General features: G+C 36.2%; 52 protein-coding genes (1 of these 52 cut by a window edge). 31 read left to right on the forward strand and 21 right to left on the reverse strand.

From position 1 onward, the window contains the following. Positions 1-25: 25 nt before the first annotated feature. Positions 26-1,063, reverse strand: coding sequence for a DUF418 domain-containing protein (locus tag MHB53_RS19285; protein ID WP_340921456.1), 1,038 nt, complete (start codon positions 1,061-1,063; stop codon positions 26-28). Positions 1,064-1,720: 657 nt separating this feature from the next. Next, positions 1,721-1,906 carry a hypothetical protein gene (locus MHB53_RS19290; RefSeq protein WP_340921458.1) on the reverse strand — a complete coding sequence of 62 codons (186 nt, stop codon included), beginning with the start codon at positions 1,904-1,906 and terminating at the stop codon, positions 1,721-1,723. Between the two features lie 226 nt (positions 1,907-2,132). Between MHB53_RS19290 and MHB53_RS19295 the strand changes: the two genes are divergently transcribed. The 3 genes from MHB53_RS19295 to MHB53_RS19305 all read left to right on the forward strand — a co-directional run bounded on the left by MHB53_RS19295 (position 2,133) and on the right by MHB53_RS19305 (position 5,823). Further along, a complete protein-coding gene (locus MHB53_RS19295) occupies positions 2,133-2,696 on the forward strand; it encodes a hypothetical protein (RefSeq protein WP_340921460.1) in 564 nt (187 codons plus the stop codon). Positions 2,697-2,974: 278 nt separating this feature from the next. Further along, on the forward strand, positions 2,975-3,592 hold the full coding sequence (locus MHB53_RS19300; RefSeq protein WP_340921463.1) for a DUF7010 family protein: 618 nt from the start codon (positions 2,975-2,977) through the stop codon (positions 3,590-3,592). A gap of 1,064 nt (positions 3,593-4,656) precedes the next feature. Next, positions 4,657-5,823 carry an MFS transporter gene (locus tag MHB53_RS19305; protein WP_340921465.1) on the forward strand — a complete coding sequence of 389 codons (1,167 nt, stop codon included), beginning with the start codon at positions 4,657-4,659 and terminating at the stop codon, positions 5,821-5,823. A 484-nt stretch (positions 5,824-6,307) separates the two neighbouring features. On the opposite strand, the gene MHB53_RS19310 is transcribed toward MHB53_RS19305, so the two are convergent. After that, the gene (locus MHB53_RS19310) at positions 6,308-6,847 is read right to left on the reverse strand and encodes an AAA family ATPase (RefSeq protein ID WP_340921467.1); all 540 of its coding nucleotides are present in this window, start codon (positions 6,845-6,847) and stop codon (positions 6,308-6,310) included. Between the two features lie 320 nt (positions 6,848-7,167). Between MHB53_RS19310 and MHB53_RS19315 the strand changes: the two genes are divergently transcribed. Further along, positions 7,168-8,142 (forward strand): Gfo/Idh/MocA family protein, encoded by a 975-nt coding sequence (locus MHB53_RS19315; RefSeq protein ID WP_340921469.1) that lies wholly within the window; start codon positions 7,168-7,170, stop codon positions 8,140-8,142. 377 nt (positions 8,143-8,519) lie between these two features. On the opposite strand, the gene MHB53_RS19320 is transcribed toward MHB53_RS19315, so the two are convergent. Beyond that, on the reverse strand, positions 8,520-9,353 hold the full coding sequence (locus MHB53_RS19320; protein WP_340921471.1) for a TetR/AcrR family transcriptional regulator: 834 nt from the start codon (positions 9,351-9,353) through the stop codon (positions 8,520-8,522). Between the two features lie 100 nt (positions 9,354-9,453). Between MHB53_RS19320 and MHB53_RS19325 the strand changes: the two genes are divergently transcribed. After that, positions 9,454-12,540: an efflux RND transporter permease subunit gene (locus tag MHB53_RS19325; RefSeq protein WP_340921473.1), complete on the forward strand. Its 3,087-nt coding sequence runs from the start codon at positions 9,454-9,456 to the stop codon at positions 12,538-12,540. Between the two features lie 99 nt (positions 12,541-12,639). Here the strand turns inward: MHB53_RS19325 and MHB53_RS26455 are convergent, their stop codons facing one another. After that, a complete protein-coding gene (locus tag MHB53_RS26455; RefSeq protein ID WP_445661457.1) occupies positions 12,640-12,852 on the reverse strand; it encodes a DUF6597 domain-containing transcriptional factor in 213 nt (70 codons plus the stop codon). Between the two features lie 138 nt (positions 12,853-12,990). After that, positions 12,991-13,545, reverse strand: a complete 555-nt coding sequence (locus tag MHB53_RS19330) for a helix-turn-helix domain-containing protein (protein ID WP_340921475.1) — start codon at positions 13,543-13,545, stop codon at positions 12,991-12,993. 117 nt (positions 13,546-13,662) lie between these two features. Here MHB53_RS19330 and MHB53_RS19335 point away from each other — a divergent pair, with 117 nt between their 5' ends. Then, the gene (locus tag MHB53_RS19335; protein WP_340921477.1) at positions 13,663-14,247 is read left to right on the forward strand and encodes a LysE family transporter; all 585 of its coding nucleotides are present in this window, start codon (positions 13,663-13,665) and stop codon (positions 14,245-14,247) included. Between the two features lie 192 nt (positions 14,248-14,439). Here MHB53_RS19335 and MHB53_RS19340 read toward each other — a convergent pair whose 3' ends face one another. Continuing rightward, positions 14,440-14,754 (reverse strand): winged helix-turn-helix transcriptional regulator, encoded by a 315-nt coding sequence (locus MHB53_RS19340; protein WP_340921479.1) that lies wholly within the window; start codon positions 14,752-14,754, stop codon positions 14,440-14,442. A 233-nt stretch (positions 14,755-14,987) separates the two neighbouring features. Here MHB53_RS19340 and MHB53_RS19345 point away from each other — a divergent pair, with 233 nt between their 5' ends. After that, positions 14,988-15,848 carry an NAD-dependent epimerase/dehydratase family protein gene (locus tag MHB53_RS19345; protein ID WP_340921481.1) on the forward strand — a complete coding sequence of 287 codons (861 nt, stop codon included), beginning with the start codon at positions 14,988-14,990 and terminating at the stop codon, positions 15,846-15,848. Positions 15,849-15,977: 129 nt separating this feature from the next. After that, a complete protein-coding gene (locus tag MHB53_RS19350; protein ID WP_340921483.1) occupies positions 15,978-16,898 on the forward strand; it encodes an aldo/keto reductase in 921 nt (306 codons plus the stop codon). Between the two features lie 107 nt (positions 16,899-17,005). Here MHB53_RS19350 and MHB53_RS19355 read toward each other — a convergent pair whose 3' ends face one another. Beyond that, positions 17,006-18,943: a translation factor GTPase family protein gene (locus MHB53_RS19355; protein ID WP_340921484.1), complete on the reverse strand. Its 1,938-nt coding sequence runs from the start codon at positions 18,941-18,943 to the stop codon at positions 17,006-17,008. Positions 18,944-19,172: 229 nt separating this feature from the next. Between MHB53_RS19355 and MHB53_RS19360 the strand changes: the two genes are divergently transcribed. After that, the gene (locus MHB53_RS19360; protein ID WP_340924850.1) at positions 19,173-19,514 is read left to right on the forward strand and encodes a zinc ribbon domain-containing protein YjdM; all 342 of its coding nucleotides are present in this window, start codon (positions 19,173-19,175) and stop codon (positions 19,512-19,514) included. A gap of 124 nt (positions 19,515-19,638) precedes the next feature. Here MHB53_RS19360 and MHB53_RS19365 read toward each other — a convergent pair whose 3' ends face one another. The 4 genes from MHB53_RS19365 to MHB53_RS19375 form a co-directional block, all read right to left on the reverse strand. After that, on the reverse strand, positions 19,639-19,962 hold the full coding sequence (locus MHB53_RS19365; protein ID WP_340921486.1) for an AzlD domain-containing protein: 324 nt from the start codon (positions 19,960-19,962) through the stop codon (positions 19,639-19,641). Continuing rightward, a complete protein-coding gene (locus MHB53_RS19370) occupies positions 19,959-20,684 on the reverse strand; it encodes an AzlC family ABC transporter permease (RefSeq protein ID WP_340921487.1) in 726 nt (241 codons plus the stop codon). Before MHB53_RS19370 ends, MHB53_RS19365 begins: the two co-directional genes overlap by 4 nt. 444 nt (positions 20,685-21,128) lie before the next feature. Continuing rightward, positions 21,129-21,413, reverse strand: coding sequence for a Uma2 family endonuclease (locus MHB53_RS26460; RefSeq protein WP_445661458.1), 285 nt, complete (start codon positions 21,411-21,413; stop codon positions 21,129-21,131). A gap of 190 nt (positions 21,414-21,603) precedes the next feature. Further along, a complete protein-coding gene (locus tag MHB53_RS19375; protein WP_340921489.1) occupies positions 21,604-21,732 on the reverse strand; it encodes a hypothetical protein in 129 nt (42 codons plus the stop codon). Positions 21,733-21,813: 81 nt separating this feature from the next. Between MHB53_RS19375 and MHB53_RS19380 the strand changes: the two genes are divergently transcribed. Continuing rightward, a complete protein-coding gene (locus tag MHB53_RS19380; RefSeq protein ID WP_340921492.1) occupies positions 21,814-22,557 on the forward strand; it encodes a class I SAM-dependent methyltransferase in 744 nt (247 codons plus the stop codon). A gap of 98 nt (positions 22,558-22,655) precedes the next feature. Here the strand turns inward: MHB53_RS19380 and MHB53_RS19385 are convergent, their stop codons facing one another. After that, positions 22,656-23,579, reverse strand: a complete 924-nt coding sequence (locus MHB53_RS19385) for a hypothetical protein (RefSeq protein ID WP_340921495.1) — start codon at positions 23,577-23,579, stop codon at positions 22,656-22,658. Positions 23,580-23,851: 272 nt separating this feature from the next. Next, positions 23,852-25,405: a multicopper oxidase family protein gene (locus tag MHB53_RS19390; protein WP_340921497.1), complete on the reverse strand. Its 1,554-nt coding sequence runs from the start codon at positions 25,403-25,405 to the stop codon at positions 23,852-23,854. Positions 25,406-25,679: 274 nt separating this feature from the next. Here MHB53_RS19390 and MHB53_RS19395 point away from each other — a divergent pair, with 274 nt between their 5' ends. The 3 genes from MHB53_RS19395 (at position 25,680) to MHB53_RS19405 (ending at position 28,508) form a co-directional block, all read left to right on the forward strand. After that, on the forward strand, positions 25,680-26,438 hold the full coding sequence (locus MHB53_RS19395; RefSeq protein WP_340921499.1) for a hypothetical protein: 759 nt from the start codon (positions 25,680-25,682) through the stop codon (positions 26,436-26,438). 156 nt (positions 26,439-26,594) lie between these two features. Beyond that, a complete protein-coding gene (locus MHB53_RS19400; protein ID WP_340924852.1) occupies positions 26,595-27,287 on the forward strand; it encodes a polysaccharide deacetylase family protein in 693 nt (230 codons plus the stop codon). A gap of 447 nt (positions 27,288-27,734) precedes the next feature. Beyond that, on the forward strand, positions 27,735-28,508 hold the full coding sequence (locus MHB53_RS19405; RefSeq protein ID WP_340921501.1) for a MurR/RpiR family transcriptional regulator: 774 nt from the start codon (positions 27,735-27,737) through the stop codon (positions 28,506-28,508). A gap of 191 nt (positions 28,509-28,699) precedes the next feature. Here the strand turns inward: MHB53_RS19405 and MHB53_RS19410 are convergent, their stop codons facing one another. The 6 genes from MHB53_RS19410 to MHB53_RS19435 form a co-directional block, all read right to left on the reverse strand. Then, the gene (locus tag MHB53_RS19410; protein WP_340921505.1) at positions 28,700-29,179 is read right to left on the reverse strand and encodes a PTS sugar transporter subunit IIA; all 480 of its coding nucleotides are present in this window, start codon (positions 29,177-29,179) and stop codon (positions 28,700-28,702) included. 161 nt (positions 29,180-29,340) lie between these two features. Next, entirely contained in the window at positions 29,341-30,597 is a 1,257-nt protein-coding gene (locus MHB53_RS19415; protein ID WP_340921507.1) for a M20 family metallo-hydrolase, read from the reverse strand. A gap of 577 nt (positions 30,598-31,174) precedes the next feature. Beyond that, on the reverse strand, positions 31,175-31,372 hold the full coding sequence (locus tag MHB53_RS19420) for a hypothetical protein (RefSeq protein ID WP_340921509.1): 198 nt from the start codon (positions 31,370-31,372) through the stop codon (positions 31,175-31,177). 99 nt (positions 31,373-31,471) lie between these two features. Next, complete coding sequence (locus tag MHB53_RS19425; RefSeq protein WP_340921511.1) at positions 31,472-31,684, reverse strand: hypothetical protein; 213 nt, start codon at positions 31,682-31,684, stop codon at positions 31,472-31,474. A gap of 225 nt (positions 31,685-31,909) precedes the next feature. Next, positions 31,910-33,295, reverse strand: coding sequence for an MFS transporter (locus MHB53_RS19430; RefSeq protein WP_340921513.1), 1,386 nt, complete (start codon positions 33,293-33,295; stop codon positions 31,910-31,912). Positions 33,296-33,525: 230 nt separating this feature from the next. Continuing rightward, positions 33,526-33,891 (reverse strand): Gfo/Idh/MocA family oxidoreductase, encoded by a 366-nt coding sequence (locus MHB53_RS19435; protein WP_445661536.1) that lies wholly within the window; start codon positions 33,889-33,891, stop codon positions 33,526-33,528. A gap of 418 nt (positions 33,892-34,309) precedes the next feature. On the opposite strand from MHB53_RS19435, the gene MHB53_RS19440 reads away from it, so the two are divergent. From MHB53_RS19440 to MHB53_RS19455, 4 genes are all read left to right on the forward strand, one after another. Beyond that, the gene (locus MHB53_RS19440; protein ID WP_340921515.1) at positions 34,310-35,158 is read left to right on the forward strand and encodes a sugar phosphate isomerase/epimerase family protein; all 849 of its coding nucleotides are present in this window, start codon (positions 34,310-34,312) and stop codon (positions 35,156-35,158) included. Positions 35,159-35,696: 538 nt separating this feature from the next. Continuing rightward, positions 35,697-35,780: a hypothetical protein gene (locus tag MHB53_RS19445; RefSeq protein ID WP_340924855.1), complete on the forward strand. Its 84-nt coding sequence runs from the start codon at positions 35,697-35,699 to the stop codon at positions 35,778-35,780. Positions 35,781-36,284: 504 nt separating this feature from the next. Further along, positions 36,285-37,871 (forward strand): PTS transporter subunit EIIC, encoded by a 1,587-nt coding sequence (locus MHB53_RS19450; RefSeq protein ID WP_340921518.1) that lies wholly within the window; start codon positions 36,285-36,287, stop codon positions 37,869-37,871. 135 nt (positions 37,872-38,006) lie between these two features. After that, a complete protein-coding gene (locus MHB53_RS19455) occupies positions 38,007-38,747 on the forward strand; it encodes a glucosamine-6-phosphate deaminase (protein ID WP_340921520.1) in 741 nt (246 codons plus the stop codon). A gap of 288 nt (positions 38,748-39,035) precedes the next feature. Here MHB53_RS19455 and MHB53_RS19460 read toward each other — a convergent pair whose 3' ends face one another. Beyond that, positions 39,036-39,833: a sugar phosphate isomerase/epimerase family protein gene (locus MHB53_RS19460; protein ID WP_340921522.1), complete on the reverse strand. Its 798-nt coding sequence runs from the start codon at positions 39,831-39,833 to the stop codon at positions 39,036-39,038. Between the two features lie 511 nt (positions 39,834-40,344). On the opposite strand from MHB53_RS19460, the gene MHB53_RS19465 reads away from it, so the two are divergent. From MHB53_RS19465 to MHB53_RS19530, 14 genes are all read left to right on the forward strand, one after another. Then, positions 40,345-42,165 carry an ATP-binding protein gene (locus MHB53_RS19465; RefSeq protein WP_340921524.1) on the forward strand — a complete coding sequence of 607 codons (1,821 nt, stop codon included), beginning with the start codon at positions 40,345-40,347 and terminating at the stop codon, positions 42,163-42,165. 53 nt (positions 42,166-42,218) lie between these two features. Then, positions 42,219-43,259 carry a sensor histidine kinase gene (locus MHB53_RS19470; protein ID WP_340921526.1) on the forward strand — a complete coding sequence of 347 codons (1,041 nt, stop codon included), beginning with the start codon at positions 42,219-42,221 and terminating at the stop codon, positions 43,257-43,259. After that, positions 43,256-43,891, forward strand: a complete 636-nt coding sequence (locus MHB53_RS19475) for a response regulator transcription factor (RefSeq protein ID WP_340921529.1) — start codon at positions 43,256-43,258, stop codon at positions 43,889-43,891. The genes MHB53_RS19470 and MHB53_RS19475 overlap by 4 nt, the downstream gene beginning before the upstream one ends. 155 nt (positions 43,892-44,046) lie before the next feature. Beyond that, on the forward strand, positions 44,047-44,979 hold the full coding sequence (locus tag MHB53_RS19480) for an ABC transporter ATP-binding protein (RefSeq protein ID WP_340921532.1): 933 nt from the start codon (positions 44,047-44,049) through the stop codon (positions 44,977-44,979). Further along, positions 44,976-46,247 (forward strand): ABC transporter permease, encoded by a 1,272-nt coding sequence (locus MHB53_RS19485; RefSeq protein WP_340921534.1) that lies wholly within the window; start codon positions 44,976-44,978, stop codon positions 46,245-46,247. The genes MHB53_RS19480 and MHB53_RS19485 overlap by 4 nt, the downstream gene beginning before the upstream one ends. Then, positions 46,244-47,350, forward strand: a complete 1,107-nt coding sequence (locus tag MHB53_RS19490) for an ABC transporter permease (protein WP_340921536.1) — start codon at positions 46,244-46,246, stop codon at positions 47,348-47,350. Before MHB53_RS19485 ends, MHB53_RS19490 begins: the two co-directional genes overlap by 4 nt. 533 nt (positions 47,351-47,883) lie before the next feature. Further along, positions 47,884-49,662: a sensor histidine kinase gene (locus tag MHB53_RS19495; RefSeq protein WP_340921539.1), complete on the forward strand. Its 1,779-nt coding sequence runs from the start codon at positions 47,884-47,886 to the stop codon at positions 49,660-49,662. Next, the gene (locus MHB53_RS19500; protein ID WP_340921541.1) at positions 49,655-51,211 is read left to right on the forward strand and encodes a response regulator transcription factor; all 1,557 of its coding nucleotides are present in this window, start codon (positions 49,655-49,657) and stop codon (positions 51,209-51,211) included. Before MHB53_RS19495 ends, MHB53_RS19500 begins: the two co-directional genes overlap by 8 nt. 49 nt (positions 51,212-51,260) lie before the next feature. Beyond that, positions 51,261-52,556, forward strand: a complete 1,296-nt coding sequence (locus MHB53_RS19505; protein WP_340921543.1) for an ABC transporter substrate-binding protein — start codon at positions 51,261-51,263, stop codon at positions 52,554-52,556. Between the two features lie 316 nt (positions 52,557-52,872). Next, positions 52,873-54,183 (forward strand): ABC transporter substrate-binding protein, encoded by a 1,311-nt coding sequence (locus MHB53_RS19510; protein WP_340921544.1) that lies wholly within the window; start codon positions 52,873-52,875, stop codon positions 54,181-54,183. 97 nt (positions 54,184-54,280) lie between these two features. Beyond that, positions 54,281-55,180 carry a carbohydrate ABC transporter permease gene (locus tag MHB53_RS19515; RefSeq protein WP_340921547.1) on the forward strand — a complete coding sequence of 300 codons (900 nt, stop codon included), beginning with the start codon at positions 54,281-54,283 and terminating at the stop codon, positions 55,178-55,180. A gap of 3 nt (positions 55,181-55,183) precedes the next feature. Continuing rightward, complete coding sequence (locus tag MHB53_RS19520) at positions 55,184-56,077, forward strand: carbohydrate ABC transporter permease (RefSeq protein WP_340921550.1); 894 nt, start codon at positions 55,184-55,186, stop codon at positions 56,075-56,077. A gap of 321 nt (positions 56,078-56,398) precedes the next feature. Continuing rightward, complete coding sequence (locus MHB53_RS19525) at positions 56,399-57,007, forward strand: YesL family protein (protein ID WP_340921553.1); 609 nt, start codon at positions 56,399-56,401, stop codon at positions 57,005-57,007. A 144-nt stretch (positions 57,008-57,151) separates the two neighbouring features. Continuing rightward, positions 57,152-57,671: the start of an extracellular solute-binding protein gene (locus tag MHB53_RS19530; RefSeq protein WP_340921555.1), read on the forward strand. 1,004 nt of this gene lie beyond the right edge of the window; 520 of the gene's 1,524 nt are visible here — the first part of the coding sequence; it begins with the start codon at positions 57,152-57,154; its stop codon lies off the right edge, out of view.

Here is a 57,671-nt window from a genome sequence, read left to right on the forward strand (position 1 = left end):
ATAATTTCTAGCTATGTGATGTTAATTAGACAGCACTTTTCTTCATTCTTAATGGTATGATTTTCCAATAGGTTAAAATCCTCCAAACCCACTCAAATGGGCCCATATTAAACAATCGTAGCCATACTAAACTGCAAATAATTTGAATCACATAGATTACTATACATAAGTATAGCGTTTGTATATAAGATAGGCTTGCTGTGAAATGGAATAGATTTCCCGCGAGCAAAATAAAGGCTGTTTGTCCTAGATAATTTGTTAATGCCATTCGCCCATAATATTTAAGAGGCGCTAACAGTGTCTGTACTAATCTTGTTTGTAAAAGTAATAGTAATAAACCGATGTAAAAAGCAGAAATAATCGGTCCCACTGTTACACCTATTTTCAAAAAGATACTTGCTAGATCGATTAAGCCGCCTTCATCTACAATAATCATATTTTGAAACGGTAGATCAGGTATATTTTGGTACTGAATATATAAACCTATCCCACTTAGTACGAACATAAGAGCTGTAAATATGGCAATTTGTTTCGTTTTTTGTGAAAGATTTTCAAACACTTTATACTGCCCACAAGCAATACCCAATAATATCAGGGGGAGAGTTAAAGCTGCTTTTAATCCCATTACAGCAAATATAATAATGAAAATGATGCTTAGAGTTAAATTAATATGCATATTTACTTTATAAAATGCTAATGTAATAAATCCATAAACGGCATAAATCAATAATGCTTCACCTGGCTGAAACATTGAATGTATAATCCCAAATGCTAATAATACAACAAGTCTACGTAGAAGCAGAATAAATCCATTCTTTCCTTTTGCATTAGCTCGTGTAATAAAGATATAAAAACCTACACCAAATAAAAATGAAAAGATGGTGTAAAAGCGCCCCTCCACAAATAAATACAAAAATCGTTGATAGCTTGCATCAATCGTATTTGGTTCTGGTATATTAATGTGGAGTAGTGCAAGGATATTGACTAAAATAATACCTAATAGTGCAAAGCCTCGAATGTAATCAAGCGCATCAATTCGAGTGTTCGTAATATCTTTTTCCATGTACAGCTCTCCTTATAATGATTTATCTGCTTTATTTTATTAGAGATTATTAACAAGACCCATCGATTTACCTTACAAATTCTCTTACACTTTTGTAAGAATCCGAGTAGTTATGAGGAAAGTCGTAGCAGAACGATATGTAATGAAATCTTTGTACAAGGAAATCCTACGGTGGTCGAAGGAGTAAGTTAATCCTTTCCATTTAATAGAATATATAATAAGAAAATTACATTTCAACAGAGAAGTGAAAAAGAAGGAGATTTGTATGAAGCAGCACTTCCGAAACTATTCTTTCGTTGCATTAAGCTTTTCTGAGTACGTATTATTTTGCTCATATGTAAGATCATATTTATGATTAGTAAGGGTGACTATTGCCACTGCAAATACTTTTTCAATACTGAACCCCGCATTTGGCTTTATTTATCCGCTTTTCATTAAAACTAACTTCAAGTGATTTATTTTTATATTCAGCTTGCTTATGTACGATTTCGGTTTTTGAATTTATAGCTTTTTTGTTAAGGGATTTTGTTTTATTTGCTCCATAAAAACAAGGGGAAATGATGGAGATGTTTGATATTCGAAGAAAGCCAGCCTTATTGGGGTTAATTTCAGGGGATTATCTATTTGTTTATGGATCATTTTTAGCTTTTTCAATCCTTATTCTAATGGAACTGAAATGGAACCCATGGTAAATACTTTTATTATGCTATTTCTGCCTGCTTGTTTAGCCATCATTTCTTCATTAAGTTCTAAAAAAGTATTCATGTTCATATCTTTTTTATGGTCGCTACCAATCAGTTTATATCTAATTTTGACTCTAAGCATATTTGCATTGTTTGGCATTACATGTTTTTCTTATTTACTCGTTACTTTCTGATGCGTTGGAAAAGGAAACTAACTATTTTCTAATTGATTAATAGTTCAAGATTTACGGGGAAATCATAAAAGAGAGTAGTCAAAACATCCCCATTGGTATACAACAGCTTCGATAAAATGGTTTGATAATGATACGGTCATCATTAATGGACGAAATGGGAAATATAATTATCGGAAAGATTGAGGTGATTGTTTGAAAAAGGCAATTCCATTTGTAGCCTTCATTTTCATTGGTATTGTAATATTAGGTTCTTTCCCATCTATTTCAAAGGCTTGCTCGTGTGCGGAATTATCAAATGTAGAGGAAGAGTTTGATCGTTCAAAAGCAGTATTCAGTGGAAAAGTTGTTGATATAAAAGAGAAGCGTAACCTAAAAGGATATACGTCTAAATCAGTCCTCTTTGAAGTGACTAACACCTGGAAAGGGGCTGAACAATCACAAATTATCATTACCACTGGTCAAGGTGGTGGGGACTGCGGAATTGATTTTAAAGAAAAACAAGAATACTTAGTTTATGCGAATGAATCAACTATGTATGGATCAAATACGCTCACATCATTGATTTGTGATCGAACCAACGAATTGAGTTCGTCACAAGAAGATTTGGAGATACTTGGTGAAGGAAAGCCTCCCATTGAAAAAGTCGATCTAACTGGTAAGCATGAAGGAAATCAATTTTATATTTGGGTTACTGTGTTATTAGTCCCTGGACTTTTTGTAATTTTCATTTTAATAAGGTATAAAAAAGCCAAATAAATGGGAGAACGATCAACCTATAAAAAAATTAAATGGTTCTTCCCTTAAAATCAGTACATTGACTATTTTCGGGTAGTCTACTAACTTAGTCGAGAATTACAAGACATTACTGGAGGTATATATGTACACATACGAAAATCAAAATCGTACTCCTCCTGATTAAGCCAATACACTCTCCCCCTTATAATTTAAGATATAGGTCTAAAATGTTTGTTAGCACTTACTATTTCCAAAAAACAAGACTCATAAATACCTAGGATGAAAGGAAGTTTTCTTTTATGGCACAAATATTAAGGGCTATTTCTGGATCCGAAGTGCGCGGAACTGCATTTGGCGTACTATTTATGGCGTTTTTCGGTACATTGTGGGCATACACGGGGATAATGGGATTGCAAGGCTGGGGAGTTTCTACCTTATTAGTCGGCGCTGTTACCCTAGGTATCACTCTATTCATCTGTGGGGTTTCACTAATACGTGCATCACGAGAATTATCTAATCAGGTTTCAAAACCAGGTGTAAGACGCGTGAAGCATATGGGAATCTGGTTTAACATCATCTTCGGGACAGAGCTTTTCGCAATAGGAATCGCGATTGCTGTATGTAACGCTACCAGCCACTCCGATCTTATACCTCTCGTAATAGCTATTATTGTCGGTATTCACTTTTTTCCACTGGCATCTCTATTCAAGGTCAGGATCTATTATATTACAGGCGCACTTCTCTGTTTACTTGCTATTATTACATGGCTGTTTGTCCCTGAGAAAGTAACGCTTGGGGGGCATCAGATCATTGCATTTATGTCTGTAGTTGGCTTTGGCTCTACCTTGATTCTGTGGGGAACTGGCTTGGCAATATGGCTGATGGGAAAAAGACTACTGGCTACAGATCGATCGTAAATGGCATTAAGTTGGATAAATCTTCTCTTAAAATTGATGTCGCGTGCAGAGACTTTATTGCACAAACAAATAGGACGTGATACCCTAACTGTTTTGAAATAAGTTGCATTTTGAAGAGGGTAAAACGATTTATACTCCAACACTGGTTGTGAAACAGTGGAAAATCAAAAATGAACTTTCCTCCGCTAGGTAGTGGTCTGTTAAATGAGTAAGTGCTATCTTAAACAATGTTTATTGATCTTTTTCCTACAATATTTAGAAGAGATAAAGCATATTTATCTCTTCTGAATATTGTTTTTAACCCAGCAATCTTTTATTCTTTTTATTTATTGTAAAATGTGGATTTGGTAGGTGTTTATAATTAATCTTTATTTTAAAGCCACATTAGTTTATCTCACTGCTAAAATCGTCTTCCCTATGCTAAATAGTTGGTATAGAAACGGCATTGAATCGGGGAAGAGCAGCGGGGAAACCATTATGTATCAATCATTGTTTTTAATCAAAAATCAATCAAAACTCGGGCTGGATCCAATATGGGTCCAGCCCGATTCTTGCTGCTTCAATATCGTTCCAATTCCTTGTCAAATAAGGGTTTCAGTTGTCTTTTTTAATACAAAAATTCGTAGGATTCCCAATCCCTATTCAGTTTGATTCTTACTGTACCACCGTTCCTAAATTGCTACATGTCCTCTTTACTCTTTACTTTTCTTTTCTCTATTCTGGGAAGAACTTTTTAACATTATCAGAATGTTCTATACAATCCAGAACAGAAAAAAGAGGGGGGAAATCGGGCATTTTGGGAAGAAAACTTAATAACAGAATGGAAAGAAGAGAAAAGAGGCTTGAATGCTTGGGGGAGAAGGACTAAAAAACAGCTACATATATTGGTTTAATAAAAGTGCTTGTTTATAATGGAGAAGTCTGATATGATTATTTGATAAATTTTTAAGGGGTTTTAGAGAGGGTGAGTCAATTGACTAAAAATCTTAGACAATTGAAAAACGTTTCAGTGTTCCAAACGCTTCTAATTTAGAAAAAATAATTTAGAAGCGAGGATTAATTATATGAAAAATCAAAGAATCTTTAATAAATCTTTTCTTTTTTTATTTATAAGCAACTTCTTAGTTTTTATAGGGTTTGAAATGTTGCTCCCTATTTTGCCAGCCTATTTGTTAAGCATGAATGCATCTTCCATTCAAGTAGGTTTAGTGACATCATTATTTACGATAGGTGCTGTTCTAATCAGACCTTTTGTAGGGTACTATTTAATTGATAACCAACGGAAAAGTCTAGCCATTTGTGCAAGTGCAGCTTTAATGATTATTTCAATGCTGTATCCTTTTCTTAATATTATATGGTTTTTTCTATTGTTACGACTTTTCCATGGCGCAGCGTGGGGGGTATCAACCACAGCCAATAGTACAATAGTAGTCGATTTAATCCCTAAGACACGGTTAGGAGAAGGAATGGGGTATTTTTCTGTTTCAACAACGGTCGGGGCAATCATTGCACCGAGTATAGGTATCCTTATCTATGACTCTTTTTCCTTTGATATTTTAATTTGGTCATCAGTAGTACTCAGCCTAATGGCAGTAATTGCGCTTCAATTTGTATATCCACCTACTACTGTAAAGCGTGAGAAGCAACCATTTCGATTTTTGGATATGATTTTTGAAAGAGACGTATGGTTCCCAGCGTTATTGACGGTTATTACAACACTTGGTTTTGGTGCGATTATTACATTTTTAGTTCTTTTTGGAAAACAAAAGGGATTAGATCATATTTATCTATTCTTCCTTATCAATGCAACTGTAGCAACTTTACTACGTCCGTTTACCGGAAAATGGTATGACAAAAAAGGACCTTGGTCTATCATCATTATGTCAGCTGTGTTAGGATTTTTGTCGCTTATTATGCTATCTTATGCGACAAATGATCTTCATCTTATTATTGCGGCGATTTTATTTGGGGCAGGTTATGGAACTGTTATGCCATGTTTACAAACATGGACGGTTCAAAAGGTAAGTGAAGAAAAAAGTGGTGCAGCCAACGCAACCTTTTTTTCCAGTTTTGACGTTGGTGTTGGAGTTAGCGCATTTGTATTAGGTATTTTAGCTGAATGGATTAGTTTAGAGATGATCTTCCGGGTTGTTAGTCTAAGTTTTATTGTTGTTGCTGTTCTAGTCTCTAAGGATTTTTTTAATGAAAAGAAAAGATATAAAAATATATAAAAAGATTTTAAAAAAATCCACCACTCTATGTTAATAGAGGTGGATTTTTTTGTTGGAAAGTCGATTATAAACTATGGATGATTTGCTTCAAAAAGGATTAAAGCCTTTTATTGTACTCCCATGAAAATTTAAAAAGCTCAAAACCTAAAAAACAAAATTGACCCAGTAAGTATATTTTTTTAAAAGCCTGAGCCTCCAAGTAATTATTTTAAAGTTGGATTGAAAAATAAAAGCATCATCCTTCTATTTATAATAAAGGCAAGGTTGGTGCAACCCATCAAAAAGGATTAATCTCCCATAAGATGATGTAAGATCGCTTGATTTTATTTATTCACCAAAAGGTAAGGTTCTTATTAAAATAATTTATTCATTCCAGATAAAAGCTCAGGGTTTCTAGTACTTGGGCTTTTTCTATATTGTGTACCTAAATCGGCTACATGACTAACTCTATATCAACCATAAAAGTAAGTGGACTTTTTGCTACTTAATATTGATTTAATCGACTTAAAATTTCAGCGTAGAGTTCTTCGACAGTTCGGGAGCTATCGAGCTTTAAAACAGGGCTTTTTGATAATGCCATTTGATAGACTTGTTCTGCATAAGTGCCGGCCATGTTTTCATCTTCTTCCGTCAAATATGTTTTACACCAATCTAAAAATTCATTCGTATATTTTCCGTTTTCATCCATCCACATTTCACTAATACCAATTCTCTCTATTTCTCTGTTGCGTAATCTATCCATACGAATGAATTCATCAAGAAAAAGGAAGACTAGATGGTCGCGGTTACTAAACCCTTCAGGACACCATGAAAAGATAGAACCGGAAGCGACATAACTACTGCAAGATTCCATGTCATTTTGATATAGTTCTTTACGCTTTTCAAGCGGATTATTTTCCGTAAAGAAATCGTCTTTCCAAAGATAATTATCAGTATCAATCCATTTTATATGTTCTTTTTCACTAATAAACTTTGCTAGTGTGCTTTTTCCAGTACCTGATCCGCCGATTATATGGATTTTCACTTAATACCTCCCTGATTTTAATTCTAGATTATATCAAGAAATCTTATCTAGTTTAATTGATCTTAGTTTAACGGAACTTCAATATTTTTCAAAGCAAAATTAAATAACCTTTTTTTGCTAATGAGTAACCAGTTAGCGAAGAAGTGATATTCCAAGCAAGGAAGTATATAAAATGAAGGTCAATTAAATCCTGCCATCTACAAATCAGAAGGAAAGAACAGCAGGGATAATAGTTTGCAAAAAAGAGGTAAATATGAACATATATTTAGATAGTTCGCTATAATTAGAATTGGTAATGAAATTAAAAGGGGGAATATAATATGGTAAGGATTAAATGGGGGATTATGGGACCGGGGAATATTTCAAGTAAGTTTGCTTCTGATTTAGTACAGTCTAATCATGCAGAACTTGTTGCAGTTGCATCAAGAACGGAAGGGAAAGCGGAGAAATTTGCAAGCCAATTTAATATTCCACGTTCTTATAATAGCTATGAGGACTTTGTAAAAGATGAGGAAGTTGAGATCGTTTACATTGGCACACTACATACGATGCATAAAGAGTGTGTAATTCAATGCTTAAAGGCTGGTAAAGCAGTAATATGCGAAAAGCCGTTTATGATGAATGCACAGGAAGCTGAGGAAGTTATTCAAGTTGCTCGAGATAACAGTACGTTTATGATGGAAGCGATGTGGACACGTTATTTGCCTGCAATTGTTCAAACAAGAAAGTGGATTGAGGAAGGGAAAATTGGAGAAATAAAAACGTTGACTGCGAATTTCGGTTTTGATGTTGGTTGGGCGCCAGAGAGTCGCTTGCTTAACAAGAAGCTTGGTGGTGGAGCATTGCTGGATGCCGGTATTTACCCTGTGTCCTTTGCCTCTATGATATTCGGGCAGCAACCTACCAATATCAAGAGTAGTGCAAATATCGGGAAAACTGGTGTGGATGAGCAATTTTCAGCACTTTTTGAATATGGGAATGGGCAAACAGCTCTTTTGAATTCGAGTGTGCGTTTAACATTATCTAACGATGCGTTCATTTATGGAACGGAAGGCTATATTCATTTGCCGAATTTTCTGTTTGGAGAGTCCGGCTTTTTGCATCGTTCTGACTCGGAATCGCTAGAGTTCAAGGACGATCGTAAGTTGAACGGATATATTTTCGAGGCGGAGGAAGCGATGAACTGTTTACGAGCAGGAAACTTAGAAAGTCGGATTATGCCATTAGATGAAACGCAAGATATCATGAAAACATTGGATGCACTGCGCAAGCAATGGGGCTTGGAATACGAGTAAGTAAACAGAGCAGGACTTTCATTGAGGTGAGAGTCTTGCTTTTTCTAATGTAGATAATGTACCATTTGCGATCATGCTTAATCTCCCGCAGATTTCCCCAGTTTTACTACTGCATAAACGGCTCATCCTTGATACCATCCGTAGAATGGCATAGCATCTTTTCTATAATGCAACCCCTTTTTTTGTAGCTGATAAGAAGATGTGTTTACTAATGTACGTCTTAAGGCGTAGATCGATTTCATTCTCTAGTTGGTTTTGTTCTGCTTGATAAAACAATAAGCTAAAGAGAGTAGAAAAAAAGTAGAGACAAGTAGATGACTTTTAGTTAATTAATATTTGATTTTGGAAGTCAAGTAAAACTAAGAAAGGCGGAATATTTAAAGCTTAAAATAACTACGAAGTAAATAAGATATCCATTTACAATGAGCGTGATTTCGAATATTTTCTAGCAAGCCTTTCAAAATAGCAGGGCTAAATGTTGGTTCAAGCAGCTGTTGCTTTAACAGGATTAACGATTCTTTTTCAATAGACTCTTCAATTTCTTTTATTTTTTGTTCTATGATTTCAATGATCTGTTCCCTCTTTATTTCTTCGTTCATCGGTTGCTGAAACATTTGGACAAGCTCATGTGAAATAAATGGGACAGTAATATGTCTAGCTAGTAAATTTGTTTTTTCCACAAGCGATTGAGATAGTAAGTCCAAATCTAGCGGTAAGTTATAGAATAAAAATAACTCTGAATAAGTTTTCATAAAGCCTTTAATACAATAAATCAAATCATATTTTGTATGTTGGATCTCTTCACCATATAATCGTTCAACCATCGTTAAGATAACATTCTCCATTAATCTGTCATAGTAACGCATTTTAAAAATAAGTTCTTCGTTAAATGATTGCGTTTGCTCTTTGATGAGAATTTTGGCGAAATCAGAATGCTGATGAAAAGAATGAAACGTTGCAAAATAAAATTTGTATAAAAGTTTTTCATTATCATTTGTATTTTTGACCTGGTAGTCAATATTGGAGGTGAATTGCATCATAAAATGATCAATCAATGCTAAAATCAATTCATCTTTTGATTTGAAAGATAAGTAAAAAGCACCTTTAGAAATACCGCAATGCTCTGTTATTTGTTGAACAGAGGTAGCTTCAAAACCTTGTTGTGCAAAAAGTTCTAGTGCTTTATCCATAATTAATTGTTTTTTTATCATTTTATTATATCGCTCCTAGGTCATATGATTGACAAGTGACTAATTAGTCATTATTATAAAGAAATGAGCTTGATAAGTCAAATAGAGGTAGGTGTAGTTGGTGAAAGGTTTAGTCAACTTTGTTTTAAAGAATAAATTAGCAGTATGGCTGCTGACGATTATCATTGTTGCATCTGGTATTTACTCAGGTACGCGAATGAAAACGGAGACGATTCCAGATATTTCAATTCCTTACTTAATGGTAATGGGCGTATACCCGGGGGCAACCCCTGAGCAAGTAATGGAAGACGTGTCCATGCCATTAGAGAAGGCAGCAGAAAACCTTGAAGATGTGAAATCCGTTTATTCAAATTCCTATTCTAACATGGCAAGCATCCAAGTGGAATACGAATACGGTATAGATATGGATGAGGCGAAACGTGCATTGCAATCTGCGTTAGATGCAGTGACACTACCAGAAGAAGCACAAAAGCCATCAATAACAGCAATTAGTATGAACATGATGCCAGTTGTTGCACTAAGTGTAAGTAGTCAGAAAGAAGATATTGTTGAACTAACCTCAACAGTAGAGGAAATATTACTTCCGAAAATGGAAAAAATCGATGGTGTTGCGTCTGCAACAATTACGGGTCAGCATATTGAAGAAGTGCAGCTAACGTATAACAAAGAAAAAATGGCTGAACTTGACCTAACGGAAGATAAAGTAAAGGAAATGATTCAAGCAAGTGATCTTGCCGTTTCATTAGGCCTTTACGAGTTTGAAGAAGGTGAACAAGCTGTATCAGTAGACGGTAAGTTCATGACAGCTAATGAATTGAAGGAAATGCTTATTCCTGTAACACCGTCAGCTGCAAATCCATCACCATTTGTGAAACTTAGCGATATCGCTACAATTAATGTAGTTGGTAAAGTAGAATCGGTTTCCCGTACAAACGGTGAAAATGCCATTGCCATTCAAATTATCAAAGGGCAACAAGCGAACACAGTTGATGTTGTAAACGATGTGAAAGATTTAATCAAAGAGGAAGAGAAAAAAATCGATGGTCTTGTAATCGATGTATCACTTGACCAAGGTGAGCCAATTGAAGATTCGATTTCAACGATGATTGAAAAAGCGTTATTTGGTGGTTTAATTGCGATATTAATTATTCTACTATTCTTGCGTGATTTCAAATCAACTATTATATCAATCGTATCCATTCCAGTTTCGATTTTCATGGCTTTACTGCTACTAAACTGGTTAGATATTACATTAAATATTATGACGCTTGGTGCTATTACAGTTGCGATCGGTCGTGTAATCGATGACTCCATCGTAGTAGTTGAAAATATTTATCGGCGTCTGCATTTAAAAGAAGAGAAATTAACAGGGCGCGCACTAGTGCGTGAGGCGACAATTGAAATGTTCAAACCTATTATGTCATCCACATTAGTAACGGTTGCGGTATTCGCACCACTTATCTTCGTTGGTGGTATGGTTGGCGAGCTGTTCATGCCGTTTGCTTTAACAATGACGTTTGCGCTTGGTGCTTCGTTAATTGTTGCGATCACAATCGTACCTGCATTATCTCACTTCTTATTTAAGAAAAAATTATATAGTGAAAAGACAGAAAGCAGTCATAAAGAAGCTGGTAAACTAGCTAAATCATACAAAGGTATTCTTAAATGGACACTTAACCATAAATGGATTACTTCCATCATATCCATTGTATTATTAGCTGGTAGTGTGGCGTTAACGCCATTAATCGGTTTTAGCTTTATGGGTAGTGAAGAAGAAAAAGTGATGTACTTAACATACACGCCGGAAGCAGGCGAGCTAAAGGAAGATACATTAGCGAATATTGAATTGGTAGAAGAAAAATTATTAAAACGTGATGATATTGATATTGTTCAATTATCTGTGACGGAAAATGGCGATGAGATGTCAGCAATGATGGGTGGCGGAGCAGGCGGTGCTTTAATGTACCTAATCTTCGACCCAGACATGGATGATTTCCCAGAGGCTCGTGAGGAAATTGAAGATTACGTGTTCAACATTGATCAATCAGGTGAATGGAAGAGCCAGGATTTCACTTCTATGTCAATGTCTACAAACGAAGTTAGCTACTCATTCTACAGTGAAGATTTAGATAAACTAAATGAAACTGTTAAAATGGTAGAAAATGTGATGAATAAAAATGACGGCTTAGAAAAGGTTTCTTCAAGTGCAGAGGATGCCTATGTTGAGTACACATTCAAAGTAGCACAAGATGAATTGCTACAGTATGGTTTAACGACAGGTCAAATCGTCATGATGTTAAGTCCAACAACAACAAAAGATGTTTTAACAACGGTTGAAAAAGACGGTAACTCAATAGAGGTAATCGTTCAGCAAGAACAGGCAGCACAACCAAAATCAATCGATGATATATTAGCAACAGAAGTACCGACAGCAGTTGGTGCACCAATGAAACTTTCTGAGCTTGTGAAAGTTGAGAAAGGCACAACACTAAATACGCTTGCTCGTAGTCAAGGTGAATACTACGCAACGGTTTCTGGAACAATCATCGGTGATGATATTTCCAAAGCAACATCTGAAGTAGATAAAGCAATTGATAAATTAGATTTACCTAAAGGTGTTACAATCGGCGTTGCTGGTGTAGCCGCAGATATGACGGAAACATTTACACAACTTGGTGTCGCAATGCTTGCAGCAATCGCAATCGTGTACTTCATCCTTGTTGTAACATTCCGTGAGGGTGTCGCACCATTTGCCATCCTATTCTCGTTACCTTTTGCGGTAATTGGTTCATTCGTTGGTTTATTAATCGCTGGTGAAACAATCTCTGTATCTGTCATGATGGGGCTGTTAATGTTAATTGGTATCGTTGTAACAAACGCCATCGTCCTCGTAGATCGTATTATACGAATGGAACGTGATGGTATGGTTATGCGTGAAGCGATTCTAGAGGCCGGTGTAACGCGTTTACGCCCAATCTTAATGACAGCTATCGCAACGATCGGTGCATTAATTCCATTAGCAATCGGATCAGGCGGCGGTGGCGGCTTAATTTCGAAAGGCCTTGGTATTACAGTAATTGGTGGTTTAATCAGTTCAACGTTATTAACATTAATTGTTGTACCAATCGTTTATGAGATACTATCGAAGTTATTCAAGAAAAACCGTAAAGAAATAGAAGAAGACTAATTGATTGGCATTCTTTGAATGCACTGAAAAGAATTAAAAGAATGAGAAGCTAACAACCTATTACAAGGTTGCTAGCTTCTTTTGTTATTTCTATATTGATTAAAACTTTCTAAACTTGGAAATTGGAAATTTGAAAAAATGTCGTACGGTATCTGAAAAAAAGCGTATTCCAAATAAGGATTGATTTTGAGGAAAATTCATTGCTTCAAATTTGGTCATCAATCCTGCTATTGGAAAATGACAAAGTATATCATTATGATCAATAAGGCTGTTCCAAGTCCTGCTTGCAATCTTCCGCTGTAATAAAACCAATTAGATTGATTTTAGGGTAAATAATTCAGTTAATTTAAAGCGGAAGTTTAGATATAACTGCATTATTACAAGAAAAAAATAGATAAAAAGGAAATGTCCCATAAGTCGATAATCAACGACTTATGGGACGATTCCTTTTTAAGTTGGATAATATAAGATCATACTTAATCTAGTTAATGATTTCCCGGAATTATGATAGGCATGGGGTCGATCAGCCTTGAATCTGATAGAATCTCCATTTTTTACAGTGTATTCATTGTTATTTACACGTACAGTTAGTTCTCCTTCAAAAACAGTTAATAGCTCTTCAGTCCCCTCCATATGCGAATCAGCACTTAGGAATCCACCTTTTTCTATCTCAACTGAATAAACTTCAAAGCGTTTATCATCTTCGAATGGAAAATAGGGATAGACTCTATATTTTCCATTGTCTTCAGATAATATTTGAATTTCTCTTCTTAAAACAACTTTTGTATCTGGTTGTGGATTATTTATTAGTGAAGTAAAAGAAACCTTTAGTCCATTTGCTATTTTCCAAACCGTTGTAATTGTTGGGGTTGATTCTCCCCTTTCAATTTGCCCTATCATTGTTTTGCTTACTCCAGTTAATTCCGCCACCTTTTCAAGACTTAATTTCTTACTATCTCGCAAAGCTTTTAAATTTTTTGCAATGATAAGATGTATTTCTTCCATAAACACACTCCTATTCTTATTGCGCTATATAGCGTATGTATTGTACAATATAACGTAAGTCGTTATATTGAGCATATAGGACACTATAACATACACACACCACGAGGGGGTTCCAATTTGCCTTTATTATCATTGCTGTTATATGCTTTTGTTGCTAGTTTTACCCCAGGTCCAAATAACATTATGGCCATGTTATTTGCTAATAAATATGGGTTTAAAAATACAATTAGATTTTGTTTAGGAGTAGGTACTGGTTTTTTTGTAATCATATTATTGAGTTGTTATTTTAATCTATTACTTAAAAATGTCATTCCAAAAATAGAATTTATTATGACGATCATAGGTACAGCCTATATGCTGTATCTGGCTATAAAAATTATTACTAGTAAAAATAACGATAAAGACACTGATGGAGGCAAAAATAATAGTTTTTTTGCAGGTATGCTATTACAATTCGTTAATCCGAAAGGGATTTTATATTGCATCACTGTTATATCAACTTTCATCCTTCCATATCACACTTCAAATTTTAGCTTATTATTTTATTCAGTATTTCTAGCTATTATTGGCTTCATGGGAACTTTCAGTTGGAGTATATTTGGTTCGATTTTTAAAGAATTCATATCAAAGTATAGAAGTCAGTTTAATATTATTATGGCTTTATTATTAGTGTATAGTGCAGTATCGATTCTGGTAGGATAAAACATTCATGTATGTATGACGTATGCTATTGGTAGAGAATAATACGAGCAACAGTACTTGACGTATAATTTGGCACAAATGAACTTACGAATGAAAAGAAATACTAGGATAAGCTAGCCATTATTTATCAATAGTGGCTTTTCTTTTTCTTATGCCGTCAATCAGAAGGCATTCTCAAACATTAGTAATTTTTCACGTCCAGTGCGCTCCCCACTTTTTCATTTCCTTAAGTATAATATTAAAGGCCCGCCCTTTCTCTGTAAGTGAGTATTCTACAGTAACGGGAACGGTAGGATAGACAGTCCGAGTCACTATTTGATTTTTCTCCAAATGCCTTACAGTATCTGTTAAAGCCTTAGGGCTGATTTTTTGAATGCTTTTTTGTAACTCCCCAAAGCGTTTCGTTCCATCAAAAAGTTCTCGCAATACAAGAAATGACCATTTTCCTCCGATTATATTAAGCGCTTTCTCAATAGAGCATTCGATATGAATTTCTTTTGTTTCCAATAAAATCACCTCATCTATCGTTCTTAAAGTAACTATAAAAAATATATTAAGTTACTATATTTTCATTATATCAAATAAATTTCAGTAGTTGTAAAAAGATGGTAGCCAATCTATACTTTTGATAACGGTTCCCGTTAAGTAAACAAGCTAATGCATAATGTTATTTATCTTGCCAAGGATCTGAAATACGGCAATTGATTGGAAAGATACTAAATATGGGGAGGCGGGATGATATGACAAAAGTTGTGATCACGGGCGGGAGTGGCCTTTTAGGGCCAGCAGTTATAAAAGAGTTTTTAGTTCATGGGTATGAGGTAGTGAATGCAGATATAAAATACCCTGTTGAGTCACTCTGTCAGACAGTTATTGTTGACTTACAAAACCTAGGTGAAGTTTATGGACTATTGGCTGATGCGGATGCAGTTATCCATTTAGCTGCAATCCCAGTTGCATACTCACATCCTAATGAAGTGACATTCCAGAATAATGTAATGTCTACGTATAATATTTTAGAAGCTGCTGGAAATCTTGGTATAAAAAAAGCAGTGATCACTTCTAGTGAGTCTTCTTATGGAATTGTATTTTCTAAAAAGGAGATAGCTCCAAAATATGTTCCTCTTGATGAAGAACACCCACAAATACCGGAAGATAGTTATGGGCTATCAAAAATCGTCAATGAACAAACTGCAGATGCGATCCATCGTAGAACGGGCATGCAAATTGTTTCCATGCGATTGGGAAATGTCATTACATCAGAAAAGTATCCTGATTTCCCAAGCTTCATTCAAGACCCTGAGCAGCGAAAAACCATTTTATGGAGCTATATCGATGCGAGGGATGCGGCAACAGCATATCGATTAGCTATTGAAACGGATGATCTTGGTTCGGTTGCTTTGAATATTACGGCGGATGATTCAAGTATGGATATTGAAAGCGAAGAGCTAATGAAGACTGTTTATCCAGATGTACAAGATATCCGCAAAGAATTAAAAGGCTATGAAACACTAGTAAGTAGTGAGAAGGCTAAAAAGCTTTTAAACTGGGAGCCTGTTCATAAATGGAGAAAATATGTGAATACAGCAGTATCAAAATAATTAATCGATTAAATAAGCATAGTTCTATTGATTTCAAGGCGAAAAATGATTGATAGCGTTGTCAAATCTTTCTAGCATAATGATATTAATTTTGGAATGTAATTTAAATATAAACTAGGAGTGTTTTTAATGAAGTATAGACGACTAGGTAAAACTGATTTAAATGTTTCCGTTGTTGGTGTCGGTACATGGCAATTTGGAGGGGATTGGGGGAAGGACTTTAATCAAAACGAGGTTGATGCCATACTTTCACGCGCAAAAGAGTTGGGCATTAATTTGATTGACACAGCTGAATGTTATGGACCGCATCATATGTCTGAACGTTTTATTGGAAATTTTCTGAAGAGGGATCGCCGTGAGGATTGGGTTCTTGCTTCTAAATTTGGACATAGATGGCACGATTCTTGGGGTCATGCATGGAGTGTCGATGAAGTTCGTGTGCAATTAGAAGAATCTTTAAAAGTATTACAGACAGACTATATTGATCTTTATCAGTTCCACTCCGGTTCAGATGAAGATTTTGATAACGATGATCTTTGGACAATGTTGGATAAGCAAGTACAAGCTGGGAAAATCCGAAACTTAGGAATTTCAATTGGTAGCAATGCTAATATACATCAAACGTCACAAGCAACAAAGGTGAATGCAAAAGCAATTCAGGTCGTTTATAACCGAATCGATCAAATCCCTGAAGAAAATGTATTCCCTTCTTGTATCGAGCAGGATTTGGGCGTATTGGCTCGGGTTCCTTTAGCAAGTGGGTATCTAAGTGGTAAATATAAGCCTGGAGCTGTCTTCAGTGATAATGTAAGGAAAGGACATAATCGAGAAGAAATTGATGAAAAGCTACGTCTTGTTGGGAAAATACAAGAAAATGAAGTTCCGGAAGGAGTCAATTTGGCAGAGTGGGCGCTGGCTTGGTGCTTACAAAACCCTGCTGTTACATGTGTGATCCCTGGCTGTAAAAGCCCTGAGCAAGTTGAAATGAATGCAAGAGCAGCTTCACTTGATATAGTAAAAGAAGATCATCCGAGTGCAGTGACTATTTAAATAAAAATTTGTAGATAACTTGTTCTAATGGTGGAATATCTGAAATGAATAAAAAGCAGCCCCATATTAGATATGGGGCTGCTTTTTAATGGGGTTTTCGTTAACTTCTATAAACAATGCATCGCGTCTTCAGCTTGATCCCAGGGAACAGGATAACCCTTTCCTTTGGCACAGAAAATAGAAGTGGACGTGTATTCCGGGTCGGCATCTTTGTCGTACCCGATTTTTTCTTTTACTTGATCTGGGGTGTAGCAGGAATCGTAGCCCCCGAATTGTAATGTTAATACGCCTTTTCCATTTGTGAAGGAAGCAAAGGCTGAGCTGTAATTCATAAAGGTCGCGACTGGGACTCGTCCTTTTATGATTGTTTTGTCGCCAATTGTTTCGGGTGGTTCAAAGCTACCGTTCGCTTGTTGAATATCTGAGAGCACGCGGCCAATATGATCCAGCTCGATTTTTATTTTAAAATCGTAATAGGGTTCAAGCAAAATGTTTTTCGCTTTCTCTAAGCCTTGTCGAAGAGCTCGGTATGTTGCTTCTCTAAAATCGCCTCCTGAAGTATGTTCATTATGTCCTCTACCCGTAAGTAATGTGATTTTTACATCGGTGAGGGCTGAACCAGTCAATAGTCCGTGATGATTTCTTTCAAATAAATGATGACGGATTAAATTTTGATTGCCAACGGACAAATCATTTGTGTGACATTTGTTTTCAAATGAGATGCCACTGTTTCGTTCCATAGGTTCGATTTGAAGATGTACTTCTGCATAATGTTTTAATGGTTCAAAATGTCCGTAACCATTTACGGTTTTTTCAATCGTTTCTTTATAAAGAATCTTTGGTTCACCGAAAGAAACATGAAGAGAAAAGCGTTCTTTGACGAGTTGTTCGAGTACTTCAAGCTGGATGATCCCCATGACATGTACGTGAATTTCCTTAAAATGTTCATCCCAATAAACGCGTAAGGAAGGATCTTCCGCGTCCAACATGTGGAAACAGCGCAACACTTCCTTTACATGGATGGATGGGTCGAAAACGACTTTGGACTTTAAGGTAGGAATCATATCAAAGATTGCCTTTTCTCTGAGTGCCCCTATACCATCACCTACAGATAATTTTGACAGACCTATCACCGCGAACAGTTCACCAGCGTGAACTTGATTGACCGTTTTATATTTACTACCGTTATATACTCTGATTTGTGTAACTTTCTCCGAAATCTCTTCATAAATCACTTCATCGCGAACGGAGAGCGTGCCGCTTAATGATTTAAGGAAGGTGACTTTATTTCCATTGTCATCATAGCGAATTTTGTACACGCGTGCAGCGAAATCGCCTGTATCTGAGTAAGCTGTTTCTGTTAATTGATCCAATTTCCCGAAAAATTCTATCACACCGATATCTTTTAGTGCGGAGCCACTTGTACAAGCGAAAATTTTATTTTCCCGAATCATTGTATTTAATGTTTGCAACCATAGATCTTTGTTATAGCCAAATTCTATATAATGCTCTAGAAGCAATTCATCGCGCTCCGCAATAAATTCTATTAAATCTTCCTGCATTACTCCATTGAAGGATGTTGTCAGATCACATACATCTGGGGATAGATTAGCGCGAATATCATCTAAAACATGTTCTAAATCCGTTCCTTCACGATCGATTTTATTAATAAAGAAAAACGTAGGTATGTGATGTTTCCTAAGCAATTGCCAAACAGTTTCGGTGTGGCTTTCCACTCCGTCAACAGCACTAATAATGATAACGGCATAATCCATTACCTGGATCGCCCTTTCCATTTCCGGAGAAAAATCAATGTGACCAGGCGTATCGATGATCGTATAGGTTGATCCGTTATAGGAAATAACCGCTTGATCAGCAAATACAGTGATGCCCCGATTCTTCTCGATTTGATGACTATCAAGGAAGGCATCTTTGTGATCTACCCGTCCTCTTTTCCGAATACTTTTTGTATGATAAAGAAGTTGTTCAGAAAAAGTCGTTTTTCCCGCGTCTACATGTGCAAGTATCCCGATTGTCTTATACATTGCGTCACCTCTGTTGATTTCCATTATCTAGATTATAGCATGGTGACAATCAAGGACATGGGAAATTCCATTCTTATGATAAGTGGTTTGTGATAGGTTTGTCATTATGAGAGGACTATGGCAGTATATAAGCATATAAGGGATTCTTAATATACTTTTTTGTAAATAGAAAACTGGAAATAATTCTTTTATATTAGTATTGACAATAGCAAATGGAGGAAATGAAATGATGAAAGATTTACCAAATTGCCCGAAATGTAATTCAGCATACACATACGAGGATGGGAGTCTTTTAGTTTGTCCGGAATGTGCTCATGAGTGGACATTAGAAGTTGAAGTTGAAAATAATGAAGGCGCAAGGGTTATTAAAGATGCGAATGGAAATGTCTTAAACGATGGTGATTCTGTAACAGTAATCAAAGACCTTAAAGTAAAAGGAAGTTCATCTGTCGTAAAAATAGGCACAAAAGTAAAAAGTATCCGTTTGGTTGATGGCGATCATGATATTGATTGCAAAATTGATGGATTTGGAGCGATGCAATTAAAATCAGAGTTTGTTAAAAAGCTATAAATGCAGCTTAAATGAACGGATGTAGTAGTGAGTTGGCATGTATAAAAGTAAAATAGTATAGAAAGAATCCATTTTGATGACTTTATTTTCAGAATGGATTTTTCATGCCATAACATTATGGACCTTATGTTATAAATCTGATGGATGCCATGCAGGCGACACCAACGATAACTGTTAATGAAAGACTTTTGGTCCAAAGGGCAACGATTAAAGTAGGAATCAAAGCTATGACAACTGGCCAATCTATACTTAATGATTGCTCTGTTTTAAGGAGTATATTTTCAACAACCAATGCTGTAAGAATGCAAACTGGTATAAATGAGAGCCATTTTAATACAGCATCTGGTAACTGAACCTTTTTTACAAAGACAAAAGGGATAATTCTAGGGATAAGTGTTACAATGGTGCAACCAAGAACAAGCCAAACCATCGACATGCTCACATTCATTTATCCGTCACCACCCCAATGGTCGCCACAATAACGGTCGCTAAAATCACCGCTACATGTGTAGGAACAAAAAAGGATAATAAAATCATCGCGATTACCATATATGCAATTAGTGAAAGGTTATGTTTTAGCTTTTTTGACGCTACATTTTGTAATTGCAAAACTAGCAAGGCTATAAACATAGCTACTAAAGCAAAATCTAATCCCAATGCTTCGGGATTAGAAATCCATTGCCCGCAAATAGCCCCCAACATACAGGCAATGATCCAAAACAGATAAGCAGTGATATTTAGACCATTCATCCACTTCTCGTTTAACTTTCCCGTTTGTGCAATCTTAGTAACAGCTACACCAAATGATTCATCTGTTAAAAGTGCACCAATTCCAATGTTTTTTGCGGTTGAATACTTCGTGAAATAAGGAGCTAAAGTTAAGCTTAATAATAAATGACGCAGGTTTACGATGAATGTCGTTAAAATAATTGCTGAAAGTGGCGTGTTAACGACGAGCAGCGCACAAATGATAAATTGCGCAGATCCTGCATAGACGAGGATCGCTAGCAAAGAAATTTCTAATATAGTTAAATTAGAAGCAACGCCTACGATACCAAAAGCAAAACCAATGCTTATATATCCTAATAAAGTAGGCAAACAATCTTTTACTCCTTGTAAAAAAGTATCTTCGTGCTGATCTGTTTTAATTAATTCTGCTTGAACGGGCATTATGTCTTTTTTTCCTTTCTAATTAAACTTAACAAGTGGTCAAAAAGAGGGTTTAATCTATTAGGCGTTTACCTGTAATAACATGGTATAGGCTCCGGTTTTTACGCCAAAGCGGTCCCACTTATTCAGGGTCAATTTCTTTAACTAGGTGCGAGAACATAATATCATATCTAATATATTCTATCGTTATGATCGTTATTTTCGATATTAGGAGAGAGTTGCTTCTTCCCATCGAGTTCATTTCAGAAAATTTATCAATTCCTTAGTGTATTTCGGTCGGATAAGTAACCGGTTTAGATGGTGCAGGATGAATAGCGCCTTTATCAACCAGTTTTTCAAGAAATCTGGACCGAGGGACATACGATCTTTTAGGAGATTATTTATATAGTCAGATGTAGAGTATTGTAACTACTATAATTTGAGGTTTATATATTGTCAATAAATCTAGCGATCTAGCGATAAAACGGGCTGGTTTGGCTGTTTTTCACAATGGTGAATGCCCTGTTTTACCAGGTAAATCAGTATCTGCATCCACAATTTATGCCATTGTGAAAGAGATGCATTGAACTTGTTCGTATTGGAGGGTTTCATCCCTTGATAGTTGTTATCTGCTAATGCATACTGTTCAAGACATTCATTAGTGGGGTCAATAATCCAATATTCGGGGATTTGATATTTGGCATAGATTTTCAGCTTCTTGAACCAATCCCTTTTGATAGAATGAGGCATAATATCTTAGCAACCCAATGAGGAATACCTCCAAATCCCCATTGGGTCATTATATCAATTTTGCTATGATGTACCAGAACTAGATCGGGCTGACGAACTTCTGTATTCTACAAAATCAAATTGATTGGCGATGCAAATAGGATGTATTCTGTCTGGCAACTGTTCGAAAGTACTGTTAATATTTAAGTACTTAGACTTGATGCTTGAGAGATGGTGAAGGGAGCATCATCCCTAGTACTCCTTCTGCCAATTCGTATTGTTTGCCATCATCGGGAAGTAGCGCATAATAGTCATAAGTGGCTGGACTTTTTGACGCCACATGATTTCATAAAGCCGCCTACTAAAATAGATGTTTTTTAACTTTAGGAGGCTGTTTTAGAATATAGGAGATGTATATCTGATGAAACAAAATAAATATGATGATTCAAATTTCTTTTCTGCCTATCAGCAAATGGCTCGTTCAATAAAAGGGCTGGAAGCTGCGGGAGAGTGGCATGTATTTAAATCTTTAATACCAGAATTGAAAAATAAAAGTGTACTAGATTTAGGGTGCGGCTTTGGTTGGCATTGTAGGTTTGCTCGCGATCAACAAGCAAGTTCAGTAGTAGGTGTCGATATCTCCGAAAAAATGCTTCAAAAAGCTCGTGAAACAACAGATGATCCTGCAATTTCATATGTACAAATGCCGATCGAAGACATCCATTTTTCAAATTCACAAATTGATGTTGTTATCAGTTCACTAGCGCTCCATTACATCGAATCATTTGAGGGAATTTGCAAAAAGGTACATGATTTACTGAGCCCAGGAGGTACTTTTGTCTTTTCGGTTGAACATCCGATATTTACTTCTCGAAATGAACAAGATTGGTATTGTGATGATCAAGGTAATCGTCTGCATTGGCCAGTAGATAATTATCAGTTTGAGGGAGTACGAGAAACAACCTTTTTAACAGAGAATGTTATTAAATATCATCGTACAATTTCAACATATATGAATGACTTATTAGGGGCTGGATTTACATTAAAAGCAGTTAAGGAACCAATGCCACCAGATGAAATGTTGAATGATTCAGTGATGAAAGATGAGAATCGAAGACCGATGTTCTTGATTATTTCAGCAGAAAAAGGGCGAGATTATGTCTGAACAGGATAATATACGCCTGTGACTATGTATGACGAAGGGAAACTATGCGCATGATCTGAAAAACAAGGAGCCTCTTTTTTCAAACAATCCGCAAGCAGTTAGGATGGATCATTCACTCCAAGCTGCTTGCGCTTATTGTTTTCTAGCAACTTTTCAAAATCAGTCAAAGAATCCACTTCGATCGGTTCCATTACCTTATCAAAGCATGACATGGGGGTCTGATGATGTTGGTCGTCCAATACGGTCTCGATTTCTTCTATTATCTCTGTAGAAGTTTGATCATCGATTTTATCAGCTTCCTTGATGATAAAATTAAGTAATATATACCAATGTCTTAGTTCGTTCAGATGAGACTGATAGGCAGGCGTCTCTGTTTTTAGTATACTATCGCCGGTTCCAGAAATATATTTATAAAAATGAATGATGTGTAGTGGCAGTGTCAAATCCTTGACGATCAATTTCAATTCCATGGAAGAGATAGTATTGGCGGATTTTTGATGCTCGGATTGTCCACCAACGATCGTCCTATCCTCCTCAGTCAAAAGCCCATCTAACCATTCACGTGCTGACTGCGAACTTCTTGATACTGTACCAATCGAAACATCGTTTTCCGACATTTCAATCGCTAAAAGATCGGAATAGCTATACTGATGCACATCATAGTGGATCGATTTATTTGACTTTTTAGTTTCAAATGTAGGTTGCCAAATACAAAAGCTAGCCCTTTTTTCATCAATCGCTATCCTCGTTAAAGCATCAAAAGATGTAAATGCTTGCGTTTCATGAAAACTTTGATCAGTAGGACGAATTGTTTCGATATACTTCTTCTGTTTTTCCTTATTGGCCTTTTCAAGCGATGTAGAAGCGATGAAAAATCCAATGGATAAACAAAAGAAAAAGCCAATTAGTGCAAATCCGATCCCTGTTTTTCCGGCAATCATAGCGATGATTAAGATTGTTATTCCGATCAGAATCGAGCTGCATCCAAGATTATTAAACCAAGTTGATTTGCTAGAAGTCACTATATTCCCCCCCCTTAAAATAAAAGCTATTACCCGAACTATTCATACGTTTATGATGATGAATAGTTCCCATTGTGTACAAAGGAGGCAATCATGTCAATGTGATCTTCGAAAGATTGCCAGTATACCTAATATGAGATAACGTTGTCCGATGATATGCTGAATAAAAAAAGCACTCCTTTTGATTTGATGAAATGAGCCAAAAGAATGCTTTTTTTAATGATTATCCTGTGTATTCAATTAAGTAGCTATTTTAAAAGGAAGATTATAAATCAGACATCCCTCACAACTTGAAACGGACGCATCATATCATAATCTTCATGTTCTAAAATATGGCAGTGCCATACGTAATCTCCAACATGATTTTCAAAGCGCATAATAATGCTTGTGACTGTGCCCGCATCTACCTTCGCGGTATCTTTCCAGCCCCTTTCGTATTTTTCAGGCTCCATTTCAGGCCCTGTATATTCGATCGATCCTGTTTCTAGAAATATATCGAGATCAAACGGTCTGCGATGTAAAATTTTAAATTGCACGAGATGAACATGGAGTGGGTGGGCGAATGGAGTTAAATTGATAAACTTCCATATTTCGATACTATCAAGTTTCGGCTTTTCGGTCACTGGGTCATCCCACATGCGGTTATCCAAAAGAAGCATTGGTCGTTCATGTTCATCGGTAACAGCGCCTAATGTTAGCAATCTTGTTTGTTCGGCTAACTCTTCATCTAAAGGTTGGTCGGGGAAAAGGAATTCAGGAATTCGGCTTGTATCTTTTTGTGTTAATTGCAGCACCACTTTAAATTGCATAACTACACCTAAATTACCTTCATCATTTGTATTTTGAAGGATCAAACTTTTTCCCTTATGTTTTGAAAAGTCGATGATGATATCGGCACGTTCCGCAGGTTCCATCGGAAGTGAGTCTAATGTAACTGGTTTAGGCAAAAGTCCACCATCTGTACCGATCAGATAAAAGTCCTGACCATTTCCAAGTTTAAACGTATACGCATTTGTATTGGAAGCATTTAAAATTCTAAATCGATATTTCCTTGGTTCCACTTTTAAATGTGGCCAAACCTTTCCGTTTACGATGATCGTGTTCCCGTTAAATGCTGGAACGACAGATGGATTAACATCGGCAGGTGGAGTGGAATTTTCCGGATAGAACAGTTCGCCATTAGCTTGGAATGATTTATCTTGAATCATTAATGGGATCTCATATTTGCCATTTGGCAGTTTTAAGCGCTTTTCGATAGAATCACGAATGAGATACATGCCAACAAGTCCAGCGTATACATTTAATCTTGTAATTCCAATTGCATGATCATGATACCAAAGAGTGGCAGCCATTTGTTGGTTCGTATATTCATACACTTTACGAGAAAAAGTAGGTCCCGTTTCTGCAAAGTCTTTTGTAAACCAAGCCTCAGGATATCCGTCACTATCAGATGCAACATGAGCTCCGTGAAGATGAACGACTGTTCGTACATCTGGAGTGTGCGCTGTTCCATGAAGCGTTCGATCTATTGGTAATAAGTGTTTATTAGGGAGGTTATTCATCCATTTCACAAGAATTGACTGATCTTTCGGTACTTCAATCATTGGACCTGGATAAAGACCATCATATCCCCAAATTGTCGTCAGTGGAAATGATTTATGAAATTGATGCTTAGCTTGCTTCATCTCGATTTCATAATAAGGCTTATTCTTTTTATATGATTTTGGTTTTGCATTAGTTGGAATTGGTAGTTCGTCGACAAACTTTGGTATTGTATCTGGATTTGAAGGATCGACTTTCTTTTTTAACTGTTCGGTAGTTCGCAATGTTTTACACGCCCTCAAAAATGTTTTTTCGTAACTATAGACATTTTATGTAGGGTAAACGTTTATGTAATGGGCAAATGCTATTTAAAATGAAAATTATTCTCCTGCGTAAAAGAGAAGAGAAGGGAATGAAGGGTATTTGCTATTCTATTTATGTAAATGGGGAGATAAGCTTCGGACATGAGCTAATTTATACTAGTTCATGTTAAATGTCCCACTGGGGTATGAATCGCATAGGATAATACAATCCTGCAATAAGGTGGTGTAAATAACAATGGGATTATTCATTAATAATGGTGATCATCCCGATGTTTTTAAAAATAACGGAGATATTATTGAACCGAATCAAGAGGTGGCAAAAGTAGACTATTATTCAGAAATGGTAAAAGAGCAGAAGAAAGCAAACGAAACATTGCAACAATCCTTCCATGATCTAAAGATGTTATTGACACAACAGGAGTATTCGCATGCAAATGAATGGAATGTGGTCAGCACACAATTAATGGAGTTAAAAGAAAGTAATTTACAACATGATACATTTGAAAAATATGTGGTGGATCAGTTGCAAGATAAAAATATACAAGTGCAAGAGATTCTGGAACAGGAATCTTTGTATAAAAAGGAATGGATGGACCAAATCAATGGAGTAAGTCAAATGTACCAAGAGACTATTAGCAAATTAGTGAAATCTGAATCTGAGAATGAGCAACTCGCATTAAAAATGAATGAACAACTGGATTTACAAATGGATATGTCGAAACAAATGTCAATGCAAACGGATAATCAAAGTGAAATTTTTAAGAGACTTGATAACCAAGAAGCATTGACGGAAAAAGTAGTAAGGCAAATCGATCATATCCGCTCTATTTTATTTGAACGAACTGTCTATCTTGCTGAAAAAATAGAAAATGGCTATCAATTAACCTCTTCCTATGTCTATAAATTAATGACTGGATCTGATCAATCTTTAACACTGTTTAAAATGAATAAAAAACATGAAGGTGTACAAGAAAAAGAGCAGCAGCGTCCTTAATAAAAGAATGCTACTGTTCTTTATTTATTATTCAATTATGGCTCGGTATAATCCAGTGTATATCGACAAACAATATTTATTACATACAAGAGAAGGGAGGAATTGTTTGTGAGATTTTTACCAAGGGTCATAGGAATCACTTTTATTTTATTATTCATGATCGTTAATGAATCTATGGCGGAGATACATGACCGGGCTTATTATGAAAAAACAGGAGATGTTATTTGGGACATTAGCGTAGAGGAAAAAGTAATCGCTCTAACCTTTGACGATGGTCCTCACTACATTTACACTCCACAAATTTTAGATGTGCTTGCTAAATATGACGCAAAAGCTACATTTTTTGTCATTGGTAAGCATGCAGAAGAATATCCAGATCTAATCCTAAGGGAAAAAGCAGAAGGTCATGAAATAGCGAATCATACATATTCACATCCACATCCTAATTCTAAACGTGCTACATATGAATTATTGGAAAAAGAATTAAAAAAGACAGATGAAATCATTTTTAATATTACTGGTTCCAACCCAATATTTTATCGCCCTGTTGGAGGAGATTATAATGACGAAATTGTTAATACTGCCGTCCAACAAGGGTTTAGGGTAATTATGTGGTCGTGGCATCAAGACACGCAAGATTGGAAAATGCCAGGGGTAAATAAAATTGTTACCAAAGTAATGTCTGGTGCTAGCCCGGGTGATATCGTGTTATTTCACGATGCAGGAGGAGACCGTTCACAAACAGTTGAAGCACTTAAGAAAATTTTGCCGGCATTAAAAAAGCAAGGATATGAATTTGTCACAGTCTCGGAGCTACTCCAAAGAACAGGAATAGAAGTATTGCAATAACCAGAGTGGCTTATAAAAGTTGCGAGTGGCAGTAAAAATGCAGAGTGGCTTATAAAAGTTGCGAGTAGCCAATAAAAATGCAGAGTGGCTTATAAAAGATGCGAGTGGCCAGTAAACATGCTGAGTGGCTTATAAAAGTTGCGAGTAGCCAATAAAAATGCTGAGAGGCTTGTAAATGCCGCCAATGGCAAGTGTTTTCTGTGAAAAGTAACCCACAAAGATGAAAACCTTTATAATGATATCAATGTCGAATCATGGCGAATGTGTTATAATAATGGAAAAGAGTTAAGTCTAATTGAAAGTGCTATAATTTATTATTTTGTATTGTTGAATGCCCTCCTCTGCCTATATTTTTACTATTAGAGGTTATCTTTATGGGCCTTACGATCAAAGAAAGAAATTGCATTAATGCACAGCATTAGGAGCTTTTAGGGGGTCGTCCTGATAATGAATTTGGAAGCATTGATTAATAAATATTATGACCAATTAAACGATAATGACTTACATGTAATCGGTTACGTTAGTCAAAATATAGAGTTGTGTAAGGATAAAACCGTCACAGAAATTGCAAAGTATTGTAATGTCTCGCCATCTACGATTATTAGAACAACGAAAAAGTTAGGCTTTCGTGGTTATAGTGAATTTCGGTACTTTCTAATAGAAGAGGCTGATCGAATAAAAGAAACGAAAGTGTCTAATAATCAATACTTCAATAGTTCAGTTTTATTAAAAGATGTGCAGGAAACAATAAAACTTTTTGAAGAAGATAAAAGTTTAGAGAAGATTTACAAGTTATTTTTAGAGTCAAATAATATTTTTGCTTACGGAACCGGATATGGGCAAAATTTGATGCTTAAGGAATTCTCAAGATGTTTAATGAATAATAATATATATTTAAATATTATACCCAGCAAAACTGAACTTGATTTAATCTCTCATACAATTACTCCAAATGATTTATTATTGGTTGCATCTCTATCAGGGAATATGAAATCTATTGATTCGATGATAAAAAATATTGCAGTAAAGCAAGTACCAATGGTTTCGGTTACTGTTTTTTCAAGAAATGAATTATCCTATTTGGCAAATTACAATCTTTATTATCAGGTTTCGAATTTAAATAAAATTAGCCAATTAAACAACTCCTCATTTTGTACATTAAATCTAGTATTAAGTTTATTGTACGAAGGATTCGTAAATTACGTTAAAGAGATTGAATAATGCTACTTGATTCTATTTTATGACCTATTTTGTATGAATTGTTGTTTAACCCGTGGGCCGAATACCTTGTCGAGCCTGATCAACTCGTTATAACAGTTTTTCATAAAAACCTATTTGAAAATAGCTTTTTAAATAATCGGAGGGTTATCATAATAATTGATACCCTCCGAATCATTTATGTCATAATTTAATTATTTTACATTTACCGTTAAAACGACACTATCTTTCGTAGCAGCGCCATAGTTATACTCAATGTTCGCAACTTTATCCATATTCGTGATGATCAGAGGTGTGATGGTGGATTTAGCTTTTTCCTTAATTAGGTCTATATCAAAGGAGATTAGTTTTTGGCCAGCAGTCACCTTGTCCCCAGCATTAACAAAACTCTCGAAACCCTCACCAGATAGGTTTACTGTATCAATTCCAATATGTAATAATATTTCCAAACCATTATTTGATTTGATTCCTACCGCATGCAAGGTTGGGAATACTTGAACAATCTCACCATCAATTGGTGCATATAAGATATTTTCTGACGGTTGAAAAGCGATTCCATCACCCATCATTTTTGAAGCAAATACTTCATCAGGAACTTCAGAAAGAGGAAATCCTGTTCCAACAATTGGAGACTTTATTTCTAGTTTATTATTCTTTTTAAAAAAATTTAACATTAATTCTCCCCCTCTATATACTACTTTCTTAACGCCCTAAAAAACAAACGAACTTTTTCTCGCAGTTATCCTTCGTTTTCCACGGCTAAGCTGTTGCAGGTATTGAAAAAACAATGGGCGGGAATAGGAGAGCTTGATTTATTCCCACCCATTGAGGATTTTTATTTACATAGCCCCAATACTAAATGCATCATCACATCGATTCCTTTTTTTATATCTTCATAATCCGTCCATTCATCTGGATGATGTGATATACCATCTTTACTTGGCACGTATATAAAATTAGTAGGAGCAAAATCTGTCATGATCATTGCATCATGCCCAGTTCCGTTATTGATGATCGTATATTTATAACCTAACTCTTTACAAATGTTCTCCATGGTGTTTACATTTTCTTTTACCATCACGCTAGGAGGAGTTGGATTGCTATAGCCGATTCGGGCCATTTCTATCAATTCTATATCCACATTTGTCTCTTCTTGAATAGACTTTATTTCTGCCATCAATAGATCATGTAAATTAACATTATTGAGAGTTTCTACATCAAAAGTTCTGATTTCTACTTTAGCTTGAACATATTCCGGAACAAATTGGTGGGAATTAGGTGAAACTTCCATTTCTCCTACAGTTCCTGTAATCCCTGACCCTAATGATTTTACAATTTGATTAACGGCTAAAACAAATTTTGATGCCGCGATCATTGCATCTTGTCTTGTATCCATTGGTGCTGTCGAGTCCGCTAACTTGCCGTGGAACTTAACTTTATACCTGCCGATGCCAGGAAGATACTCGACTAAACCGATATCGATATTATTATTATCTAGCACAGGTCCTTGTTCAATATGAAGTTCTATGAAATTTTTTATTGAACCTTTTTCCCTTTTAGCAGCTTCTAAGTCAGGAATCAGACCATATTCTTTCATTGATTCTCTTTTGGTTAAACCATGTCTATTTTTAACAGTATCTAGTTCTTTCTCTGTTAATGTTCCGACCATTGCCCGAGAATTTGATACCCCAGTACCTGGTCCATACGTTTCTCCTTCTTCAGCATTCATCGCGATGATTTCTATCGGATATTCATTTTCAATATTATTTTCATGAAAAACGCGAAGAATTTCTAAGGCTGCAATAGTGCCGGCAACTCCATCAAAAGCTCCTCCATTTACGACAGAATCATAATGGGATCCAATCATAATCACCGGTGCGTCAGGGTTTTTTCCTTCTCTACGGCCAAATAAGGTTGAGAATCCATCTTCCCACACTTTTAAGCCGATTTTTTCCATTTCATTTTTCAAATACTCTTTTGCTACTTTATCTTCGTGAGAATATGATGACCTTGTAACCCCATTACCTGGAGTTGCAGTAAAGGTAGCTAATGTCTCAATGTCTTTAATTACTCTATCCAGATTAACCTTCATACTTATCATCCTTTTCAAGTATATAATAGATATCTGGAATAATCGTAGCACTAGAAAAATAGAGGAACAACACATGTCGTGTATTAAGATTTTTTAATCTTATTATGAATAAAACTTCTTTTTTGTAAAAAATATGCGGTGAACCGGAATAGAATGGTCAATATATTTATCTGAGTATTGCAAAAATGGTGAGTAGCAATTTTATCGGAAGATGGATGATCGACAGAATACGATAATGTATATATTACCTTAATAAATATTTAATGCTATCCATACCAATTTCCTCAAATGCTTGTGAAATTGACCATGTCAGAAATAGACAAATTGTTCAATCCTATATTAGGATTGAAATCTTTAAAAAACATATCTTCCTAATATAAAAGACCCCCAAACATCGGTAGAAATCGACATTTAGGGAGTCTATGTAAATAATACCTTGGTTTAAAAGCTTCCATACTCCTTTTAATTGAATCAACTTCATCAATATTTATATGATCTTGTACCATCATAATATAATCAAGAGTGGGTGCTTTTAATGCGGTGTCGATGATATCTGGAATAGGTAAGATTCCTGTTCCTATTTCAGTAGAGCATTGTGGACTTCTTGTATCTTCAAATATTGGATCATAAAGACATCTTCATACATCACAGTTGGCTGTAGTGCTTCTTTCGGAAAATCTTTTTGAAGGAGAAGAACTAAACGACCTTTATATTTTTCTATTAATTTCAGTGGACCATGGCCTGCACGTGAGACTCCAGTATGTGTCCATTTCAATGAACACAAGTTCTGGATCGGTGTTTTCCTAATGATTTCATAAACCGTCTTATCACCGATGTTTGAAATTCTTGATAATAGTAACGCATACCTCGTTCCTTACATAATTGAACAATTCGCAGCGACGTCGGAGGTAGTCCATATCCTGATATGGATAAAATTAAATGCCAAGCCAATTTGTTTGTATCCTAATTCTTGATGGTAGTCCAATACTGCAGGTAGACGATCAATATTTAAAAGGTTCACATGGCAATCCACAATCGATAAACCTAGGTTATTTAGCGTTTCTTTCATATCCTTAGCTGACCTCAAATCCAACCCCATCAACGTTAAGGGCGTCGTGGTTTGCAGCTTCTACATACGCATACTTATAACCTGCTTTTACAATTTTCTCTGTCTCATATGTTTTGCTTTCAAAGACTCACGTACAGAATATAATTGAATTCCAACTTTTAATGCCATCGTAACTTTCATTCTTTCTTTTCACTGCATGTCTAATATTATGCAAATTGCTTCATCAAATTCTTTCCCCTTAGATTAACGCTCTGCAATTTCTTTTGTAATTTGTGCATGAGTTTTATCTAGTTTGTAGAACATTAAAACGAAAATTTCCAATACTGTGAGTATAATCGGTGCCAATATCATTAATGTTCTAATCATACTAATCGCATTGTCTGATATAGCGACTGGATTATAACCTACCCATCCTAAGGCATATGCTACGAATGCGGATCCAATCGCAACCCCAAATTTCGTTGCAAAACTGTATGCTGAGTAAAGTAATCCTTCTGTACGTTCACCATATTTCCACTCTTGATAATCAATGCTATCCCCTAACATAGTTAAGTTTGCTGGCTCACCGAATCCAATGAGTACGTTGATTAAGAAGAATAATAGAGCAAAAAGAATGGTAGACTGACCTTCAACGAAAAATAGTAAGACTAATAATACTACTACGATTGAATACATACCGATACTTGAATTTCTATTTCCTAACTTCTTAATTAAGTATGGTGCAATAACTGCTCCTACTAGGTTAGCAACATTTAGCAGAGTTAAATAGACCGGTACCATATGTGGCTTGTCGAGCACATAGTTCACATAATAAATAAGGATTGCGTTCATTACTCCCAAACGTACAAACCACAATAGCACGTTGACTGCGGAAACCACCCACGGTTGATTTTTAAACATTTGCCTGATAGATTTTTTTAGATTTGGAGTATTCTCCTTTTTAATCGATTGAGTAATCTTTTCTTTACAATTTTTAAAGACTAATAAAAACAGCCCAATTCCGACAATTGAATAAATCGTCATCACAAATGGAAAACCAACTTGTAGACTCCCTTTTCCAATGTAACTAGCCAATGGCAAGGTTAAAGCAGCAACAATAATACCACCAATGGATCTACCAATTGAACGAAAACTACCTAATTGTGCTTTTTCACCTGAATCTCTTGTCATCATTGTCATTAAAGTACCATACGGTAAATTAATAGCAGTGTAAATCATCCCTAGTAAAGAATATGTGATATAGGCATAGACTAACTTCCCTGTATCAGTAAAATTGGGTGTAATAAAGGTTAAAACACTTAATATTCCAAATGGAATCGCCATCCACAATAGATAAGGACGCGCTTTCCCGTGCTTGCTATTTGTCCGGTCTATCAAGACTCCCATAAGAGGGTCGTTGACGGCATCCCATATCCGCGTGAGTAGAAATAATGTTCCAACCGCTGCTGCGGAAATACCGAAAACATCGGTATAAAAGAAAAGTAAATAACTCGTGGCCATCCCCCAAACAAAGTTCGAGGCTAAATCTCCATATCCATAACTAATTTTTTCTTTTAAAGTTAACTTATCTGGTAAAGTTGGTCTGTTTGATAAGGATGACTTATTTGTTTTTATCGTTGTTAGATTCATCTCTAGTCTCCGTTGTTCATTTATTTTGGTAATTCCACTCTATTCCAATATAGAGTTGTTTTTAATTGCTTGATAGTTTTTATCTTTCTTTCACCAAAAACCTTTTATTTCAATTCAATTGCCTTTCCCATTTCAGCAGACTCATAGATAGCTTCCAAAATCTGTGTTACTACATAAAATTCTTCGGGCTTCACTAGTGGCTCACTTTCATTGAGAATAGCTTCGATCCACTACTTCGCTTCTAGGTAACCCATATCGAATTCTTGCCCTTCAAAGTAAGAAATTCCTGAGGCTTGAGTTGTTGTCGATTCAATTCTTTGTCCATATTTTGTACTGTTAAAAGTTATATAGCCTTCGTTTTTGTCTGGATTTTTTGGAGTACAAACATGAACAGCATCAATGGATTGATCTTCTAATAATTTCTTGTAGTCTGTATAAACAGAAGCACCTTTAGCTCCGTACTCTTTTGCAGCTTTTTCAGCTCTCTCAGTCAAAACATCGCAAAATCCAACAATCTTTACCTCGCCCACTTTTGCCAATGAAGGTAAAAGTTTTTGGTTGGCGATTCCTCCACATCCAATGATCCCTATGCTTATTTAACGTATTTCTGCCATTATTTATCTCTCCTTAAGTTTATTAAAACCCTTTCATAAAAAACTAGATATATTCAAACTATTGATTTAAAGCGCTTACCATCATCATAATGATAATAAAGCAAAAAGTTGAATCTCAACTGACTTTTTTAGCTCTTTTTCTAAAAACGCTTTCAGAAACAACTCATTTATAGATTAGTGTAAAAAAATAATCTTGTCAATATATTGCATGAATTTTTAAAAAGTTACTTATTCTCGCTCTTTTATTAATTGCTATTATTAGGAAAACACAATTTTTATATAGATCTCTATTAAACATTTGACAGTTTCTATCAATCTGGTACACTTTTACTGAAAACGTTTTTTGAAAGTAGTTTCAGAAAACGATTACATTATCTTGGTTATCTGGAGGAATATACATATGATTAAAGGTTTAAGTCAAGCCGGACTTGCAAAAGTGGAAACTGTTGAAGAGTTAATTAATCTTGCTTCTGAAAATGGATTTGAAGCTATCGATACAAGTGGATCTGCTTTAAGAGATTTTATTGCAGAAAAAGGCTTATCCGAAGCGAAAGCTTTGTTGAAAGAAAAGGGAGTTATCATTGGATCTATGGCTTTTCCAGTGGAGTGGAGACAAACCGATGAAGAATTTAGAGGTGGTCTAGAACTTTTGTTAGCTGATGCAAAAACAGCCGCTCAATTTGGTTGCCATACTTTCTTCACGTACTTCATGCCTTCAACTGATAATAATGTCATTGATCATTTGATGATTCTCACGAAACGCATTCGAACATCTGCCCGGTTATTGAAAGAGTATGATATCAACCTAGCTTTGGAATTTGTTGGGCCACATCATTTGCGAAATAAATGGGAAAATGTATTTATCTGGAATATTAAGTCTACAATTGAATGGTTAGAAATTATTGATGAAGACAACGTTGGAATTGTACTAGATAGCATTCATTGGTATACGAGTGAGGGAACACTTGAAGACATTACTTCATTAAAGCCACATCAAATTGCTTATGTTCACCTTAATGATGCAAAAAACGTACCGGTAGAAGAAGTACTTGATAATGATCGTTTATATCCAGGTGAAGGAGTCATTGATTTGAATGGCTTTCTTCGCTCCTTAAAAGAAATTAACTATACTGGCGTAGTTTCTCAGGAAATTTTAACCATTGATGAACCTGCGGAAACAAATGAAGTACTGGCTAAACGTTCAAGAGAAGCATTTACAAAAGTTTTTACTGAAGTAGGTTTAGAATAATTACCTTATAACAAATAAAATAAGATTTAACTTCCGTGCACCAATAAATATGCCCTCTAAAAGTAGATAGGCTTATAATTTTGATCTAGCTGCTTTAAGGGGGCGAATTTTCATGTCTAAATGAACTCTTGGTTTAAAAGAATCTTTATTTCCTTATTCCCGCACTTAATTATAACTTCATAAACGGGTTTTGTACCTCATCTCTAATTTGAGAAGGAGTTTTTCCAGTATCATTTTTCACGGTTCTTGAAAAATGATACGACGTTTTAAACACTGTTTGAAAGGCATTTTCGCCAATTTGTGGACCAGTGTTTCTGAGGAGCTATAATCCACAGTGAACACATGCAGGATGAAAAAGGCAAATTTCCGTTCAATTTTGAACGGAAATTCGCTTTTTTATGCTCTCTTCTTTACCTATGTTCCTTTTTTAGCTCATTATCCGTTTTAGATTAACGGCGAATATAGTCATCGCCCGCCAATTAGACCTGAGACGATGCAACATCGTACCTGTGTCTATTCTAATATCCCTGATGATGCAATGGTAGAGGTGCCGGTCTTGTTGATATCTCATGGGCCAAAGCCTTTTACTGTTGATGAAATGCCAACTTTTATAAAGGATTAATTGAAAATCAATTTGCCTATGATTCTCTTATCCTCATTATATTTCAATTTGTATGTAAAGGGTTTTATGCATAATTTTCTAATTTCTAATGATTGCTCCAAGGGAAAATGACATACAAAATAAATTAAATATTATTATGTCTTCATCGAAATAACACTTTACTATATAAAGGCCAAAGATAATCACGGGATAGTATGTTCCCCTGATTATTTTTTCACAATTTGGAGCTATATTCAAAATAGGGTTAAAGAGTTTTAATTGTAAGAATATATTGTTTGCTAATTTTTAAAGTGATACCATGATTTCAGAAAGCTAAGGTGAAAGGGCTTGCCTTAATAGCTCAATTTTCTATTAGTAACTATCTCAAGAGATAATTTTAGGAGTATGTTTCCGGAGAACATACAAATGTATCGGAGGGAATATATCGGAATAATACATTGTTTAGCACCTTTGAATGAATACAACTAGATTTTTCCTAATTTATAAATTAGTGGGTGAGTAATTATGAGAACGAGTATCCAAAAGTTTGGAAAAACATTAATGGGTCCATTATCAATCATTGTAGCCTCGGGATTGCTTTTAGGTATAGTATCTATCTTACAAAATCCGGCTCTTGTTGGTGAAACTGTTTCTAACGCTGTTATTATTCAGAATTTCATAGGCGGCGTTCAGGCGATTGTTTCTATGATGTTTGGTTTGCTACCTATATTATTTGCTATTTCGGTGGCAACTGGAATGGCAAAAGATGATAAAGAAATAGCTGGTTTTGCTGTAGTGATCGCCTTTATTATTTTCCATGTAGTGATCGGCTATTTATTACAATTAAAGGATATTACGCTGGAAACTACTTCAGTGGAATATCTGCTAAAACAGGGGTTAACGCAAATTCAAGCGTTTGAGATTTCAAATGCCTATGAAACGATGTTAGGTGTATTTACGTATCGTATGGGGGTTTTTGGAGGCATACTTGTAGGTTTATGGACTGCTTTTATTCACAACAGGTATCATACTAAACAACTTCCCACAGCTTTGAGCTTTTTTAGTGGTAATCGTTTTGTGCCAATTGTAATCATCGTTACGATTCCGTTCATTTCTATTATAACTTTCTTTATATGGCCTTATTTCAATAGTGCCATAAATGGACTGGGAAGTTTGATTAGTAAATCGGGAGCATTTGGTACTTTTATGTATGGTTTTTCCGAACGCTTGCTTATTCCAACAGGGCTACACCACGTATTAAATCAGTTGATTCGTTTTACGCCAATTGGCGGTACTGCAGTTGTTGACGGTGAAACAGTATCAGGAGCATTAACTATATTTAATTCAGCACTATCATCACCACAACCGGATATTGATATATTAAGACAATCAACTCGCTTTTTAACACAAGGATACCATCCTTTCATGTTATTCGGATTACCTGCCGCATGTTATGCAATGTATAAAACTGCTTTTTTGAAAAATCGACCAAAGATTAAAGGAATGCTTCTTGCATCTGCGTTAACTGCGTTTGTAACCGGTATTACTGAACCGATAGAATTTGCGTTTATCTTTATCTCTCCAGTTCTTTGGATATTCCATGCATTTATGGCAGGATTGTCATTTTTACTCATGACTGTGATGAATGTTTCCGTTGGGAATGCCGGCGGGGGAATGATCGACTTAACCATCTTTGGGATTTTACAAGGTACTTATACGAGATGGTACTTAGTCGTATTAGTTGGTATTGCTTATGCAGTTATTTACTACTATGTGTTTAAATTTGTGATTCTGAAATTTAACGTTAAAACACCTGGTAGAAGCACAGACTCTGAATTAAGCGAAGAAGAAATCGAAATGGCATCAGATGGTGATCAACTTGGAGCTAATATTCTCAAAGCTCTAGGTGGAAAAGAAAATGTTGTAGAAATTGATAATTGTATTTCCAGATTAAGATTAGTATTAAATGATACTTCATTGGTAAATGAATCATTATTAAAAGCTACAGGATCCATGGGAATGGTTAAAATTGGCCAGAAAAATATCCAAGTCGTATACGGTGGAAAAGTAGAACAAGCAGCAAGATCCTTAAAGAAGGAAGTAAGAAAATAAATCTTCCAGTCAATAAATAGGATAAAACTTTTAATGTAACATATTGTTAGTTTTAATAATCAAACCATTTATATATCAATATCTAGAAGGAGGGAAGATTCATTAAAGCGATTCTGCTTTAATGAAAAATATAATATGAAAACTATATTTGTAAAAGATTATGATGAAATGTCAAAAAAAGGTTATGAATTAATGAAAGAGGTAATTGAAACGAAAGAGCAACCGGTAATATCTATGACTACTGGTGGTTCACCTAGAGGATTGTTTGAATTATTCGTAGAAGATATTAAAAATGGCTTAGATATTAGTAATACAACAATCATGAACTTAGATGAATATATGGGCCCTAAAGATGCTGTATATACAGTAAAGACATTTATGTATAAAAATTTATATAACATAGTCGATACAGAGCCAAAAAATATCTTCTTAATTGATGGAGAAGCACAAGACACAGATAAAGAAATTGCCAGATATAAAGAAATTCTTAATCAATATCCTAGAGATGTGCAAGTATTAGGGTTAGGTACGAATGGTCATATCGGTGCGAATGAGCCGGGAACTCCTTTTGACTCAACAATGTTCTTAGCACAACATGACGAATCTACAATTCAAAGTACGATGAGCGGAAATGGCATCACAAGAGAAGATGCTCCAACAGAAATGTTAACTCTCGGATTTACTGAGATATTAGAAGCAGAAAAGATAATACTTCTTGTATCTGGAAAGTCTAAAGCAGAGGCAGTGAAAGCTTTACTAGAAGGTGAAATCACTCCAGACTGTCCAGCCACAGCATTAAGAAATGCTGAAAATGCGATTGTGATCATAGATGAAGAAGCAGCATCGCTATTGGAAAAAGACCACAAAAGCTTATAAGTCATTAATATAAAGACAATTACCCCAAAAAGTAGTACAGACCAAGATTATGGTTTGTACTACTATTTTTTTTGAATAAATAATGTAAGCATCAAATTGTTTCCGCCTTTCTACAATAATGAGAGAATGATAATCTATTCAAATAATTACATCTCGACTGGAATTGGGAAAGGAAATGAGTAATATTACCTTGATTCAATAGTGGTTGTGGGCGAAAATATGTATTTTTAATGAATGAAAGTCAATTGAAGATAATGAAAAATAGTATTGAATATTATGGCGATCTATTCAAATAGCCACTTCCTTTTTTTTGACTGCAAAGGTTTCGATATATTGCATGTTTTTTCGTAACCAGGCTAATCCGACGCTATGATCAAACCCTTCGATTACAACTGGAACATCTTTCATTTGTAGAAATTTTAACAATATATTACTAGGTAAAATACCATCGCCAAAAGGGATGTGCAGCTGATGTTCGTTCACATCACTAATGTGGATTTTATTCACATATAATGACTGAGACCACTGTTCATGTGCATTCTCTAATAGTGGGATATGGGCGACATTAAAGGTTGTTTGTAGATCGGGTTGGAATACCCCTGTTACTCGATTGATAAGATTAGGTGAAACAACAAATTCTTTTGGGATTGTTTCCATTAGCTCTAAAGATAATGTCAATCCTTTATCTTTTCCGTAGCTAGTAAGTTCATGTAATGCGTCAAATAATAAGTCCATATGGATTGATCTATCTAAAGTTGCGAGTGTCATTTTTCCGGGATGAAGCGTAATATTATCGGCCTCTATTTGTTCCGCTAATAATATTGACTTTTTAATTTCATTGATGGATTGCTTGCGAATACCTTGATTTAAAGCACAAATATTTAAGTCCCAACTTGCAGCGTGCATGGTTAGCTTTTGTCCAGTCTCTTTACGAATTTGATTCACTTGCTTAGGATCTGAATTGTAGTACCAAAAATGATCGGCCCACACTTCCACGCCACCCAGCTCAAATCGGTTTGCAATCTGTAGAACGTCCTCCATTTTATAGGCCCAACATAATGTTGATGCGATGCGAAGATGATTCATCCAAGCATCCTCCTTTCACATATTTACTAAGGAAACAAGAGTGTTCTGCTTGTTTCATAGTTTAATCATAGATGAGCCATATTAAGAAAAAATCAATTTTTATTGTGAAGTTTGTAAAGATTACTTAGGGTTAAAAATAGTATCAATAGTGGATACACGCTAATATTTGCATATATAAGCATGTAAATGTAAAGGAATAGTTAATAATTTACATAGTCTTCATATAAAGTGAATGAAATAAAAAAACGAGCATAGGAAATTTATATAACTTTCCGGACTCTCTTTTTTTTTATGATATGTATTGAATTGTCCCCGTAATTCTAATTGCCCATTCATAGCATACTTAAGGATACAAAGAAGATTAAAAATTTTCGCCATAATTACATATTTCTGTTAGAATATACCCATGATAGTCTCTAATATTACAAATATATTTCAAGTTCTCACAAGTCGTTTGATTATAAAGTAGTGAACTTATAAATGTTCACTTTTATTGAAAGGGGATTGTTTGGTGAGTCAGCTAAAAACCGAAGCTATATTAATGGAAAAATCAATGGAGTGGTTTGTCAGTAAAACAAACGATATGTTTTTATTAATGGATACTGATGGTAAAGTCAAATATGTAAACCCTTCATTATTAAGAATGCTGCAAACAACATACTCTGATATTATGGATCAATCCTTTCTAAATTTCACACATTGGGAGGATAAAAATAAAGTAGTGGAAAGATTACTTCTTTTGCCATGGCATCAATCCTTTGTGCCTTTTACTAGTCGCTGTTGGCGTAAAGATGGGACATATTGTACTATGCATTGGAGCAAGGCTGAGTTGTCTGAAAGAGGATTCATTCAGGTCATTGCCCAATCTGTTGCGGAAAATCATAAAGAGCGTCAAATGGAGAGAACACCTGCCGACGTGTGGCGTAGTGCTTTTTTTGATCATACAGATGATCCCGCAATTATCATTGATATGGATGGTCGCGTTATATTGGGTAATCAAGCATTTGAAAAGGCTTACGATTGGAAGCTGAAGGAGAGAGGAGATAAGATTTATACCATTATAAATCAAACTCAAAGTGAATTTATTGATCTCCGAAATAGGATATTAAATGGCGAAAGAGTGGTTAATCATCAAATCATAAGTAATGGTTCTGTTTGTCCACTCTCTTTAACAGTGTCTCCAATTTATGATGATTCAATAGGAATTACATGTTTTTCAGTTATTGCAAAAAGCTTGAAGGAATTACAAGAAGGAAGATTACTAGTGGAAATGCAAAATAAAGTAATAGAAGAAGGGGATAGATTGCTTCTTGATATTACTAAAAATATTAGTGAAGTTATTTGCCTTTATGACATGGAAAAAGACAAAGTACTCTACATTAGCCCCTCCATTGAAAAAAAGTGGGGTATTAGTGTGACTTCATTTTATGAGAATCCTATAAAGAGTCTTGATTGTATACATATAGTAGATCGAAGAAAGGTTATTGAGTCTTTTAGAAGTACAAGTGGTTTGGCAAAAAAAATGGAATACGCAATTAAAGATACTAAAAGTGGAGAATTGTCGTGGGTTCGAACAAAAATTACGCCAATTTTCAATGATGAAGGCATTGTTACCCGACATCTGAGCATATCCGAAGATATTACGGAGTTGAAAGAGCAATCAAAACAGGTCAGACAGTTGGACAATTTAGGATTAATAGGCCAAATGGCAGCAGGCATTGCACATGAAATTAGGAATCCAATTACTTCCGTGAAAGGCTTTATTCAGCTGCTTTCTGAAGAAACGGATCATAAATATAGTGATATTATTACGTCCGAAATTGAAAGAATTGAATCAATAATGAATGAATTTTTAGTACTTGCCAAGCCAGCTAAGGAAGTGAAATTGGTAAAGGAAAATATTAATAATGTGATACAGGAGGTTATTTCTTTTATGGGGCCAGAGGCATTATTACATACAGTGGAAATTAAATCCGAGCTATCAAAGGATATTATGCTTGTAAACTGTGCATCGAAACAAATTAAACAAGTCATCATTAACTTGATTAAAAACGCGATTGATGCAATGCCGAGCGGTGGTGCCATTCATGTTAATACAACTACCATGCCAAATGGAATGGTAGTCATTGAAATAAGGGATGAAGGAATGGGGATATCTAATGAACAATTAGAACATTTAAGGGAACCATTTTATTCGGATAAAGCAACAGGCACTGGCCTTGGATTAATGATCAGCTATAAAATAATTGAAGATCATAATGGCACCATTCAATTTTTGAGCAAGGTAGGAGAAGGAACCTCTGTACAAATCTTACTCCCATCGGCGGCATGAAAATATGGCTCGTCCGTTTAATCGTATATGGTTTTTTATGGGTTTGTTTTTTATTGCAAAGTGATAAGGATGAGCGCATATTTTCGTTAATCTTACTTGAATGTGCGCTCGCATTTGCGCTATATTTTTTCCTGCCTGTTATGAAGAAACCACTTTGGTTATATGTTAGTTTACAAGCTATCATCTTTACTCTTTTCTTACTGGATGTAAGCTTAATATGGATATGGATATTTTTATTGTATAGTTGTTTGGAAGCCGTGTTTCAGCTGTCTGTTATACATTATCGTTTGTATATCATTTATAGCTCTGCGTTACTCATATTATTATGTGTGGTTAAAAGTGAGTGGTCATTCATTTTATTCCTCTTTACTAGTTTTATATTTTTTCTAGGGATATTGCTTAATCAATCTATTGGGCAACGGGAAGAGCAGCAATATTTATATGAGCAGCTGGTCGGAGAGTATCGCAATGTAAAGCGAATGAATATAGAAAATGAGCGAATGGCGCGACTAGAGGAACGAACGCGAATTGCCCGTGACATTCATGATTCAGTCGGTCATAAGTTAACTGCATTACTGATGCAGCTAGAAATACTCACGATTCAAAAAAAGACAGATGAGTATACAGATTTAAAGAAACTGGCATTTGCTAGTCTTGAAGAGACGAGACAGGCTGTAAAAACATTGAAAAATGAGGAAGTGTCAGGAATTACTTCTGTCTTGCAGCTGATCAGAAAGCTAGAGGCGGAGAATCATCTGCTCGTCAAGTTTACAACGAAACAAGGAGTATTGCTTACAAAGCTAACGAATGAACAAAGTATTGTCATGTATAGGGCAATTCAGGAGGCATTAACTAATACGATGAAACATGCTTCTTCAAGGGAAGTATCCGTAACATTGGGGAGGTCTGCAATCGGCGAATTAGAATGGATTATTGCGAATTCAATGGAACACCCAATCCCGTTTGAGCCAGGTTTTGGATTAACAGCGATGAGGGAAAGAGTCGAGGAGCAAAAAGGAAAGCTTCGAGTCTATCAGACAGATCATGAATTTATTATCGAAGGTTCCATGCCTGTGGAGGGGAAAATGTCATGAAGGTGAGAATATTAATTGTAGAAGACCAAATGATTGTTAGGAAAGGCTTGCGGATGATCGTGGAGCAAGAGGAACGCTACCACGTCGTGGGTGAAGCAGGAAATGGTCTTGAAGCAATTGAGATAATGGAGAAATATGAGATAGATATTATTTTAATGGATATTCGTATGCCAGGCATGAATGGCATGGAGACAACGAAGATAGTGAAACAGCGCTGGCCGAATGTGAAAATACTTATTTTGACAACATTTAATGACGATGAAGCTGCGTTAGAGACATTGAAAGATGGGGTGAATGGTTTTTTATTAAAAACAGCTGAGCCACAAAAGCTTATTCAAGCAGTGCAGAGCTGTCTTGATGGAGGACTTGTTTTACATGAAGATGTGGCCGCAAAAATGATGCCGGGCTTGTTGGAAAAGAAAAAACTAGAGCCCATTCATGTGCCATTGACTGAACGGGAGCTTGATATTGCTAAGCTTGTAGGTGAAGGGAAGACGAATAAGGAAATTGCGAAGCATTTGTACTTATCCATTGGAACAGTGAAAAATCATATCACACAGGTTTTGCAGAAAATAGGAGTACGTGACCGTACCCAGCTCGCAATCTATGCAGTCAGAAATGATCTTGTGTGAAACTGTCTCTTTAGAGGCAGTTTTTTGCGTTTAGTGGATTACTTTTTCTTAGTAATCAAGTTGTGACTCAAGTCACCTCATTATTGTGACTGGAGGCAGTGGGAAGCCGTTTGATTGCATCGTAAAATGATAATGAGACGAAGGGAGAGAATTATATGCTTGAGGCGGTTGGACTAACGAAGCATTTTAAACAGCGCAAAGCAGTGCAAGACATTAACTTTTATTTAGAACGGGGAGAGATTGTCGGGCTGTTGGGACCGAATGGAGCGGGAAAGTCGACGGCGATTGCGATGATATCTTCTTTGGTTTCACCAACAAAGGGCAAGGTGCTTTTTGATCAGGAGGATGTATTAAAGAATCCGCAACTGTTACGTGCTAAATTGGGGGTTGTTCCACAGGAGATAGCTTTATATGAGGATTTAACGGCTAGAGAAAACCTTGAGTTTTTCGGTAGAATTCAAAAAATGAAAACAGCTGAATTGAAAAGGAAAATGGAAGAGGTACTCATACAAATCGGCCTTCAAGATCAGGGGAAAAAGCTAGTGAAACATTTTTCAGGCGGAATGAAACGACGTTTAAATATCGGTGTTGCCCTTTTGCATGAGCCGGAAATATTAATTATGGATGAACCGACTGTAGGGATTGATCCACAGTCGCGAAATTATATATTAGAGACAGTGAAACGCTTGAACCAAGAAAAGCAAATGACCATATTGTACACAAGTCATTATATGGAAGAAGTAGAATTCCTTTGCGATCGAATTTACATTATGGATAGAGGCAGTATCATTGCATCGGGTGCGAAAGAGGAAATCAAAAATATCTTATCAGCAGAGCAAACCATTCACGTAAAGCTTGAACGAGCAAATGCAGCATTTATTCAAGTATTAAAAGCTGAACATGTGATTACACGACTTGATGTACGTGATCATTTGGTGTCGATTGTTGTGCCTAAGGGTGTTCAATTATTTACTAAACTATTTAAAATAGCTGAAGAAACAGAGGCAGTGATTCTCGCTATCGAAATTCAAACCCCGACACTTGAGGACGTGTTTCTTCACTTAACAGGAAGGGCGCTGAGGGATTGAGGATATTTCTGTCTTTTATAAAAAAAGAATTGCTGTTATTTGTCCGCAATCCTCAAGAACTACTTGTTTTGCTTGGGATGCCTTTGTTGTTAATTACAATTCTCGGGTTTGCGCTTGGTTCTGTGCTTGATGGAGATCAGCAGCCTGTGAAAGGGAAAGTAGCACTCATTTTGCATACGAGTGAAGCAGAAGATTTTGCGGATTTTAAGGAGAAAATTGCTGAAATGCCACTACCTGATGAGGCAAGGGACCATCTATATGAACAGACCGAGAGTTTGTTGCCGATCACAATGTTGAAAAAAGAGATTTTTGGCCAGAAGGAGCTACAGTCGATCATCATGCTTGAAGAACAGCCAGTATCCCAATTGCAGGAAATAAAGAATGATGGAAGGTATTCAGCGATCATAGAGGTGCCTGCACATTTCACCATACAGATGCTAGAATCACTTTTTATGGAAGAAAAAGTAGTTCCTGCACTTACTGTTTATTCGAATGAAGGTAAAGAGTTGTCTGCCGCAATCGTGGAGGATATCGTAGCCATTTTCCAAGAGCGCTATTCTGTTTGGGGGGCATTAGGCAGAGAGGGTTTGCTTGGGGATGAAATTCCCGTTATGACAGCTGATGTCGATGGAGCGGTTGAAACACTAACAAAGAAGGAGATCAGTGCCTTTAGTTATTATGCGGTCGGGATGAGTGTGATGTTCGTTTTATTTATCGCATCAAGCGTTAGTTCATTGAGTTTTATGGAGAAAAAGTGGAATGTATTCGATCGGATATTATTGGCAAATGTACCGAGGTGGTCATATGTTGCGTCCGTTTTTTTCTCGGCTAAGGTGATTGCCTTTTTACAGCTGATGATTTTATATGCGGGATCAGCCGTCTTTTACGGTGTTCGTTGGCCTAATATAGCCGGATTCTTATGTGTGACGCTATCTCTGTGTTCGGCTGTCGGTGGGATTGCTGTTCTTTTGATGGCAATAAATAGCCGTCTTAATTCGGAGGCTGCGTCGAAGTTATTTATGAGTGGTTTTGTTGCAGTGATTGCCTTTATTGGTGGCAGCTTTACTCCTGTCGGGAATATGTCCGAATGGATGGAGAAAATTGGCCAATTGACACCGAATGGAGCAGCGATGTCTGCCTATTTGGAATTGCTGAGGGGAGGCACGATTGCTAGTGTGGCTGATCGTATTTTAGTATTGCTTTTGCTTGCTGGTGTACTTTCTGTTGTTACTTGGCTTATTTTTCCAAGGAAGGGGGGAGCAGTATGATTGGGATCTTGCTTACTAAATTTCGTTTGTTTGTCCGAAAACCATGGTTATTTATTATTATGACAGCTACTTGCATTCTGTTTGCCTTTTTCATTGGGAAAGGTAGTGGGAGTAAAGTTGAAGTACCAATTTTCAATGAGCTTTCAGATGAAGAGTTTACACCGTTTTTGGATGAATTAAATCAATCGGATTTATTTGCTTTTGTAAGTATGAAAGAGAAAGAGATGAAGTCTGCAGTACGAGAAGGAAAAGTGGAAGCAGGATTGCATATATGGGAGGATGACTTTCAACTGATCATTACTTCACAGTCAACAAATGTTCCCCTCCTTAAGCAGTATGTCCAAACCGCCTTTACGAAAAAACTACAAAAAGAACAATTACTTCATTCCTTTGCGTTGAAGGAGGAAAGATTACGCGCCGAGAAAGTTTGGGAACGTACTTTAGAAGAATCACTATTTGACGTTCATAAAGAAAACTTTCGCAATGGAGAAACTAGAGTCATTGATAACCAGCTCCAAGGAATTTTCGGTTTTTCTTTGTTTTTCGTCATCTATACGATCGCCTTTAATGTCGTTCATATTTTAGAAGAAAAGCAAGATCGTATCTGGGATCGAATGATTGTATCATCCGTTAAAAAGTGGGAAATGTATGTCGGAAACCTCTTGTACAGTTTCATCACGGGCTATTTTCAAGTTGTGTTGATTTTCGTTGCATTTCATTACGGCGCTGGAGTGGATTTTCATGGCGGTTTTGGAAAGACGCTTATCATACTTATTCCATATGTATTGGCGATCGTGGCGCTTTGTATGCTTCTTGCCGGGTTATCAAAATCAACTCGCCATTATAATGCGCTTATGCAGATTCTGTCGGTTAGTATGGCCATGCTTGGTGGTGCCTATTGGCCAATCGAAATTGTTTCATCCAAATTCATGCTTTTACTTGGGAAATGTACACCCCTTCTATACGGTATGGAGTCTTTAAAAGGAGCTACGATATACGGATATACGTACATGACACTTTTACAACCGATCAGCGTCCTATTGCTAATGGCAGTTGTGATGATGGGAGTAGGGATTACTGTGATGGAAAGGCGCAATGGATAAGCAGACACCAGAAAATTACGTTCAAGTAGCGTAATTTTTTTTGTGGAAAATTGGGAGATTAAGTGGGTGCCCAGTAACTTCGCGGCATGAGTCGCTAATAAAAACCGCGAGTGGCCAGTAACCCGTCGTGAGTGGCTCATAAAAACCGCAAGTGGCCAGTAACCCGGCATGAGTGGCTCATAAAAACCGTGAGTGGCCAGTAACCCGTCGTGAATGGCTTATAAAAATCGTGAGTGGCCAGTAACCCAGCATGAGTCGCTCATAAAAACCGCGAGTGGCCAGTAACCCGTCGTGAGTGGCTCATAAAAACCGTGAGTGGCCAGTAACCCGTCGTGAATGGCCAATAAAACCTGCGGGGCTTGGCACTACCTGGCTTTTCATGAAAAGATTATATAAATTCATAGTATTCCTAGATTCCTTCAGCGAAAATATACAATTTCCGATGATATTCCACATGGGGTACTCTTGACTGTATTATCAAATGATCAGTACAATGTAAGCGATGACAATATTATAATTGGGGTTTTGCGTGCATGAAAAATGCCTTTTCTAGAATAAAAGTTTCATATAGTAACCAAACGATAAAAAAGAAGCTCTTTATTTTGATTTCGATTATCATGGTAATTTCTTTTACATTTATACTAGCGGGACTGCAGTATGTTTTTCGCATTTATGATGAGCAAATTTACAGTAAATCTTCACAGGTGTTAAGTACGTCTTCCAATAGTATTGAAAATGAGTTGAAAAATATTGAGGATATGTCTTTTGCTATTTCTTCTGATCCGCTAATTCAACAATTTTTAACTACAATCGAACAAGAAAGAACGGAATATGAAAAATATAGAATACGTACAGACATCATTGATAATGTCTTAGGATATATAAAGTCTGAAGGATTTATTTCATCCGTAACCTTGGTCGGGGAAAACGGTGAACAATACACCGTCGGGACGAGCCCTGTTAATATTCCAGCACAAAAGCAAGCAATGATTATTACGCAATCGAAGGAAGCTACAGGCAGCAATATTTGGTTGAATCAGCTGGGAGACCAATTGTCGCTTATTTCAGCCCGGGAAATTAGAAGATACGAAGATTTAAGTTTTGATTCATTAGGTACAGTTATCATTAGAGTGAATTTGGATAAGCTTGTTCGTGGTTTAATGGAGGGATCGAGGGCGCTTGATGGTCACTTTGTCATTAGAAACGGAGAAAACGGTATTATGTATCCAAAGGAATCAAATGAAACACTCAAACAAATAGCTATATCTGTTCCTTCAAAATCGGGTTATCGCATTGATACAATTGGTAAAAAGAAATACTTTATAGTGCATATGCAATCGGATTATTCGAATTGGACATATTTAAACGCAATTCCTTTTAATCAAATTTTTGAGAAAACCAATATGATCAAAACAGTCTTATGGTTGATTTTTATTATCATGTTTATGGTTGTCACGTTTTTAGGGATACGATTTGCACGAAATATCACATTACCGCTAGAAAATTTGGCTACAAGTATGCAATATGTACAGAAAGGAAATTTTAAAGAGGCAAAAATAAGGTCCCTGCATATGACTAATGTCCACGATGATGAGGTAGGAAAATTACATAAAAGTTTTATGACGATGATCGATCAAATTGATGAACTAATATATGAAAATTATGCCAAACAAATTACGATTAAAGAGACGGAGTTTAAAGCACTACAAGCTCAGATTAATCCGCATTTTTTATACAATACACTTGAGTCTATTAATTGGCTGGCAAAAAGCAGCGGGCAACAGCAGATCTCTAAGATGGTAGAGTCACTTGGCTTTTTGCTTCGTAATTCAATTAATTTAAAAGAACCGCTCATTACAGTAAAAGAGGAGCTCGAAATCATTGAAAATTATATTACGATTCAATCATACCGTTTTGTAGAAAGGCTAGATTTCCACATTGATGTGGATCCAAGTCTTATCCATGCGAGGATTCCAAAATTGAGCTTGCAGCCACTTGTTGAAAATGCGATTCATTATGGATTAGAAACGATGATTGATCCATGTAGTATACAGATTCGTTCCGTTAAAAACGAGAAATACATCATGCTTGTCGTCGAAGATAATGGGCCGGGAATGGATCCGGATTTGCTTGAATTGGTGAAAAGTGGCGCAGTGAAAACGCGTGGTCAAGGGATTGGACTCACTAATATTGATGAACGCATCAAGCTATCTTTTGGTGATCAATTTGGCATTCACATTGAAAGCGAACTTAATCAAGGGACAAAAGTATTCATTTCATTGCCTTATGGGGAGGGAGTATGCCATGTATAAAGTGCTTTTAGTTGATGATGAAAGAATCATATTAGACGGAATCTCAAGCTTTATTCAGTGGGAATCATTAGGAACAAATTTGATTGGAACCGCTAAAAATGGGATGGAGGCATTTCGAATCATCGAGGAGCAACAGCCTGACATCGTCATTTCCGATATAAAAATGCCTGGCATGAACGGTCTCGAATTGGTGAAAAAAACAAACGCGGTTTATCCTGACATACGTTTTATTATGCTATCGGGCTTTGCTGAATTTGATTATGCTAAACAGGCGATGCAATACGGTGTGAAACACTATCTCCTTAAGCCTTGTAATGAACAAGCCATTATCGACGCAATGATAGAAATAATGGATGCGTTCGATCAGCAGCAAAACAAGGAGCAATTTGTTTTGGAGATGAAAGAAAGATTGGAGCAAGTGCTACCTTATGCGAAAGAACAGCTATTAAAAGAATTTGTGACACGTGATATGTATGGAAGCCGTGATCTAGCGTATTACCAAAGGATTTTTCGTTTGGAATGGAATGATCCTACGGTAAAGCTACTCCTTATTCAACTAGAAGGAAATTTTGATTATGAGCATATGTTTGCGATTAAAAATATATCTGAACAGCTATTAGAGCATATTATTCTTAGCTGTACGATTGAAGATTATATATTAATAATTATTGAGGATACTAGGGAAGAATTTCTCCATATACAAATTGAAAATATCCGGAATACATTTTTTAAATATTATCAACTTGATACGACAATCGCTGTAAGTGAATCTGGGAAGCTGTTTCAAGTGAAAAGGTTGTACGAAGAAGCGCTTGAATGTTTACAGCACCGCTTTTATTTAGGGGAAGGCACAATCATTACCAAAGCAGATATTTCATATAAGGCGGAGATAGATCAAACAGTTTTAAGATATAATGAACAAGCATTTTGCTTGCTGGTAAAATCCGGGCGTTGGGATGATGCAAAAAAGGAACTAGCCATATTTTTTATGCAATTACTCGAAATGCGGCTGGAAATCCAAACGACGAAGTCATATGTCATTGATCTCTTCAATGCGATGATTCGAATTTGTCATCCAGAGCAGATGAAAGCATATTTCGGACATATATCACAGCTTTTGGAACTGGAAACGATACGGCAAATGCAAAATTTATTTGAAGCGATTGCTAAAGAAATGACACTACAATTTTATGAGCAAAATAAACATACTCACTCTGCCATCATTCAAAAAGCGTTGCATACAGTGGAAGAGCAAATTGGAAATCCAGATTTGTCACTAAACTATGTTGCACAGGAAGAACTATTTATGAGTGCAGATTATCTCGGTAAACTTTTTAAAAAAGAAGTGGGAGAACGCTTTTCCAATTATGTCTCGAAAGTAAGAATGGATCGGGCGATGGAGATGATTCGAAACGATAGTGATGTTAAGGTTTTTGAATTAGCTGAAAAGCTAGGGTATAGTGATTCTCAATATTTTAGTCAAGTGTTCAAAAGACAGACAGGATGTACACCGTCAGAATATAAAAAAGAATCGTTTCCGTGGATTTGATTGCAAATTTCAGGTAGTACAAGGAGGTTTCGAAAAAAGGGGGTGGAAAATGGCTAAAAAAAATTGGCTTATACATTTGTCGATTATTATGACGATAGCTATCTATGGGTGTTCAAATAGTGCGGATATGGATATCCCGATAAAACAAAATCGTCAAGTGGCCACAATTAGACTTGCATGGTGGGGGGAACAGCCTAGGCATGAGTATATGATGAAGGTGATAGAACTATATGAAGAAAAAAATCCTCATATAAATATAGAACCCGAATACGCCAATTGGGATGATTATTGGAAAAGGATGGCACCAATGGCCGCTGCCAACGAGCTACCTGATATTATTCAAATGGATCTGCTTTATTTAAGGCCATATGCTTCCGGTCAATTGCTTGAGAATTTAACGAAATATTTGAATAAGGAAGTTATCAATACAAAAGCAATCAGCATAGAAATGCTTGAAGGTGGAGTTATTGCCAATCAGCTATTTGGTTTTCCACTCGGAATGAATGCTCCATCTGTGATTGTGGACCAAAATTTACTCGATTCTGCTAATACAGCTCTACCAGAATCGGATTGGACATGGGAGAAATTCAAAGAAACAGCCATTAGCGTTCATAATCAATTGGATATATACGGTACAAATGGAATGAAGCCACCAGAAGTATTTTTTCCCTATTACTTGCGGACTAATGGGGGAAGTTTATATAACGACGAGGGGACATCACTAGGTTATGATGATGACCAGTTATTTATTGATTATTTTAATCACCAATTGGAACTAGTTGACATTGGGGCATTCCCAAAACCAGATGTGACAGAACAGATTAAGATTATTGAGGATGAACTACTTGTCAACCAACAATCGCCCATGACATGGGGCTATTCCAATCAGTATTTTGGGTTCTTGTACGCTTCCAACAGACCACTTGAATTGTATCCTCCACCTGGACCAAATCAAACAGATGGATTGCTAGTGAAACCAAGTATGTTTTTCTCCATTGCGAAAAGCTCTGAGCAAAAGGAAGAAGCAGCGAAATTTATTGACTTTTTTATTAATGATTCCGAAGCAAATCAATTAATCCAAGGTGAGCGTGGTATTCCTGTATCAACAGAAATTGCCAAAGCTCTCTATCCAAACTTGAATGATGAGCAGCAAAAGGTGTTTGACTACGTAAATAAAGTGAGAGAAAACAGCAAACAGGTAGAAAAGCCTGATCCGATCGGTTCTATTCAAATCGTTGAACATTTGCAAAGCATATCAGAGCAAATATTATTTGAAAAAATAACACCAGCAGAAGGTGCAAAGCTATTTAGAAAAGAAGCAAATAGCATTCTATCTCAAAATTAATATGTAGACGTAATATAGACAATTTTTTAAGTCAACGAAGCAAATCACAGGGACGTTGCCATACGGCGGCGTCTCTTTTCATCGTGTGGGCGCAGGTATTATACTTTGCTAAGCAAGCATCTTCCGCTTAGGCTCGTACGATGGAAGTTATAACGGCGCTGCCACACGACGTGGCGTATTTAACCGTTGTTCCTTTATTGCTTAAAAATAACTGTTTTTTAAACAATCTAAACTGTTATTTAAATTCAGATAGTTCCAAATACATATACAATAGTAGTTGTAAGCACTTTCATCACTTTTAGGAGGGGGAAAAGAAATGAAGAGACTGATGTTTTTATTTTTAACGGCCATCATGGTATTTGTACTAGCGGCATGTAACGGTGGAAAATCTACCAATGGTGATAGTACAGATTCAGGAAAAGACAAAGGCGCAAGTAAAGATGAGAAAATAACATTGCGCATTGCATGGTGGGGTTCAGAGCCTAGACATAATTACACTGCTGAAATTATTAAGCTTTATGAAGAGCAAAATCCAAATGTGAAAATTGAATCAGAGTATGCTAGTTGGGATGATTACTGGAAAAAGTTAGCTCCGTCAGCAGCAGCAAATGAACTTCCAGACATCATTCAGATGGACTTATCTTATTTTTCACAGTATGCACAGAATGATCAGTTGGCAGATTTAACTCCATATGTTGGAAAAGAAATTGATACTTCGAATTATAATGAAAATGTTATTTCTGGCGGTATGCTAGATGATAAATTATATGGATTTAACGCAGGTGTCAATGTTGTTGGTTTCCATTACGATCCGGCTCTTCTTAAGAAAGCGGGAGTGGAGTCAATTAAAGAAGACTGGACATGGGATGATTATCAGGAAATCGCAAAAAAAGCGAAAGATGCTGGCCTTTATATCGATACGGGCATGAAAGCCGACGTCTTCTTTAACTATTATTTACGGACGCTTGGAAAATCGCTTTATAGCAAGGACGGTACAACTCTCGGATATGATGATGACCAAATGTTTATTGATTTTTTCAACATGCATTCGAAGATGGTTGAAAAAGAATATACACCTACTCCAGACTATTTAGCACAGCTAAAAGGAATTGAAGATGACCCTGTTGTGACGGAGGATGCGATTGGAATATGGCAATGGTCTAACCAATTTGTCGGATTGCAGCAAGTCGCAGACAGACCACTTGAAATGCACACGATGCCTGGGCCTGGAACAAAGGAAGGCTTGTATTTAAAACCAAGTATGTTCTGGTCAATGGCAAATAATTCGAAGCATAAAGAAGAAGCGGCGAAACTGATTGACTTTCTTGTGAATGATATCGAAGCAAATAAGTTAACGCTTGGTGACCGTGGAATTCCAGGATCATCGGTAGTAAAGGAAGAGTTAAAGCCACTTTTATCTCCTGAGCAAGTACAGGTCTTTGATTTTGTTGAAGCAGCTGAAGGAATCAGTTCTCCATTCGACGGTCCAGATCCAGTTGGGGCAGGACAAGTGATTGAACTAATAGATAATTTGTCAGAACAAATGAATTATGGCCAATTAAAAGTGGAAGACGCAGCAAAAGAGTTTAGACAGCAAGCGGATGGCATTTTATCACAAAACAAATAATGAGGTAGCAAAATATACAAGGCTCCTCCCGACACAATACGGCGGAGGAGCCTTGTTTTACAACTAATAGCACTGCTTCTAAGAAAGGAGATGCAACATGAATACACGAGCATTCAAGCAAAATCTAAGAGGTTACTTATTTATTAGTCCGTTTGTCATTGGATTTCTTGCTTTTACCCTCATACCTATTTTAACTTCGCTATATTTTTCTTTTACTAAATATAATTTGCTTTCACCACCGACTTGGATCGGTTTAGACAATTTTAAAAAAATGTTCTCAGATGATCCGAGATACTGGAAGTCATTAAAGGTAACCCTCATTTATGTTTTCGGAGGGGTTCCACTTAGACTCGCGTTTGCACTTTTAATCGCGATGATTTTGAATACCGCATCAAGAGCCGTGGGATTGTATCGAACATTATTCTATTTACCTTCATTAATTGGGGGAAGTGTAGCAGTAGCAATCATGTGGAGAAATATTTTCGGCGATACCGGACTCGTGAATGTAGCACTCACACTTATCGGTCTACCAGGAGTCCGTTGGTTCGGTGATCCCTTCGCTGCACTATGGATGCTCATCTTTTTATCTGTATGGCAATTTGGATCATCCATGCTGATATTCCTTGCAGGATTGAAAGGAATTCCGTCGACATACTTTGAAGCGGCAAGCGTAGATGGTGCAAGCTTTTGGCAAAAGTTCACTAAAATCACATTACCGATGCTGAGTCCTGTGATATTATTCAACACGATCATGCAAACCATTGCTGCCTTTATGACATTTGTACCTGCGTTTATCATTTCCAAAGGTACGGGTGGTCCGCTTGATGGTACTTTGCTTTATTCACTTTATCTCTTTAAACAAGGATTTGAGTTCTTCAATATGGGATATGCATCGGCAATGGCTTGGGTTATGTTACTCATCGTTGGTGTATTAACAGCTGTTGTATTCTTGACCTCGAAGTTCTGGGTCCATTACGAGTCGGAAGGTGGGAGCTAACAGATGGGGACAAAAACGGTTAAATCAGTCCATGCTGTACAATCTAAAGGGTCACCCAAAGCAGGAAAAACGGCCAAATGGTGGATTTATCATCTGTTAGTTGGAGCATTTGCTGTACTCATGCTTTATCCTGTCATATGGCTTATTATGAGTTCTTTTAAACCTAGCGCTTCCATCTTTATAACAGCGAAATCCCTCATTCCTGAAACATGGATATGGGATAATTATGTAAAGGGTTGGGAGGGAATTGGTGGAATTGGTTTTAATATATTTATTAAAAATACAGCGATTCTAGTTGCACTGACAATGATCGGACAAGTGATTTCCTCTGCCTTAATCGCCTTTGGATTTGCTCGGTTACAATTTGCTGGCAGAGGGTTTTGGTTTGCGTTAATGATGGTTACATTAATGCTTCCATATGAGGTTGTAATGATTCCACAATATATTATTTTTGCGAAGCTCGATTGGTTAAATTCTATAAAACCACTCGTCATTCCAGCATATTTTGGACATCCGTTTTTCATATTCTTGCTTGTGCAGTTTATTCGAACCATTCCGAGAGAATTGGATGAAGCAGCAACGATCGATGGATGTGGGACATTTAAAATATTTTATAAAATCATCTTACCGTTAATTACGCCTGCAATGGCAACCGCTGCAATTTTCTCATTTTATTGGACGTGGGATGCGCTACTTGGACCTGTCCTATATTTAAATAGCCCAAGTAAATATACAGTTTCCATGGCACTGAATATGTTCCTGAGTAATGAAACAGTTTCTAACTGGGGAGCAATGTTTGCAATGTCTGTCGTCTCTCTTATCCCTGTATTTATCATTTTCTTCATGTTCCAGCGCTATGTCGTGGAAGGGATTAGTACGAGCGGACTAAAAGGATAATAATAGACTCTCGGAATTTCGAGGCGTAAATCTGCCGAATTTCGAAAAAACTACTGGGAATTAAATTTTATTGAATATTTGGTATTCGTTTTCAAATTTTTACCTTTCTAAACGTATGAAACGTTCTGCTATATTTGGCTGTAGAGCAAGGGTTCTCGCAAATGTTTTCGACAGAAATAGCAACAATATTTCTTTTCTTTGTACAAAAACAAACTAAGCCTTTCGCGGAAATAGTATGAAAAAATGGCACAAGAAAATCTTGTACCATCCGGCTTGGTGAATGCCAAGTGTCTATTAATTATTAAAGGAGGCTGAACGAATATGGAAACGACATCTGGGTTGATGGGAGGTTTATATCGAGCATGTGATTGGATTATGAAGCTTGCGATATTAAATTTGCTGTGGATTTCATTTTCATTGCTCGGCCTCGTCTTATTCGGCATATTTCCGGCGACAGCTGCGATGTTTGCAGTTGTTCGGAAATGGGCTATGGGCGAGATGGATGTTTCAATTTTTAAGACGTTTTGGCAATCATATAAAAAGGAATTTTTGAAAAGTAATCAATTAGGGTTCATTATCACTCTTTGTAGCATTATACTGTATATCGATTTTCACTTTCTACAAATTACAACAAACAGTGTAATAAAAATGCTCTTTATTCCATTTTGGATCGTTGTGCTAATTTTTATTTGCACACTATTCTACGTATTCCCGATGTTTGTCCACTATAACATCAAGATACGCGATGTATTGAAAAATTCATTTTTCGTGATGATTATGAATCCTGTTCGCACGTTAATCATGCTAGCAAGTAGTGGTGGGTTGCTATTTCTTCTTACATTCGCTCCTCCATTAATGATGGTTTGTAGTGGTAATGTAATTGCACTCGCTATTATGAAACCTGCTTATAATGCATTCCAGAAAATTTAAAGCATACCATTTAACTACAAGTACAAAATATCCTTTGGAAAAGTAATGTATTGGAATTTTTTTGTTATCGATTTTCACAATGTTGTTCTTTTAAAGAATGTAAATTAGGAGTGTTCTAATCAATATTGTCACGAGGGGGATATAATGAAAATTTCAAACCGCGTTCTATGGCAGCTTAGCATTATAGTATTGATGTTGGTGCTCCTTACAGCATGCAATAAGGAGAATCATGTAGATGGAAAAACCGCTACATCCGGGGAATCTGGTGAATCGAAAAAGACAACGGAGATTTCGCTCATGTTTAATCTTCATGTGCCCGAAGTTCCAGATAAGAAACTACAAACATTGTTAGAGGAGAAGACAAATACCAAACTGGATATCCAGTGGATACCTGATAATGTATACGAAGAAAGATTGAATGCTGCTATTGCAACGGGAAGCTTACCAGATGTCTTTTTAATAAAACAAGTCACTTTTGAGCAACAAAAAGACGCGATTCGTGATGGACAATATTGGGAACTGGGTCCCTATCTTAATGAATTTGCAAACCTAAGTAAACTAAAGTCGGAAATTTTAGATAACACATTAGTAGATGGTAAAATTTATTCATTATATGCTGGTAGACCCCTATCAAGACAAGGTCTGATTTATAGAAAAGATTGGG

The sequence above is a fragment of the Bacillus sp. FSL K6-3431 genome, from assembly GCF_038002605.1.
Classification (GTDB): Bacteria; Bacillota; Bacilli; order Bacillales; family Bacillaceae_C; genus Lederbergia.

Coding starts and splice junctions, on each gene's coding strand:
- MHB53_RS19285 (WP_340921456.1), bottom strand. CDS start 1,063: ATGGAAAAAGATATTACGAACACTCGAATTGATGCGCTTGATTACATT.
- MHB53_RS19290 (WP_340921458.1), bottom strand. CDS start 1,906: ATGCCAAACAATGCAAATATGCTTAGAGTCAAAATTAGATATAAACTG.
- MHB53_RS19300 (WP_340921463.1), top strand. CDS start 2,975: ATGGCACAAATATTAAGGGCTATTTCTGGATCCGAAGTGCGCGGAACT.
- MHB53_RS19305 (WP_340921465.1), top strand. CDS start 4,657: ATGAAAAATCAAAGAATCTTTAATAAATCTTTTCTTTTTTTATTTATA.
- MHB53_RS19315 (WP_340921469.1), top strand. CDS start 7,168: ATGGTAAGGATTAAATGGGGGATTATGGGACCGGGGAATATTTCAAGT.
- MHB53_RS19320 (WP_340921471.1), bottom strand. CDS start 9,353: ATGATAAAAAAACAATTAATTATGGATAAAGCACTAGAACTTTTTGCA.
- MHB53_RS19330 (WP_340921475.1), bottom strand. CDS start 13,545: ATGGAAGAAATACATCTTATCATTGCAAAAAATTTAAAAGCTTTGCGA.
- MHB53_RS19345 (WP_340921481.1), top strand. CDS start 14,988: ATGACAAAAGTTGTGATCACGGGCGGGAGTGGCCTTTTAGGGCCAGCA.
- MHB53_RS19350 (WP_340921483.1), top strand. CDS start 15,978: ATGAAGTATAGACGACTAGGTAAAACTGATTTAAATGTTTCCGTTGTT.
- MHB53_RS19355 (WP_340921484.1), bottom strand. CDS start 18,943: ATGTATAAGACAATCGGGATACTTGCACATGTAGACGCGGGAAAAACG.
- MHB53_RS19360 (WP_340924850.1), top strand. CDS start 19,173: ATGAAAGATTTACCAAATTGCCCGAAATGTAATTCAGCATACACATAC.
- MHB53_RS19365 (WP_340921486.1), bottom strand. CDS start 19,962: ATGAATGTGAGCATGTCGATGGTTTGGCTTGTTCTTGGTTGCACCATT.
- MHB53_RS19370 (WP_340921487.1), bottom strand. CDS start 20,684: ATGCCCGTTCAAGCAGAATTAATTAAAACAGATCAGCACGAAGATACT.
- MHB53_RS26460 (WP_445661458.1), bottom strand. CDS start 21,413: ATGCCTCATTCTATCAAAAGGGATTGGTTCAAGAAGCTGAAAATCTAT.
- MHB53_RS19380 (WP_340921492.1), top strand. CDS start 21,814: ATGAAACAAAATAAATATGATGATTCAAATTTCTTTTCTGCCTATCAG.
- MHB53_RS19395 (WP_340921499.1), top strand. CDS start 25,680: ATGGGATTATTCATTAATAATGGTGATCATCCCGATGTTTTTAAAAAT.
- MHB53_RS19400 (WP_340924852.1), top strand. CDS start 26,595: ATGATCGTTAATGAATCTATGGCGGAGATACATGACCGGGCTTATTAT.
- MHB53_RS19405 (WP_340921501.1), top strand. CDS start 27,735: ATGAATTTGGAAGCATTGATTAATAAATATTATGACCAATTAAACGAT.
- MHB53_RS19410 (WP_340921505.1), bottom strand. CDS start 29,179: ATGTTAAATTTTTTTAAAAAGAATAATAAACTAGAAATAAAGTCTCCA.
- MHB53_RS19415 (WP_340921507.1), bottom strand. CDS start 30,597: ATGAAGGTTAATCTGGATAGAGTAATTAAAGACATTGAGACATTAGCT.
- MHB53_RS19430 (WP_340921513.1), bottom strand. CDS start 33,295: ATGAATCTAACAACGATAAAAACAAATAAGTCATCCTTATCAAACAGA.
- MHB53_RS19440 (WP_340921515.1), top strand. CDS start 34,310: ATGATTAAAGGTTTAAGTCAAGCCGGACTTGCAAAAGTGGAAACTGTT.
- MHB53_RS19445 (WP_340924855.1), top strand. CDS start 35,697: ATGGTAGAGGTGCCGGTCTTGTTGATATCTCATGGGCCAAAGCCTTTT.
- MHB53_RS19450 (WP_340921518.1), top strand. CDS start 36,285: ATGAGAACGAGTATCCAAAAGTTTGGAAAAACATTAATGGGTCCATTA.
- MHB53_RS19455 (WP_340921520.1), top strand. CDS start 38,007: ATGAAAACTATATTTGTAAAAGATTATGATGAAATGTCAAAAAAAGGT.
- MHB53_RS19460 (WP_340921522.1), bottom strand. CDS start 39,833: ATGAATCATCTTCGCATCGCATCAACATTATGTTGGGCCTATAAAATG.
- MHB53_RS19475 (WP_340921529.1), top strand. CDS start 43,256: ATGAAGGTGAGAATATTAATTGTAGAAGACCAAATGATTGTTAGGAAA.
- MHB53_RS19480 (WP_340921532.1), top strand. CDS start 44,047: ATGCTTGAGGCGGTTGGACTAACGAAGCATTTTAAACAGCGCAAAGCA.
- MHB53_RS19490 (WP_340921536.1), top strand. CDS start 46,244: ATGATTGGGATCTTGCTTACTAAATTTCGTTTGTTTGTCCGAAAACCA.
- MHB53_RS19495 (WP_340921539.1), top strand. CDS start 47,884: ATGAAAAATGCCTTTTCTAGAATAAAAGTTTCATATAGTAACCAAACG.
- MHB53_RS19500 (WP_340921541.1), top strand. CDS start 49,655: ATGTATAAAGTGCTTTTAGTTGATGATGAAAGAATCATATTAGACGGA.
- MHB53_RS19505 (WP_340921543.1), top strand. CDS start 51,261: ATGGCTAAAAAAAATTGGCTTATACATTTGTCGATTATTATGACGATA.
- MHB53_RS19510 (WP_340921544.1), top strand. CDS start 52,873: ATGAAGAGACTGATGTTTTTATTTTTAACGGCCATCATGGTATTTGTA.
- MHB53_RS19515 (WP_340921547.1), top strand. CDS start 54,281: ATGAATACACGAGCATTCAAGCAAAATCTAAGAGGTTACTTATTTATT.
- MHB53_RS19520 (WP_340921550.1), top strand. CDS start 55,184: ATGGGGACAAAAACGGTTAAATCAGTCCATGCTGTACAATCTAAAGGG.
- MHB53_RS19525 (WP_340921553.1), top strand. CDS start 56,399: ATGGAAACGACATCTGGGTTGATGGGAGGTTTATATCGAGCATGTGAT.